The sequence below is a fragment of the Streptomyces varsoviensis genome (assembly GCF_000718635.1).
In the GTDB taxonomy this organism is placed as follows: Bacteria; Actinomycetota; Actinomycetes; order Streptomycetales; family Streptomycetaceae; genus Streptomyces; species Streptomyces varsoviensis.
Genome location: NZ_JOBF01000034.1, coordinates 56,165 through 112,756, shown reverse-complemented (window position 1 = coordinate 112,756; position 56,592 = coordinate 56,165). Strand labels below are relative to the sequence as shown.

The window sequence follows — 56,592 nt, the reverse complement described above, 5'->3', positions numbered from 1 at the left end:
GGCCCCGATCCCCCGGATCGGGGCCTGTCGCGTTGTACGGGCGCCCCGGGCCGTACCGGCCCCGCCCGAGCCCGTACGGCCGGTGCCCCGGGCCGTACCCGGCGCCGCCGAGCCCGTACGGCCCATGGGGCCCGTAACGGCTCAGCCGGACGGGGCCGCGGCGTGGGTGCGCGAGCGTATGGCGGGCCGGCCGCCCGGGTGGCGGTGGCGCCAGATCCAGAAGACCGTGGTGGCCACGACGGCCCAGGCGGCCAGCACCACGAACGGGAACGCGTGCTGGTAGCCGCCGAAGTAGACCGCGGTGTGCTGCGCGTTCACGGAGGCGCCCGGCGGCAGCCAGCGGCCGATCTCGCCGAGTACGGACGGCAGCAGCGGCCAGGACACGGCGCCGCCCGAGGACGGGTTGCCGAGCAGCACCATCACGCCCCAGGTGGGGATCATCGCCCAGCGGCCGATGAGGGTGTTGAACATCGTGAAGACCATGCCCGACGTGAACATCGTGAAGGCCAGGATCAGCCAGGACTCCACGAACGGCAGGTCCAGCGCGCCCAGCAGCCAGTCCACGACCGCGGCGATGGCGAAGCCGCCGAGCAGCGCGTACGCGGCGGTGAAGGCCACCCGCTCGGCCGGGTTCAGCCCTCTGGCGTGCACGCTGAGCTGAATGGCCCCGACGAAGCCGATGATGACGGCGGCCAGTGAGATGTAGAAGAGGGCGAGGCCGCGCGGGTCGCCGTCCTGGAGCGGTTTGATGTCCTTGACGGTCACCGGCACCCCGACCGCCTTGCCGACCTTCGGCGCGGCCTGGGTCAGCACCTGGGCGACGGTGGCCCCGGAGGCGCCCGAGACGTCCATCCGCACGTGTCCGTCGACGACGTCGAGGACGGCGAAGACCTGCTGCTCGTCGATGGCGCGTCGGGCCTGGTCGTACGTCCGGTAGTCGTGCAGCTTCAGCGAGGCGTTGAGGGCCTTCTCCATGCCGCCGATGAACGCCTTGCCGCGCGGGGAGTCGTTGCCGCCGACGACGGCGGTGGGGATGTGGTGCGGGGTGGGGTTGGCCATCGTGTAGGTGTACGAGCCCGCGAAGAGCCCGGCCGCGGCGGCGAGGATCAACAGCAGCACCGTCGCGGGCAGGAACGGCGAGTTCTTGAAGGCCGTCCACCGCTCGGCCTTGCTGGGCGGCCTGCCGTGGGCGCCGTGCGGGTGGGGCTCGCCGGGGGTGTGGGGGGCGTCGTGCGCAGGAGTGTCGCCGGGGGCGTGGGGGTCGCCGTGCGTGGGGTTCTCGCCGTGCGTATGAGGCTCCTGGTCGTCCTGTTGATCATCCATAAGGCCACGCTAAAGCACCTATAGGGGACATTCTCGGTTGGGTTCGCGGCCCACAAATGGTTCGCCAGTCTTTTCCGGGAGGTGAGATCCTGGAGGACGTATGTCCAGTCAGCCTGCCCCCGCCCTGCCCGCCCTCCTGGAGCGGCTCCCCGACCTGATGCTGCGCGATCAGCAGCGGCTGGGCCGCCGGCTCGACGGCGCGCGCCGCATCCGCAGACCCGAGGCCCGTTCGGCCGTACTGGCCGAGATCGCGGCCGACGTCGACGCGGCCGAGCTGCGGGTGGCCGCCCGCCGCGAGGCCGTGCCGAAGATCAGCTACCCCGAGCAGTTGCCGGTCAGCCAGAAGAAGGACGAGATCCTGGCGGCCATCCGGGACAACCAGGTGGTGATCGTCGCCGGTGAGACCGGCTCCGGCAAGACCACCCAGATCCCCAAGATCTGCCTGGAGCTGGGCCGCGGCGTCAAGGGGCTGATCGGGCACACCCAGCCGCGCCGGATCGCGGCCCGTACGGTCGCCGAGCGCGTCGCCGAGGAGCTGGGCACCCCGCTGGGCGAGACCGTCGGCTGGAAGGTCCGCTTCACCGACCAGGTGGGCGCCGACACGCTCGTGAAGCTGATGACGGACGGCATCCTGCTCGCGGAGATCCAGACCGACCGCGAGCTGCGCCAGTACGACACGATCATCATCGACGAGGCGCACGAGCGCAGCCTCAACATCGACTTCATCCTCGGCTATCTGGCCCAACTGCTGCCGCGCCGCCCGGACCTGAAGGTCGTCATCACCTCGGCGACCATCGACCCGGAGCGCTTCGCCCGGCACTTCGGGAGCTTCGCGTCCGTGGCCGGCGACGGCGGGGACGCGAAGAGCGCGCCGATCGTGGAGGTCAGCGGGCGTACGTACCCGGTGGAGGTGCGCTACCGGCCGCTGCTGGAGGAGGGGTCCGAGGACAGCGACCGGGACCAGATCACCGCGATCTGCGACGCCGTGGACGAATTGCAGCGCGAGGGCGACGGCTTCGGCGACATCCTGGTCTTCCTCTCCGGTGAGCGCGAGATCCGCGACACCGCGGACGCCCTGGAGAAGAAGAAGCTCAGATCCACCGAGATCCTGCCGCTGTACGCGCGCCTCTCGCACGCCGAGCAGCACCGGGTCTTCCAGCGCCACCAGGGGCGGAGAATCGTTCTGGCGACCAACGTCGCCGAGACCTCCCTGACCGTGCCGGGCATCCGGTACGTGATCGACCCGGGCTCGGCCCGCATCTCCCGCTACAGCCACCGCACCAAGGTGCAGCGGCTGCCGATCGAGCCGGTCTCGCAGGCCAGCGCCAATCAGCGCAAGGGCCGCTGCGGCCGGACGAGCGACGGCATCTGCATCCGCCTCTACTCCGAGGACGACTTCCTCTCCCGCCCGGAGTTCACAGACGCGGAGATCCTCCGTACGAACCTGGCCTCCGTGATCCTCCAGATGACCGCGGCGGGGCTCGGGGACATCGAGAAGTTCCCCTTCATCGACCCGCCGGACCGCCGCAACATCAAGGACGGCGTGGACCTGCTGGTCGAGCTGGGCGCGATCGACCCGAAGCAGAAGGACGTCAAGAAGCGGCTCACCCCGATGGGCCGCAAGCTTTCTCAGCTCCCGGTGGACCCGCGGCTCGCCCGGATGGTCCTGGAGGCCGACCGGAACGGCTGCGTCCGCGAGGTCATGGTGATCGCCGCGGCGCTCTCCATCCAGGACCCCCGCGAGCGCCCCTCCGACAAGCAGGCGCAGGCCGACCAGCAGCACGCCCGGTTCAAGGACGAGAGCAGCGATTTCCTCGCCTTCCTGAATCTGTGGCGCTATGTGCGCGAGCAACAGAAAGCGCTGTCGTCGTCCGCGTTCCGGCGCATGTGCCGCAGTGAATTCCTGAACTATCTGCGGATACGCGAGTGGCAGGACATCTACAGCCAGTTGCGTACGGTCGCCAAGACGATGGGCATCCACCTCTCCGAGGAGGACGCCGCCCCGGACCGGGTCCATACGGCGCTCCTTTCCGGGCTGCTCTCCCACCTCGGCCTGAAAGAGGCGGAGAAGAACGAGTACCTGGGCGCGCGCAGCGCCAAATTCGCGGTGTTCCCGGGGTCGGCGCTGTTCAAGAAGCCGCCGCGGTGGATCATGTCGGCGGAGCTGGTGGAGACCTCGCGGCTGTGGGCGCGGGTCAACGCGAAGATCGAGCCGGAATGGGTCGAACCGCTCGCCCAGCACCTGGTCAAACGCACGTACAGCGAGCCGCACTGGGAGCAGAAGCAGGCGGCGGTGATGGCGTACGAGCGGGTGACGCTGTACGGCGTGCCGATCGTGGCGCAGCGGAAGGTCAATTACGGCCGTATCGACCCGGAGACCAGCCGCGACCTGTTCATCCGCAATGCGCTCGTCGAGGGCGACTGGCGCACGCACCACCAGTTCTTCCACGACAACCGCAAACTGCTCGGCGAGGTCGAGGAGCTGGAGCACCGGGCCCGCCGCCGCGACATCCTGGTGGACGACGAGACGCTCTTCGACTTCTACGACGAGCGGCTGCCGGACGATGTCGTCTCGGGGGCGCATTTCGACTCCTGGTGGAAGCGCAAACGCCGCGAGGAGCCGGAGCTGCTCAATTTCGAGCACTCCATGCTCATCAACGAGAACGCCGAGCAGGTCACCAAGGACGACTATCCGGACACCTGGCGGCAGGGCGGCCTGAAGTTCAAGGTGACCTATCAGTTCGAGCCGGGCGCGGACGCCGACGGTGTGACCGTCCACATCCCGCTCCAGGTCCTCAACCAGGTCTCCGCCGAGGGCTTCGACTGGCAGATCCCGGGGCTGCGCGAGGACCTGGTCACCGAGCTGATCCGGTCGCTGCCCAAGCCGATCCGGCGCAATTACGTGCCGGCGCCGAACTTCGCCAAGGCGTTCCTGGAGCGCGCGGTGCCGCTCCAGGAGCCGCTGACGGCCACGCTGGCGCGGGAGCTCCAGCGGATGGTGGGCGTGCGGGTGGAGCCGGACGACTTCGATCTCGGCCGGGTCCCGGACCATCTGAAGATCACGTTCCGGGTGGTCGACGAGCGCCGGCGCAAGATCGCCGAGGAGAAGGACATCGAGGCGCTGCGCCTCGCCCTCAAGCCGAAGACCCGGGCGGCCATCACCAGGGCCTTCGAGCAGGCCGCCGAGGGCTCCGGCGGCGGGCCGGAGCAGCGCTCCGGGCTCACCTCGTGGACGGTGGGCACGCTGCCCCGCACCTTCGAGACCCGGCGGGCCGGGCAGCCCGTCAAGGCGTATCCGGCGCTGGTCGACGAGGGCGCGTCGGTCGCGGTGAAGCTCTTCGACACCGAGGCGGAGCAACGGCAGGCCATGTGGCGCGGCACGCGCCGGCTGATCCTGCTGAACCTGCCGTCGAACCCGGCGAAGTTCGCCCAGGACAAGCTGGACAACCAGCAGAAGCTCGCGCTGTCGCGCAATCCGCACGGCTCGATCGGGGCCCTCTTCGAGGACTGCGTGTCCGCCGCCGCGGACCGGCTGATCGCGGCGCGCGGCGGGCCCGCCTGGGACGAGGAATCGTTCCGCAAGCTCTTCGACGCGGTCCGGGCGGACATCGTCGACGCGACGCTGGACGCGATCCGCAAGGTGCAGGAGGTGCTGGCGGCCTGGCAGGCGTGCGAGCGCCGGCTGAAGGCCACCACGTCGCCGGTGCTCCTGCCGTCGCTGACCGACATCAAGGAGCAACTGGCCCAGCTCATCAAGCCGGGCTTCGTCACGGCCCACGGCGTCCGCCGGCTGCCCGACCTGATGCGCTACCTGGTCGCCGTCGACCGCCGGCTCCAGCAGCTCCCCACCAACGCCCAGCGGGACCGCGCCCGGCTGGAGAAGGTCAAGGAGATGCAGGACGAGTACGCGTGGCTGCTGGAGCAGTTGCCGAAGGGGCGGCCGGTGCCGCAGCAGGTGCTGGACATCCGCTGGATGATCGAGGAGCTGCGGGTGAGCTATTTCGCGCACGCGCTGGGCACGGCCTATCCGGTTTCGGACAAGCGGATCGTCAAAGCGATCGACGAGGCGGCCCCCTGAGCCACTGGTTCGACCGCACCCCCTGAGCTGCTGTAGAGTCTTGCTTCGCAGCCGCACGAGAGTGCGGGGCGAAGCAAGGTCCTGTGGAGCAGTTTGGAGTGCTCGCCACCCTGTCAAGGTGGAGGCCGCGGGTTCAAATCCCGTCAGGACCGCACACGATGGAAGGGCCCGCATCCGATCGGATGCGGGCCCTTCTGCTGTGCGCCGCGGCCCTTGTGTGCCGCGGCCCTCCCCCGCCGCACGGGGCGGGCGGGCGCGCCGTGAGCGTCCGTACGCACCGCCGAGGGGCGGTGACCGGCCTCACCCCGCCTCAAGATCATCAACGGCCCGCACAGGCCCGTACGGCCCTTCTGGCGCGCCCCTGGAGGCACGGCGTCACCGGGGGCGGCCCGTGGCTCTTCCGCGGCCCTTGACGGCGGCATGGTCCGCCGGTAGTCAGGCAGGAGGAGGTGCCGCGCTCCATGACGAGAACTTCTCCGCACGAGACCAGGGCGCTGCTGCGCGCTCATCTGTCGGCGGCGTCGGGATACCGCCATCTGTCCAGGCACTGCCCCCCCCGGCTCGGTGACCAACGGCGGGCGGTTCGGCCGTAGTCGGATGGAAGGCTATGCGTGGGAGCGTTCTCATGCGTCTCATTACCGTAGCTGTGCCGTAGGCCACAAGGACGACACACTGTGACGGGAGTCACCGAAAGAGTTTCAAGGTGGGCGGAACTTACCCCTCACCTACAAAGGGTCAATTTAATATGTGCAATTGCACTCCCCTTAAACGGACTCCGGACGGAGCCGCACGAACCCTCCCGAGCCACCCGTACGGACGTCCCGCAACCACTCGTACGAGTCCGGCCGAGCCCATCCGAGCCCCCGAGAACCGCCCGCCTGCCGGCCGGCGCCGGCGCGGCCCGGGCATAAAAAGATCGCGCTGGACCCGGCGGAGTCCAGCGCGATCGACGACTGCCCGAAAGGAGCCGGGCGTGGGGCCTGTTGGGGCAGGCACCTGGTCGTGGTGCAGCTAGGTGGGACTGATGGAACAGATGCTGCGGGTGGAGCAGGTGAAGCTGATGACGCAGGTGAAGCGGGTACTGCCAGTGGAGCTGAACGAGCGGCTACCAGGTTGGGGGACCCGGCGAACAGCCCGGTGACGCAAGGGTGTAGCGGTTGTTCAGGCTTCGCTGCGCTGCTGCGGAATGCCCGCCAACAGCGCGCGGACCTCCGCTTCGCGGTAACGCCGGTGTCCTCCGAGCGTGCGGATGGACGTGAGCTTGCCTGCCTTGGCCCAGCGCGTGACCGTCTTCGGGTCCACGCGGAACATCGTGGCAACCTCAGCCGGGGTCAGCAGCGGCTCGGCATCAGGGGTGCGAGCGGTCATGAGCGGCCTCCTCGGGAGAACCGAACCATCACGGTTCTTTCCTCTAAATTCTGCACCTTGACCCGCGTTGCCCGAAATGGCAGACGCGGGCCGAGTCGGTTATAGGACGAACGGCTTGTCCTCGGCACTACAACTACACCATCCGTCCAGCCCCGTCGGCCAAACCGATGGAATTGCCCTCTCAGGTGTTCAACCTCGACGGAAGCCGATGGACCATGCCATAGCGGACAGTCACGCCACCGTGACGATCAGTCACAGCGGGATCAGGGGTCACCAGACCCGTCAAGGAGTGCAATGCCGAGCAATCCGCCCGTAGTTGAACGGAAGGAGCCATTCACAGACTCCTTGTCCTATTTTGACACGACAGTGGGGGATGCGCGCAAGGCCCGGTGTCAGTGCTTTAGGTCACGGTTGCGGCAATAGCCCGGATCGGGACCTAGGTCCTTACCCGAGCGGCAACTCATCTGCCACAACAGCATCCCACCACCCCGGCTGACACTGCTGACTCTATTCATCCCTTGGGACACGGCTGCTTCTTGAGACTTCGCCAGCCACATCAGAACCCCGCGCCACGGACGGCCGCCCCCGCGCGCCCAGCCGCCGGGACGTGGCCGTAAATCGACGGTCCGGGCCGGCCGTACGCCGTCCTCAGCTCGCGTACTGGCGGTCCCGGACCGCGCTCCAGCGCTCCGTCAGCCGCTCGTACGCCGCGCCGGCCCCCGCGCCGTCGCCCTCCCGCAGCGCGGTGAGCCCCTCCGCCACGTCCTCGACCGACCGGTCGTCGGCGAGGTCCGCCTCCGGCACCACATGCACCAGCCCGCCGTAGTCCAGCTCGACCAGGGAGCGCGGGTGGAACTCCTCCAGCCAGCGCCCCACCTCCACCACCGGCGTGCGGTAGCGCAGCACCAGCCCCTCGTCGCCCTTGTCGTACTCGCGCTCCTCGGCCGCGAAGAGCACGAACCAGCGCACCGGCACGTGCCAGGTCGCCGTCTTGATCCAGGGCCGGGCGTCCGGGTTGCGCTCCAGCCACCGCTCGTAGTCCGCCTCCGCCTGCCGGCGCACCACCGGGGGCAGGGCGGCGTCCAGGACGAGCCCCGGAAGCTGGTCCGTGAGCCCTTCCAGGGCCTGCCAGCCGCGCAGCCGCGTGCGCCAGGGGCAGACGCAGGTGACGCCGTCCACGACCGCGACGAACGCGTCGCCGCTCTCGTGCACCGGGACCGCGACCGGGGGCGTCGGCAGCAAGTCCGCCAGCGAGCGTCGGAGTTCGTCCTGCGCGCTCGGCAGCGTCTCGCGCCTGGCATAGCGCGCCCAGTGACCGCGCTCGGGTTCCGGAAAAGCGGCCAGTGGCTCGTAAACCCGCAGATACGCTGTATACGGGACCATCACTGACGACGCCAAGGTCACGCCCGCTCCCTCAAGCCGGAGTCCGTCACTGGGAGTTGTCCTCCCCGCACTGGCCAAATCGTCCCACGCCACCGCCGCCTGAGAGAGTGATCCTTCGCACCTACCTGATCTGTCGGGCCGCCAGGTCTTACGCTCTTGCCGACCGGCCCTCCCCCACCCCTCGGAGGGCTTCCTCCGCGACTTATGGGAGTCACCACCGTGACCGACGTACGTCCCACCCTCGACGGCAGCGATGTGCTGCATACGCTCTTCCGATCGGATCAGGGCGGCCACGAGCAGGTCGTGCTCTGCCAGGACCGGGAGAGCGGGCTCAAGGCCGTCATCGCCCTCCACTCCACCGCCCTGGGGCCCGCCCTCGGCGGCACCCGCTTCTATCCGTACGCCTCGGAGGACGACGCCGTCCAGGACGCGCTCAACCTGTCCCGCGGCATGTCGTACAAGAACGCGCTCGCCGGGCTCGACCACGGCGGCGGCAAGGCCGTGATCATCGGCGATCCGGCCCCGGTGGCGGAGGGCGGCGCGAAGTCGGAGCAACTGCTGCTCGCCTATGGCCGGTTCGTGGCTTCCCTCGGCGGCCGTTATGTGACCGCGTGCGACGTCGGCACGTACGTTCAGGACATGGACGTCGTCGCCCGCGCCAACCGCTGGACGACGGGCCGCTCGCCCGAGAACGGCGGCGCCGGCGACTCCTCCGTGCTCACGGCCTTCGGCGTCTTCCAGGGCATGCGCGCCTCCGCGCAGGCCGCCTGGGGCGAGCCGACGCTGCGCGGCCGCACGGTCGGGATCGCCGGGGTCGGCAAGGTCGGCCACCACCTCGTGCGCCACCTCGTCGAGGACGGGGCCTCGGTCGTCGTCACGGACGTACGGCCGGAGTCGGTGGAGCGGGTCCTGGCCGACCACCGGGAGGGGGTCAGGGCGGTCGCCGACACCGACGCGCTCATCCGTACCAATCTTGACGTGTACGCGCCGTGCGCGCTCGGCGGGGCGCTGAACGAGGAGACCGTGCCCGTCCTCACCGCGAAGATCGTCTGCGGCGCGGCCAACAACCAGCTCGCCCACCCGGGCGTCGAGAAGGACCTCGCCGACCGGTCCATCCTCTATGCCCCGGATTACGTGGTGAACGCGGGTGGCGTGATTCAGGTGGCGGACGAGCTGCACGGCTTCGACTTCGACCGGGCCAAGGCCAAGGCGACGCGGATCTATGACACGACTCTGGCCATATTCGACCGTGCGAAGTCCGAGGGGATCCCGCCGGCCGAGGCGGCCGACCGGCTGGCCGAGCAGCGCATCGCGGAGGCGCGCGCGGCCGCTCTGTAGCCCGTTCACAGTCGTTAACGCGGACCGTACGGCGGGCGGCAAGGGAGAGATCTCTCACCACCCGTCGGCGGGTCGCCGCGCGGGACGCGTTAAAATCGCAGATGACCAGCGAGGACGGGGCTCCTTGCGGGTTCTGCTCCGGGGCGCGTCACGCGGGCGACGTACCGTATGACCGCGGAAGCAGGTACCGTTGAAGCCCTACAGACCGGTCTCTCCGTCGAGAGTCCGCTCTGACTCATGAACGCGTGTCAAGACTCTGGGGCCGTCGAGCCCCGTCATTGAGGGGGTCGAGCCATGGGGCGCGGCCGGGCCAAGGCCAAGCAGACGAAGGTCGCCCGCCAGCTGAAGTACAACAGCGGCGGGACGGACCTTACGCGCCTGGCCAACGAGCTGGGTGCAACTCCCACGAAGCAGCCGCCGAAGAGCGAGCCGCTTGTTGAGGACGAGGACAAGCTGGACGACGATCCGTACGCTCAGTACGCGGATCGTTACAACACTGACGATGCAGAGGGCGAGGACGACGACCAGTCGTCGGATCAGCACTCACATCGTCGCCGCACTTGACGCCCTTCAAGCGTCCGCCTCCGCGGTACGACCACTGACCCGGTCCAGGGCCCGCCCCCGGACCGGGTTCTGTGCTGCCCCGCTCCGGGGCGGCCCGCTCCAGGTCAGCTCGCGTAGTCACCGGTCAGCGCCACTGCCTCGGCGTTCCCGCCGCGCTCGGTGATCTCGCCGGCCACCCAGGCGTCCACGCCGCGGTCGGCCAGGGCCGTCAGCGCCACGTCCACCGAGGTCTCGGGCACGACGGCCATCATGCCGACGCCCATGTTCAGCGTCTTCTCCAGCTCCAGGCGCTCGACGCCGCCGAGCCGGCCGACGAGGTCGAAGACCGGACCCGGGGTCCAGGTCGAGCGGTCGACCGTGGCGCGCAGCCCGTCCGGGATGACCCGGGCCAGGTTGTTCGCGAGCCCGCCGCCGGTGATGTGCGAGAAGGCGTGCGTCTCGGCGGTCCGGACCAGGGCCAGGCAGTCCAGCGAGTAGATCTTGGTGGGCTCCAGCAGCTCCTCGCCGAGGGTGCGGCCGAACTCGGCCACCTCGCGGTCCAGCTCCCAGCCGGCCCGCTCGAAGAGCACGTGGCGTACGAGCGAGTACCCGTTCGAGTGAAGCCCGGACGACGCCATGGCGATCACCGCGTCACCCGTACGGATGCGATCGGCGCCCAGCACCTGATCGGCCTCGACCACGCCCGTACCGGCGCCGGCCACGTCGAAGTCGTCCTCGGCCAGCAGCCCCGGGTGCTCGGCGGTCTCGCCGCCGACGAGGGCGCAGCCCGCGAGGACGCACCCCTCGGCGATGCCCTTGACGATGGCGGCGACCCGCTCCGGGTGGACCTTGCCGACGCAGATGTAGTCGGTCATGAAGAGCGGCTCGGCGCCGCAGACCACCAGGTCGTCGACGACCATCCCGACCAGGTCGTGGCCGATGGTGTCGTAGACGCCCATCCGGCGGGCGATGTCGACCTTCGTGCCGACGCCGTCCGTCGCGGAGGCGAGCAGCGGGCGCTCGTACCGCTTCAGGGCGCTCGCGTCGAAGAGCCCGGCGAAGCCGCCGAGCCCGCCGACGACCTCGGGGCGGGTGGCCTTGCGGACCCATCCCTTCATGAGCTCCACGGCGCGGTCGCCGGCCTCGATGTCGACGCCGGCGCCCGCGTAGCTGGCGCCCGTTTCCGGACGCGGCGCGGCCTCAAAGGACTCTGCAGGCATTGCTGGCACTTTCTCGTTGGTGAGCTGCGGCGTTACGGACGAGCGCGAGGGGCGGGCGCCGCGGACGGACATCACGGGCGGACGGGAGAGGCGGGGCGCTACGGACGGCGCAGGGCGTCCGCCGCGTCGGGCCCGCCCGCGAGCTCGGTCTCCAGGAGGTGCTTGCCCAGCAGCTCCGGGTCGGGCAGCTCCATCGGGTACTCGCCGTCGAAGCAGGCCCGGCACAGGTCCGGCTTGGCGATCGTGGTCGCCTCGATCATCGCGTCCGTGGAGATGTACGCGAGGGAGTCGGCCCCCAGCGACTTTCCGATCTCCTCGACCGAGAGGCCGTTGGCGATCAGCTCGGCGCGGGTCGCGAAGTCGATGCCGAAGAAGCACGGCCACTTGATCGGCGGCGACGAGATCCGGATGTGCACCTCGGCCGCGCCCGCCTCGCGGAGCATCCGGACCAGGGCGCGCTGGGTGTTGCCGCGGACGATCGAGTCGTCGACGACCACCAGGCGCTTGCCGCGGATGACGTCCTTGAGCGGGTTGAGCTTGAGGCGGATGCCGAGCTGCCGGATGGTCTGGCTGGGCTGGATGAACGTACGGCCCACATAGCTGTTCTTGACCAGGCCGGTGCCGAACGGGATGCCGCTGGCCTCCGCGTAGCCCACGGCTGCGGGGGTGCCCGACTCCGGGGTCGCTATCACCAGGTCCGCGTCGGCCGGCGCCTCGGCGGCCAGCTTGCGGCCCATCTCCACGCGGGAGAGGTGCACGTTGCGGCCGGCGATGTCGGTGTCGGGGCGGGCCAGGTAGACGTACTCGAAGACGCAGCCCTTGGGCTTCGCGGGGGCGAAGCGCGTGGAGCGCACACCGTTCTCGTCGATGGCGACCAGCTCGCCCGGCTCGACCTCGCGGATGAAGGAGGCGCCGCAGATGTCGAGGGCGGCGGTCTCGGAGGCCACCACCCAGCCGCGCTCCAGCCGGCCGAGGACCAGCGGGCGGATGCCCTGCGGGTCCCGGGCCGCGTACAGCGTGTGCTCGTCCATGAAGACGAGCGAGAACGCGCCCAGCACGTCCGGCAGCACCTTGGCCGCCGCGTCCTCGATGGTCAGCGGCTTGCCCTCGGCGTCCACCTGCCCGGCCAGCAGGGCGGTCACCAGGTCCGTGTCGTTGGTCGCCGCCACATGCGTGGCCCGGCCGCCGTCGCGCGGCAGATCGGCGACCATCTCGGCCAGCGCGGCCGTGTTGACCAGGTTGCCGTTGTGGCCCAGCGCTATGGAGCCGTGGGCGGTCGCCCGGAAGGTCGGCTGCGCGTTCTCCCACACCGAGGCTCCGGTGGTGGAGTAACGGGCCTGTCCGACCGCGATATGTCCGGTCAGCGAGCTGAGCGAGGTCTCGTCGAAGACCTGCGAGACCAGGCCCATGTCCTTGAAGACCAGGATCTGGGAGCCGTTGCTCACCGCGATGCCCGCGGACTCCTGTCCCCGGTGCTGCAGCGCGTACAGCCCGAAATAGGTGAGCTTGGCGACCTCTTCGCCCGGAGCCCAGACACCGAAGACGCCGCAAGCGTCCTGGGGGCCCTTCTCGCCGGGGAGCAGGTCGTGGTTGAGTCGTCCGTCACCACGTGGCACGTCTTCGAGTCTAGGGCAGGGAACAGGTTCATCCGAACCGGGGATTGCCAGTAATTGCTCACACCACGCACAGCCACTCGGCGCACACGGGGGATCACCACCGGAGCGCGACGTGCGGAAGGGGCGCGGGCCCGTTGGGAATCCGCGCCCCCGGGGGTGGTTCCGGCGGTCAGCGGCCGGCGTGCTGGGGGGCCTGGACGGCCTTGGAGGGGGCGGCTTCGCGGCCGAGTTCGCGGATGGCGCGCGGGTCGGCCTTCTCGTCCAGCGTGATCCGGCTGTTGGCGTCGAAGAGCGGCGCGCCGGGCACGAACGCCTTGGTGCGCAGCGCCTTGTTGAGCTGCGCGGCGGCCTTGCCGCCGAGGACCAGACCACCCTGGACGTTGACCTCGCGGGCCTTGGTGTTGACGGCGGTGTTCACCTGGGGGCGCGAGAAGGTGCCGAGTTCGATCGGCGTCCTGCGGTCGAGGGTGGCGCGCATGATGCCGGTGGTCAGGTCGGCCTGGAAGGCGGTGAGCCGGGCGATCCGCTGGTTGCGGAGGTTGACCATGGCCATGCCGGTGGTCTTGAACGCGAGCCGCCCGCCGACCTTGCCCTTGACGTTCGAGACGGCGCCGGACTTCACGCCGAAGTCGATGGTCTGCTCGGCGTCGACCTTGGCCCCGAGGTTGCCGCGGGCGTCCAGCCGGGTGAGGAGGATGCCCTTGGCGCGGAGCTTGGCGACGGTCTCGGCGGAGACCGTGATCTTGGTGACGCCGCTTTTGACCGCGATCTCGGCTTTGGGTACGGGCGCGCTCCGTACGGTCTCGGCCCGGTCGCCGGAGCCGGCGGCCGAGGCCGCCTGGGGAACGGCCGCGAGGCCGAGCGCGAGGGCGCCGGTGACCGCTACGGCGGCGCCGCGGGCGAGGGCGGCGCGGGAGGTGGCAGGCGTGAATGAGGACATTGCGTGACGTTCCCTTCTGAACGGTCGATTCGCATACACCACGGAATGCCACGTGTGGTGTCGGCGCGACTCCAGAGGGTTATTAGGGGAGGGCGGCTTCACCCGCTTGCCGAAACGGCGCAGGCCCGGGCGCTGCGCCCGGGCTCGGCCTCGTCCCCGGTCCCGCCTGCGCGGCCTCGCTCGGCCCCGGTCGCCCGGCGTCGCCCGCGAGCCGCCGCGCCGGGCGCGCCGGCCGGCAGCGGCGTCAGCCCAGCAGCGGCAGGTGGTCCGTGAGGTCCGCGCGCTCCCCGCTCGCCGAGACCGTGCCGGCCTCGACCGCGCTGATCCAGTCCGTACGGCCGGTGGCGAGCCGGATCCAGGTCAGCGGGTCGGTCTCGACGACGTTGGGCGGGGTGCCGCGGGTGTGGCGGGGGCCCGCCACGCACTGGACGACCGCGAAGGGCGGCACGCGTACCTCGACGGAGCCGCCGGGCGCCGCGGCGGCGAGCGCGTCGGCGAGCAGCCGGGTGACGGCGGCCAGCGCCTGCCGGTCGTGGGAGACGGCGGTGCCGGTCGCGGCCGTCAGGTCGTCCGCGTGCACGACGGTCTCCAGCAGCCGCGTCACCAGGAAGTCGTTGACGGTCATGGCCCCGTACTCGGTGGGCACGAGGGCCGTGCGGCCGGTCTCGGCGACGGCTGCCGTCAGGCGGTCGACGGCCTTGTCCAGCCGGGCGGCGACGGCCCGCGGCCCCGACTCCCCCGCCGCGGCGAGTTCGGCGCTCTCGGCCGCCGTCGCCGCCGCGATGTCCTCGGCCTGTTCGCGGAGCGCGGCCAGATAGCGCTGGAGGTCCAGGTCGGCCGCGGCGGGCGCGGGCCGCTCGGCGAGGGCGCGCGGCAGCGTCTCCAGGCAGACCGCGATGTGCACGATCAGATCGCGCACCGTCCACTCCCCCAGTCGGCTGCGCGCCGCGAGCAGCGGCTCCGCGTCGGGCGCGGCGCACAGCGTGCCCACCGCGCCGCGGATCGCGCGCAGTTGGCCGTCGAGGGCGGCGCGCACCTTGGCGGGGTCGTACGTACGGGCACGGGGCTTGCGCTGAGCGGGAGGCATGGACCCGACCTTAGGGCCTGCGTCGTTTCCCCGTCGGGTCGGCGGACCGCGGCCGGCCCGCGCGCCTCGGTCACCCGGCCGCCTGCGACGCGGGCCGGCGGCCGGCCGTTCTCAGCCCTCGGCCGGTCTCATTCCTCGGCCGGTCTCATTCCTCGGCCGTGCTCAGCCCCCGGCTGTTCTCAGCCCTCGGCCGGTTCGGTGGCGCCGGTCTCGGCCAGTGCGGCGGCGATGGCCTCCGCCAAGGCAGCGGGCCGTGACAGGAACGGGGAGTGGGAGGAGTCGAGTTCGGTCACGGTGGTCGGCGCGTCGGAGACGGCGTCGATCTCCTTGATGATGCGGCGCTGGAGCGCCGCGGGGATCACGTTGTCCCGCTCGCAGAGCACGTACGCGTGCGGGATGCCGCCGTAGCGCCCCGCGGTGACGGTCAGTTCGGCGCTGGGGAACCCGATCGGGGCGTCCGGGCGCAGGAGAGCGATCGCGGCGTCCGCGGTCCGGTCGTCGACGTCGCCGTAGAAGGTCTCCTTGAGCTCGTCGCGCCTGGCCGGGTCGCGGGTGTCGATGCGCACGGCGCCGACCGCGGCCGGGTCCGCCGCGATCAGCCGGTTCACCTTCTCGCCGGCGTTCTCCGGGCACGTGTTGTAGAAGCCCGCCGGCGCCCCGGCCACCGGGGCGAACGCCGCCACGTAGACGATCCCGGCCACGAGCTCCGGGGCGAGCTCCGCGGCCGCGGTGGCGATCACGCCGCCCATGCTGTGCGCGACGACGAGGCACGGCCGCCCGGCGCCGATCGCGCGTATCCGCTCGACGAGATCGGCCGCCGCCGAGGCGGCGGTGATGTCCGCCACGGGTGACGGTTCCGTGGCGAACGCCGCCGCGTCGAACGGGCGCGCCGCGTGGCTCCGCGGCGCCGCCGCGCGCAGCCCGTGCCCTTCGAGATCGATCGCGGTCGACGGGATGCCGCGGGCGGCCAACTGCTCGCTCACGGGGCTCCAGCACCAACTGCCGTGCCAGAAACCGTGTACCAGTACGACGGGCGGGGGCTTCTGCATCTCTTCCTCTGTTCTTGGCGGTTACTCGGCGATGGCGGTCTTCCCGACGGTCGCGCCGACCGTGAATGCCTCGCCGTTGCGGGGTACTCCGACGCCGTGCCAGCGGAACGGGATGCCCCGGGCGGTGTCCAGGTCCGGGCCGTCCATGAGCTGGAAGTGCACGTGCGGCTCGCTGGAGTTGCCGGAGTTGCCGCACCGGGCGACGGGCTGGCCCGCGCGCACCGTCTCGCCCTCGCGTACGGTCAGCGAGCCGCGCTGGAGGTGAGCGTACATGGCGTACGTACCGCCGCCGAGGTCGAGGACGAGGTGGTTGCCGACGAGCTTTCCGGCGCCGCCGACCTCGCGGATGGAGCCCTCGAAAAAGAGGAGGTAGAGGGCCGAGAGGACGGAGGTGCGGCTGAGGTGGTCGCGGGCGCGGTCGGTCGCCCGTACGACCGTGCCGTCGGCGACGGCGGTCAGGGGCGCGCCGAAGCCGGGGAAGTCGCGGTTGCGCCGCGCGATGGGCCACCAGCCGGGGCCGGGGCGGGGGTGCTCGTCGGACTCCGCCACGATGTCGATCGCGTACGCCTGGCCGTAGGCGCGGGTGCCGTGGCTGGGGACCTTGTCGGCGGGGCTGTTGAGCGCCGTCCAGCGGCCGGTGACGGGCGGGGCGACCTCGACGGGGTCGGTCGGCGGGCCGTCGTCGGCGGCGGGTTTGCGGTTCGGGGCGAGGGTGAGGACGAGGGCTGCCGCGACGGGGACCCACGTCCACCAGAAGGGGTAGTCGGCGAAGAAGCGCGCGATCACCATCGCGAAGAAGATCAGCCAGCAGCAGCGTCCGGCGACCATGCTGAGTTTGCGGACGGACATCGTTCCCCCTGGGTTCGGTTGGTTCGGTTGGTTGGGTGCGTACGGCCGGCGGGCCGTTCCGGTCGGCGGTGCGGCGGGCGCGGTCGGTCGGCCCGCCGGGTCGGGCGGCGGCTCAGGGCTGGGCGGCGGCCAGCATCACGAGGAGTGGGACCACCCGGACGGCGGGGATCTCGTAGTGGCCCCGGGCCGGCGTGTGCAGCCAGCCAGCGGCGCTGAGCTGCCGCAGGTGGTGGTAGATCTGGCCGGTGGTGCCGATGCCGTCGAGTTCGGTCAGCGCCGCGACGGTGTCGCGGCCGTCGAGGATCTCCCGCAGCAGCCGCAGCCGCACGGCCTGGCCCAGCGCGGCGAACGACTCCGCCGCCGCCGACCAGTCCGCGTCCAGGACGGCATCGGTGGTCAGCCCGTACTGCCACTCGTACCGCAGCCCCGTCGGCGTCCGTACGGCCCCGGTGAACAGCACCCCGCCCGCCTCCGCCCCGCCCTCGGCGAGCCGCCCCTTCAGCCCTTCCAGCGCCCAGAAGTCCCCGCCGTCCGCTTCCCGCCCGGCGACAGCCCCCGCGGACGACCCATCGCCGCCCCGCTCCTCCAGTACCGCGAGCCGTCTCTCCAGCTCCGCCACACGCTCTTCAAGATCCACACTTCAGAACTTACGTACTTACGTAGAATCCGGCAACCCCTACGGAAATCCCGAAACACCGACGGCCCGCCCCAGCCCGGGGCGGGCCGTACCCTCCGGGGGGACGAATGGAGGCCGCCATGCCCGAACCCGAACCCCCCACCCCCGCCGAACTGGCCGCCCAGGCCCGCGCCATGCTGCGGGAGTGGAGCGGGTACGACCCGACCGAGGCCGAGGAGGCGGCGGCGGACGCCGAATTGGAACGGCGTCTGGCCGAGGCGATGAACCGCTGAGCCGCGCGCTCCGGAAAACGCCGACGGCCCGCTCCCTTCGCGGGAGCGGGCCGTCGGTGGGTGCGGCGAAGGTCGGGGTCAGGTCAGGAGGGACGGGATGGTGGACTCGTGGGCTTCGCGGAGTTCGGCCAGGGGCAGGGTGAACTGGTCCTGGACGGTGATGTCCGTGCCGTCGATCACGCCGATGCGGGCGGCGGGGAGGCCGCGGGCGCCGCACATGTCGTTGAAGCGGACCTCCTCGCTGCGCGGGACGGCGACGATGGCGCGGCCCGCGGACTCGGAGAAGAGGAAGACGAAGGGGTCCAGGCCGTCGGGGACGACGATCCGGGCGCCCTTGCCGCCGCGCAGGCAGGACTCGGCGAGGGCCTGGATCAGGCCGCCGTCGGAGAGGTCGTGCGCGGCGTCCACCATGCCGTCGCGGGAGGCGGAGATCAGGATCTCCGCGAGGAGCTTCTCCCGCTCCAGGTCCACCTTGGGCGGCAGCCCGCCGAGGTGGCCGTGGACGACCTGGGACCAGGCCGAGCCGCCCAGTTCCTCCTTCGTGTCGCCGAGGAGGTAGATGAGCTGGCCCTCCTCCGCGAACGCGACCGGCGTGCGGCGGCTGACGTCGTCGATGACGCCGAGCACCGCGACCACCGGCGTCGGGTGGATGGCCGTGTCCCCGGTCTGGTTGTAGAGGGAGACGTTGCCGCCGGTCACCGGGGTGCCGAGCGCCAGGCAGCCGTCCGCGAGCCCCCGGGTGGCCTCCGCGAACTGCCACATGACGGCCGGGTCCTCGGGCGAGCCGAAGTTGAGGCAGTCGGAGACGGCCAGGGGCCGCGCGCCCGTGGCGGCGACGTTGCGGTACGACTCGGCCAGCGCGAGCTGCGCGCCCGTGTACGGGTCCAGCTTGGCGTACCGGCCGTTGCCGTCCGTGGCGATCGCGACGCCGAGGTTGGTGTCCGGGTCGATCCGCACCATGCCGGAGTCCTCCGGCTGCGCCAGCACCGTGTTGCCCTGCACGAACCGGTCGTACTGGTCCGTGACCCACGCCTTCGACGCCTGGTTCGGGGACGAGACGAGCTGGAGGACCTGCGCGCGCAGCCCGTCGCCCGTGGCCGGGCGCGGCAGCTTCGCGGCGTCGTCGGCCTGGAGCGCGTCCTGCCACTCGGGACGGGCGTACGGACGCTCGTACACCGGCCCGTCATGCGCGACGGAGCGCGGCGGCACGTCCACGATCTGCTCGCCGTGCCAGAAGATCTCCAACTGCGAGCCGTCCGTCACCTCGCCGATGACGGTGGCGATGACGTCCCACTTCTCGCAGATCTCCAGGAAGCGGTCGGCCTTGTCGGGCTCGACGATCGCGCACATGCGTTCCTGCGACTCGCTCATGAGGATCTCCTCGGGCGAGAGGGAGGAGTCGCGCAGCGGCACCGTGTCCAGCTCGACGCGCATGCCGCCGCTGCCGGCGCTGGCCAGCTCGGACGTGGCGCAGGACAGGCCCGCGCCGCCGAGGTCCTGGATGCCCGCGACGAGCTTCTCGGCGAAGATCTCCAGGGTGCACTCGATGAGGAGCTTCTCCTGGAAGGGGTCGCCGACCTGGACGGCGGGCCGCTTCGCCGGTTTTGCGTCGTCGAAGGTCTCGGAGGCCAGTACCGAGACGCCGCCGATGCCGTCGCCGCCGGTCCGGGCCCCGTACAGGATGACCTTGTTGCCCGCGCCGGACGCCTTCGCGAGGTGGATGTCCTCGTGCTTCATGACGCCGATGCAGCCGGCGTTGACCAGCGGGTTGCCCTGGTAGCAGGCGTCGAAGACGACCTCGCCGCCGATGTTGGGCAGGCCCAGGCAGTTGCCGTAGCCGCCGATGCCCGCGACGACGCCCGGCAGGACGCGCTTGGTGTCGGGGTGGTCGGCGGCGCCGAAGCGCAGCGGGTCCACGACGGCGACGGGGCGCGCGCCCATGGCGAGGATGTCGCGGACGATGCCGCCGACGCCGGTGGCCGCGCCCTGGTAGGGCTCGACGTACGAGGGGTGGTTGTGCGACTCGACCTTGAAGGTGACCGCGTAGCCCTGGCCGACGTCGACGACGCCCGCGTTCTCGCCGATCCCGACGAGCATCGCGTCGTTGGCCGGGGCCTTCTCGCCGAACTGCCGCAGATGGACCTTGCTGCTCTTGTACGAGCAGTGCTCGGACCACATGACGGAGTACATGGCCAGCTCGGCGCCGGTCGGGCGGCGGCCGAGGATCTCGCGGATACGCGCGTACTCGTCCGGCTTCAGGCCGAGTTCGGCCCACGGCTGCTCGGCGTCCGGGGTCTGCTCGGCATGCTTGACGGTGTCGAGAGTCATATCAGGCGCTCACCAACTGCTTCAGAACCGAGGTGAAGAATCCGAGGCCGTCCGTGCGGCCCGTGCCGATCAGCGGCTCCACCGCGTGCTCGGGGTGCGGCATCAGGCCGACGACGTTGCCCGCCGCGTTGGTGATGCCGGCGATGTCGCGCAGCGAGCCGTTGGGGTTCATCCCGAGATAGCGGAATGCGACGCGCCCCTCGGCCTCCAACTCGTCGAGGGTGCGCTCATCGGCGACGTACCGGCCGTCGATGTTCTTCAGCGGGATGCTGATTTCCTGCCCGGCCTCATACGAGTTCGTCCAGGCCGTGTCCGCGTTCTCCACCCTCAGCCGCTGGTCGCGGCAGATGAAGTGCAGATGGTTGTTGCGCAGCATCGCGCCGGGCAGCAGGTGCGACTCGGTGAGGATCTGGAAGCCATTGCAGATGCCGAGTACCGGCAGCCCTTGCCGGGCGCCCTCGATGATCATCTCCATGACCGGCGAGAAACGCGAAATGGCGCCCGCGCGGAGGTAGTCGCCATAGGAGAAGCCGCCGGCCAGTACGACGGCGTCGACCTGCTTGAGGTCCTTGTCGCGGTGCCACAGCTCCACCGCCTCCCCGCCGGCCAGCCGGATCGCGCGCTGGGTGTCGCGGTCGTCGAGCGTGCCGGGGAAGGTGACCACGCCGATACGGGCGTTCCCGAGGCCCGTAGGCCCGGCGGCCGTGCTGGATGTGGCGGTCATGAGTCGACCCGGACGGTGAAGTCCTCGATGACGGTGTTCGCGAGGAACGTCTCGGCCATCTCGTGGATACGGGCGAGGGCGGCGTCGTCGAGCGGCCCCTCCACTTCGAGTTCGAAGCGCTTGCCCTGACGGACGTCGGCGATCCCCTCGAAACCCAGGCGTGGCAGTGCGCGGTGCACCGCCTGCCCCTGCGGGTCGAGGATCTCCGGCTTGAGCATGACGTCGACTACGACGCGTGCCACTGGCACTCCCGGTGGTGTGGTGCGTAAGGCGGTCCCGCCAGCGTACCCGCCCCGAAAATCTACTCGCGTAGATATGATGGGGCGCACACCGTCCCAACTCCCGCCGCACGGACGCGTTCAGGCATCGCCGCGGGTATGCCCCTGGGAAAATTCCGGGAAAAACGTACTGTCCGGATTGCGGAGGGACACGCGGGCGGAATTAACTGGGCTTCACAATGCAATGTCTCTCGCTGTACAAATGAAAAAGCATTGATCCGTGACAACCGACCCCAGCGCATCTCCGCACGTCCTCGCGGAGCTGCTGGCCGAAAGGACCGATTTTCGTGGCGCAGCGCGTAGTGGTCACACTCTCCGACGACATCGACGGCGGGGAAGCCGCGGAGACGGTTACCTTCGGCCTCGACGGGAAGTCGTACGAGATCGACCTCAACACCGCCAATGCGAAGAAACTGCGCGTGGCACTGGCCCCGTATCTGGAGGCCGGCCGCAAGCAGTCCCGCTCCGGCAAGGTCTACCGGCGCACCGCCGTCGCCCCCGACCCGGCCGCCGTACGCGCCTGGGCCCGCTCGCACGGCATGGACGTACCGCCCCGCGGTCGCATCCCCAAGAAGGTCTACGAGGCTTTCAACGCCGCCGCCTGAAGCCGATTTGCATGACACCCCAGGTGATCCGCTAGAGTCTGGAGCACGCCGAGGGGCCGGGCCGGAAAAGGGCCGGGACTCACGGATCACGCGGGTGTAGCTCAGTAGTAGAGCGCCCCCTTTCCAAGGGGGAGGCGCAGTGTGCGATTCCTGTCACCCGCTCTCATCTCCCCGGACCGTGTAAGCGGCCCGGCGGGAGTGGTGAAAGTGCCGGTCGGTGCGAGCCGACCGGATACCTGCGGACGTAGCTCAGTTGGTAGAGCACCACCTTGCCAAGGTGGATGTCGCGAGTTCGAGTCTCGTCGTCCGCTCAGAGAACGAGGGCCCGGTCTCCTGGAGACCGGGCCCTCGTCGTGTTCCCGCTCGTCGGCGGCGCGCTCCTGCCGTACAGCCGCCGTGCTGTGCAGCCGCCGTGCCGTGCAGCCGCCGTACCGTCCCGGCACATGACATTCGTCAATCGGACTGATGACAGCTTGCACTGACGATCTCACCGCCCCCACGGAACCCTTGAACCATGGACTTCGGGGAGAACGTGATCGACGTCACGGGGCTGCGCCGCCGCTACGGGCCGCCCGGCGACGAGAAGAAGGGCTTCGAGGCGGTGCGGGACATCTCGTTCCGGGTGGGGCGCGGCGAGCTGTTCGCGCTGCTGGGGACGAACGGGGCGGGCAAGACCTCCACCGTGGAGCTGATCGAGGGCCTGGCCCGGCCGAGCGGCGGCACGGTGCGGGTGCTGGGCCACGATCCGTACGGGGAGCGGCGGGCGGTGCGGCCGCGGATCGGGGTGATGCTCCAGGAGGGCGGGTTCCCGGCCGAGTTGACCGTGGCCGAGACCGTACGGATGTGGGCGGGGTGCACGAGCGGGGCGCGGCCGGTGGCCGAGGCGCTGGAGCTGGTCGGGCTGGCGGACCGGCGGACCGTACGGGTCAAGCAGCTCTCCGGCGGCGAGCGGCGGCGGCTGGACCTGGCGCTGGCGCTGCTGGGGCGGCCCGAGGTGCTCTTCCTCGACGAGCCGACGACGGGGCTCGACCCGGAGGCCCGGCACGCGACCTGGCACCTGGTGCGCGAGCTGCGCGAGAGCGGCACGACCGTCCTGCTGACCACGCACTATCTGGAAGAGGCCGAGGAACTGGCCGACCGGGTCGCGATCATGGACAAGGGCCGGATCGCGGCCTCCGGGACGCTCGCCGAGGTGATCGCCGCGCACCCCGCCCGCATCCGCTTCACGCTGCCCGAGGGGTGGTACGTCGGCGATCTGCCGCCGCTGGCCGAGCTGGGAGTGGACAGCTACGAGCAGACCGGCCGCGGCATCGAGCTGCGCACCAGAGAGCTCCAGCGGTCGCTGACCGGGCTGCTGCTGTGGGCCCGTGACAAGGACGTGGAGCTGGACGGGCTGGACCCACGGACCGCCTCGCTGGAAGAGGCGTTCCTGTCGATCGCGGGGAGGGCCGCCTGATGGCCGTGACGGAACGCGGAGAAGCGACGGGGCCGGGGGCGGCGGGGCCTGCTCCCCGGGGCGCGGCGGCGGTCGTGGCGACGCGGCTGCTGGCCCTGGGCCGCGCCGAGGCGACGCTGCTGAAGCGCAACAAGACCGCGCTGTACGTGGCGCTGCTGATGCCGGTCCTCATGGTGTGGGCGATGCACTCGGCGACGGCCAAGCTCGACCTGGAGAAGACCGGGATGTCGGCCAACGAGGCGTCGATCACCGGGGCGTTCGGCTTCGTGCTGCTCTTCGCCGTCTACCAGAACCTGTCCGGCGCGTTCGTCGCCCGGCGCGAGGAGCTGGTGCTCAAGCGGCTCCGTACGAGCGAGGCGGGCGACGCCGAGATACTGGCGGGCTCCGCGCTGCCCGCCGTGGGCGTGGCGCTCGCGCAGTGCGTGGTGCTGGTGGTGGCGGGCGCGGCCTGGCTCCATCTGCGCGTGCCGGCCCGGCCCGATCTGCTGATCGCGGGGTTCGTGCTGGGCGTCGTCCTGTTCGTGGCGCTGGCCGCGGTGACCGCGACGGGCGCGAGGACGGCGGAGAGCGCGCAGCTCCTGTCGACGCCGCTGCTGCTGCTCTCGGTGGCGGGCTCGGGGGTGGCCGTGCCGCTGAAGGTGATGCCGGACCTCGTCGCGGACATCTGCGAGCTGCTGCCGATGACGCCCGTCGTGGAGCTGATGCGCGGCGGCTGGCTCGGCACCCTCGGGCTGTACGAGACGGTGGGGCACCTGGCGACCGCGCTGGCCTGGGTCGTGATCGCCGTGTTTGCTGTACGCAAGTGGTTCCGCTGGGAATCGCGGCGATGAGGCGATGACAGGCCGGTGGGTCCGGCTCGACTGGGGGTAGGGGCGGATGTTCGGGCGAGGGGCGGAGCGGGTGCGGTGGCGGAACCGGACCAAGGTCTCGCAGTCCGACTGCTACACGCGCTGGACGCTGTACACCGTCCCGTGGTTCTTCCTCGTGATGGGCGCCCTCTCGTTGGTCGGCGACACCGAGCAGCCCGTGCTGGCGGGGGCGCTGATCGCGCTCGGCGTCGCCCAGTGCGCGTTCGGGGTCGACCTGACCCGGCGGGCGCTGGCCTGCTACCTCGGCCAGGACGGGCCCCCGCGGCGGCAGCTCGCGGTCCACGCCGTGTTGCTGCTCGGCTCGCTGACCGTCCTGGTGGCCCTCGCCGCGCACGGCGAGCCCAAGGAGCCCGCCGGGGCCGGGTGGGTGCCGGTCGCCGGCCTGCTCCCGATCGGCGGCGCGGTCAGCCTGCTCGTACGGATACGCACGTACCTGCTCGGCAGCGTCGTGGCGGCGGCGCTGGTGGCGCTGGCGTTCATCCCCAGCGGCGTCCCCCGAGCCGATCTGGTGGCGGTGGGGGTGGCGGCCTTCTTCGTGGAGCTGTGGGTGCTCATGCTGGTGCGCTGTTCCGGGTGGCATCTGTCGGTGGTGTGGGAGCTGGATGTCGCGCGCGACGCCCAGGCGCGGCTGGCGGTCGCGGAGGAGCGGCTGCGGTTCGGCCGGGACATGCACGACGTGATGGGCCGCAACCTCGCGGTCATCGCCCTCAAGAGCGAGCTGGCCGTGCAGCTCGCGCGGCGCGGTTCGCCCGCCGCGCTGGACGAGATGACCGAGGTGCAGCGGATCGCGCGGGAGTCCCAGCGGGAGGTGCGGGACGTGGTGCGCGGCTACCGCGAGGCCGACCTGCACACGGAGCTGGCGGGCGCGCGGAGCGTGCTGGCCGCCGCCGGGATCGACTGCCGCGTCGACATGGGCGGGGTGGGCACGGCGGCGGGCGCCCGGGCCGAGGCGATGTCCGGGGGCCGGGGCGGGGGCGGGTCGGTCGCCGGGGGCGCGCTGCCGGGGGCGGTGCAGTCGGCGCTGGGCTGGGTCGTACGGGAGGGCACGACGAACGTCCTGCGCCATGCCGAGGCGTTGCACTGTGCTGTACGGGTGTCGGTGGCCGGGGGCGAGGGCGATGGCGGTACGGCGGTGCTGGTGATGGACAACGACGGGGTGCCCCCGGCCGGGTCAGCCGGCGGGGGCGGCTCCGGCCTCAACGGCCTCCGCGAGCGGCTCGCCGCCCTCGACGGCACGCTCACCGCCGAACACCGCCCGGGCGGCTCCTTCCGGCTGACGGCCCAGGTGCCGTTGGCCGCTGAGGCGGCCGGGGGTGCTGGCGGGGTCGTGGGTGTCCCGCCGCCGGGCACTGCGGCGGAGGTGGCGGGGCCGGCGGGGGCGCCCGGCCGCCGCCTCTCGCTGAGGGGCGCGGGCCGCAGTGCGGGGCGCACGGCTGAGGGGGCGCCGTAGGGGTGGGCGACGGCTGGGGTGGGCAGCGGGGGGAGGTGACGGAGCGAGCGGACGGGTGCGGCCCGGCCCCGGAAGGACCGGGCGGCGGCCGCTGGGCGGTTGAAGGAGAGCGGGTCATGGAGGAATACGGGTCGGCCGAGGAGCCGGAAGTGGGGACGGCCGAGGAGCCGGGCGCGGGGGCGGGTGGTGGGTCCGGCGTGGGAGCGGCCGGCATGGCAGGCGCGGGGACGGGCGGTGGGTCCGGTGCGGGGACGGGCGGTGGGTCCGGTGCCGGGACGGGCGGGGAGCCAGGCGTGGGGGCGGGGGCCGGGGCGGTTATTCGTGTGCTGCTTGCCGATGACGAGCATCTGATCCGGGGGGCGTTGGCCGCGCTGTTGCGGCTGGAGGACGATCTTCAGGTGGTGGCCGAGGCGGCGAGCGGGCCGGAGGCGGTGGCGATGGCGCGGGCGCACCGGCCGGACGTGGCAGTGCTGGATCTTCAGATGCCGGGGGCGGACGGTGTGAAGGTCGCCACATCTCTGCGGAGCGAACTGCCCGCCTGCCGCACCATGATCGTGACCAGTCATGGGCGGCCCGGCCATCTGAAGCGGGCCCTGGAGGCGGGGGCGCGGGGGTTCGTACCCAAGACGGTTTCGGCTCAGCAGCTCGCCGAGATCATCCGCACCGTGCACGCCGGAAGCCGTTACGTGGACCCGGAATTGGCTGCTGACGCCATTAGTTCCGGCGACTCCCCGCTCACCGCGCGCGAGGCGGAACTGCTGGAGCTGGCGGAGGACGGGGCGCCCATCGCGGAGATCGCCGAGCGGGCCGGACTGACGCAGGGAACCGTCCGCAACTACCTGTCGGCCGCCGCCGCGAAACTGGGTGCGGAGAACCGTCATGCCGCAGCGCGCACAGCGCGCGCCCAAGGTTGGCTATAGTTGGTCCCGCACCGCACGCACAGCGCGGCGCACGCGGACGTAGCTCAGTTGGTAGAGCACCACCTTGCCAAGGTGGATGTCGCGAGTTCGAGTCTCGTCGTCCGCTCAGAGAGCGAAGGCCCCAGCCGTTCACCGGCTGGGGCCTTCGGCGTTCTCCGGCGGGCCGCCGTGCGCCGCTCCCCTCGGCGTTCCGCCGGGGAAGCGCAGGCGGAAGCGTCGCCGTCCCCGAACGCCGGGCACCCTGTCCGGAGTTCTCCTCGCCCGCTCAGCTCAGATCTTGACGACGCGCGCGCCGGGACCGCACAGCGCGTGGAGGTCGTCGGGGTCCGAGGTCAGGACGGTCGCCGGCGCGGGCGAGGCGAGGGCGGTGGCGGCGACGATCGCGTCGAGGGCGTACTGGTGGCCGTGGAGCCCGGCCGCGGCGAGCAGCTTGCTCGCGTGCCGGGCGATGGCCTCGGTGGGCGGTACGACGTTGACGCGGGAGGCGGCGTAGTCGAAGCGGGCCTGGCTGGTGCGGGGGTCGCGGGCCTCGACGAGGGTGACCGAACTGATGACGACGCGCACGTCCTCCGCCTCGGCGGCGGCCAGCCATTCGGTGAGCCCGGGCGTGCGGCGCACCAGTTGGGAAAGGCCCTCGCGGTCCAGGACGAGCGTGCCGCTCACGCGGCGTCGGCCGAGCCGGCCGTGCCGCCGCGGAGGATCGCGCGCTTGGCCTCGACGGCGGCCTGGTCGGCCGGGCCGTGTTCGGCTTCCGCGTCGTCGATGAGTTCGCGCAGGCGGTCCCGCTCCAACTGGCGCTGGATGAGGGCTTCGACGTAGGCGGACATGCCGCGTCTGCCGGTGTGCGCCTTGAGGGCCGCGATGGTGCCCTCGTGGAGCGAGACGGAGACCGGGCGGATCGGGCCCTCACCCGGGGCCGGGGAATCAGCATCAGCCGAAGCAGCCATGGACCGATTTTAACAAAACTCTTGTTATTAGGGCGTGGCGGTGTCCCTCACGCCACGGAAACCGCTCGCCCCCGAGGCGCGGGCCGCGGCGGCCCCTACGTCCAGGGTTTGCCCGTGAGGCGCTCGTACGCCTCTACGTACTTGGCGCGGGTCTGGGCGACCGTTTCCGGGGGGAGGGGGGGCGGGGGCTGTTCGGTGTGGCGGTTCCAGCCCGAGGCGGGGGAGGTGAGCCAGTCGCGGATGAACTGCTTGTCGAAGGAGGCCTGGGGGCGGCCGGGCTGCCACTGGTCGGCGGGCCAGAAGCGGGAGGAGTCCGGGGTGAGGGCCTCGTCGGCGAGGATGAGCTGGTCGCCGTCGAAGCCGAACTCGAACTTGGTGTCGGCGAGGATGATGCCGCGCTCGCGCGCGATGTCGCGGGCGCGGGTGTAGACGGCGAGCGTGGTCTGGCGGAGCTGGGCGGCCGTCTCGGGGCCGACCCGGCGGGCCACTTCCTCGTAGCTGACGTTCTCGTCGTGCTCGCCGACCTCGGCCTTCGTGGCCGGGGTGAAGATCGGCGACGGCAGTTCGGAGCCGTCGACCAGCCCCTCGGGCAGGGCGAGCCCGCAGACCGTACGGGTCTTCTCGTACTCGGCCAGGCCGGAGCCGGTGAGGTAGCCGCGCGCCACGCACTCGACCTGCACCATCTCCAGCGGCTTGCAGACGAGCGTGCGCCCCTCCCAGTCGGCGGGCGCGCCCGCCGGGAGGTCCGTCGACAGGACGTGGTTGGGCACCAGGTCGGCGAGCTTGTCGAACCACCACAGGGAGAGCTGCGTGAGCACCCGCCCCTTGTCGGGGATCTCGGTGGGCAGCACCCAGTCGTAGGCGGAGGTGCGGTCGCTGGCGACCATCACCAGCTCGCCGCTGTCGTTGCGGTAGAGGTCGCGAACCTTCCCGGTGTGCAGATGCACAAGACCCGGCACCTCTACAGGATCGGGCTTCTCTACGAATCCGGACACGAGTCCTCCCGGTGGGTTGCTCCAAGGCCCCCGATTCTTCCCTATTCCGCCGCCCGACTTCCCGCGAGGGTCACTCCAATGCCTCTCCAATGCCTGCCGTGAGGAGAACGTACGTCATGCGCGGGTCGTAGCCCGCGCTGTTCGGAGCGGCAGCCGGAGGGGTGGCGTGTGCGGCAGCGAACGCGGCGCCGCCCCGCGGCCCCCGGCCGGGCCGAGTCGGGCCCGGTCGGCTCAGTCCCGTTTGCAGATCCGGTCGAGCAGGTTGGCCGTGGCGCGCTGGATGCGCGGGTCCACATGGCCGGGGCGGTCCAGCGCCGGGGACCACGCGAAGGTGCCCGAGGCGAAGACGAGGGCGCCGCTGGGCGCGCGGTACAGGGAGGTCTCCTGGTAGCGCGTGCTCCCCTCGCTGTCCTCGTACGGGGAGTGGGCGAGGAGGATGCGGCGGGTGTGCTCGGGCAGCGCCGTCCGCGGGTAGTAGCGGTCCGCCTCGCCCGCCACCAGGCCCGGCAGTTCCTCGCCCTCCCCCGCGCCGACCGCCTCCCACAGCCAGTGCCCGGCGTTGCGCACGACCAGGGGCGCGGGCTCCGGGACGCGCCCCGCGTACTGGATGCCCAGGAGCTGCTGCTCGGGGGCGGCGATCTCGCGCCACAGGGCGGCCCGGCCGGGGCCGCGGCGCTTGCGGCAGGTCAGCAGGCGGTCGGGGGTGCCGGCCGGTGAGGGGGCCAGCTCGACCTGCCAGTACATGGTGTTGGCGGAGAGGAAGACCAGCGAGGTGCCGGTGTCGCGGGCCTCCTCGACGGTCCGCCGCATGGGCGCGGACCAGTACTCGTCGTGGCCGGGGAAGACCAGGCCGCGGTAGCGGGCGGCGTCGACGCGGCCGGCGTGCAGGTCGCGGGTGTCGGCGTACGCGAGGTCGTAGCCGTACCGCTCGGCCCAGCGGATGAAGTCGTAGGCGTGCCCGACGTGCAGCGGCAGCCCCGCGCCCGCGTACGGGCGGTCGAAGGAGACGGTGACGGCGGCGTCCTCCTCGCCGAGGAGGCGGCCCTCGTCGTCCCACGCGTGGTAGAGGCTGGCGCCCGTGTGCCCGTCCTCCGGGTAGAGGTTGTACGCCTGCCAGGTGATGTCGGGGAGGACCAGCAGCAGGTCGGCGGGGTGGTCGTCGCGGACCGTGAAGGGGATGTGGCTGCGGTGGCCGTCGAGGGTGGTGAGCACGGCCACGTACGCGCCGAGGTTCCAGTACGTGGGGATCTGGAGCCGCCAGGAGAGCCACCAGTGGTGGCAGGAGACGGTCCGGTCGGCGGTGAGCGGAGGCGGCTGGACGATGCCGGACAGCCGCGGACTCGTGGTGATCTTCTTGGCGCCGTCGCCGCCGTAGTGGCCGATGCGGTAGATGTCCACGCTGAACTGCTGCGGCGGGTCCACGGTGATCCGGAAGTCGATGGCCTCGCCCGGCGCGGCCGAGCCCGTGGACGCGAACCCCTTGATCTGGCGGTGGACGTCGTCCGCCATCCGCGGGCCCCGGGTCCGCGGCGCCGGAATCCTCGTCGCCCCCGTGGCCGCCCCGGTGGCCGGGCCGTGCTCGACGTCCACGTACCAGGGGATGATCTGGCCGGTGTCGTCGAAGTAGTGCTCGCTCCCGCGCAGCCAGGGCACCGGGCCCTGGCCGAAGGGGTCCGAGACGGCGTGCGCCAGCGCACCCGACTCCCATCGGCGGATCTGCTCCGTTCCCACGTGCGTCCCCTCCCTGCGTGTCGCCGCGTCCCCGCCGTTCCGCGCCGCCGCCTCGCTCACCGCGCGCTCTCGCGCGCCGAACTGTCGCGGTTGTCGCTACGTACTCGTGCCGCCGCGTGCTATGTCGCTACGTACTCGTGCTGTCCCGTGCTCGTGACTCGTGCTCGTGCTCGTGACTCGTGCTCGTGACTCGTGGTCCGGCCGCGCACTCGTGGTCCTGCTGTGCGCCCGTGCCGCCGCGAGCCTGCTTCGTGCCCGTACCGCTCCGTGCTCGTCCTGCCGCGTACTCGTTCTGCCTGTCCCGTACTCGTCCTGTACTCGTCCCGTACTCGTCCCGTACTCGTCCCGTCGCGTGCTCGTATCGCCGCGCGATCGTACGGGCCGTCCGGTCCGAGCCCTGTCATCGAAGGCGGCGAGGCCCCAGCACATCACATAACGCACTCATATCGTCACCGCTCGTCGCTATTTTCCCGGCGGGTCGTCCTCCGCCCCGCAGCCGCGCCGACCGCCGGGCACCCTCGGACCCCCCGGTTTCACACCAGCCGGACGGGCTTCTCCGGGCGCACTCCGACCTCCGCCAGCCAGCCGCGCAACGGCCCGTCGTCGCCGTCCTCCACGAGGCTGAGGACGGGACCTGCCAGATCGCCGCGCCGCACCCCGTCGAACAGCAGCGCGGGCCCGTCCAGCCAGTCCAGGCCCGGCGACGCCCCCGCGGAGTCCATGGCCGCGCAGCACACCATCGCGGTCACGTGGTCGGTCAGCAGCTCACGGCCGGTGCGCGGCGGCTGCAGCGGGAAGGGCGGCGCGAGGCCGTCCAGCCACGGGTCGTCCGCCACCCGGTCGCCGGGCCCGGCCTCCCACGCGGCGGTCTCCCGCCGGGCCGCCTCCTGCCGGGCCGCCTGCTGGGCCATCTGCCGCTCGGCCGCCCGCTGCTGGGCGGCCTCCTCCCGCGCGACCTCGGCGGTGAGCCAGGCCGCCAGCCCGTCGCCGACGTCCGCACCGCCATCGGCGGAGGTGAGCCGCGCGATGACGCGCGCCAGCGTCGGCGCCGCGGGCGGCCCCGCATCGGCCACCGCCCCCTCCCGGTCCGCACCCCCGCCCACCGCGTCCGTACCCTCCCCCGCGCCATCGGCGGCAGCCGCGGGTAGTCCGTCCGTACGGGCTCCGGTACGGGCGTCCGTGGATGCCTCGATGTACGCGTCCGTACGGGCTTCGGTACGGGCGTCCGTACCGGCCTCGGTAGGAGCGTCCGTACGGCTCCCGGTACGGGCGTCAGCGCTGGCCTCCATACGCGCGTCCGTGGACGCCTCGATGTGCGCGTCCGTACGGGCCTCGGTACGGCCACCCATACGGGCTTCGCCCCACCCGCCCTCGCGGGCCTCGGTACGGCCGTCCGTACGGACCTCGGCCGACCCACCCGCGCGGGCGTCGATACGGCCACCCGTACGGGTCTCGGCACGTCCGTCCGTACGGGCGGGTGTACGCGCCGGGGTACGGGCTCCGGGCGAGGTGGCGCCCGACGAGGCGGCATCCGGTGAGCTGAGCTCCGGCGAGGCGGGACCGGGCGAGTCGGCGCCCGGCGGGGTGGGCTCCGGCGGCGCGGCGCCCGACGAGTCAGCGCCCGACGAGGTGGCACCCTCAGCGGCGGGACCGGACGAGGTGGCGCCCGGCGCGGCGGGCTCCGACGGCCCGGCGCCCGGCGAGACGGGACCCGCCGCAGCGGGGCCCAGCGAGGCGGCACCGGGCGATGCGGCATCCGGCGAGGCGGGCTCCAACGGCGCGGCACCCGGCGAAGTAACACCCGGCGCGGCGGCGCCCGGCGCGGCAGCGCTCGCCGCGGCGGTACCCGGCGCGGGACCGGGCGAGGCGGCGCCCGGCGAAGTGGCACCCGCCGCGGCGGTACCGGGTGCGGCGGAGCCCCGTGGCGGCGGGCTCAGCGGTGGGGCTTCCGGAGGTGGCGGGGCCGCCGGTGGGGGGACGTCGTCCAGGGCGCGGTGGAGGCGGGAAGCCTCTTGGCGCCATTTGCGGTCGACGACCTCCTCCGGGTACTGGCCCCAGGCCACCGGGGACCAGTCCGGGCCCGGCTCCGGCGGGCCGCCGTGGAAGAGCCGCGCGGCCAGCAGGGAGGTGGCCTCGTCGATGAGGCCGGGCTCCTCCAGGAGGTCGCAGGCGGGGCGCTCGCCGAGCCGGGTGGTGAACCCGTCGGCGAGGCGGTCGCGGCGGGACAGCTCGGTGAGCGCGGCGACGACGCCCGCGTCGAGCCGGGACGGCCAGCGGCCCATCCGCCACGCGGGCAGCGCCACCCGGGTCAGCAGCCGGTCCCAGCCCGCGTAGGCGAGGCCGACCTGTTCCTGGGCGACGATCCGCAGGCCGTAGTCCACGCTCTGGGCGCGCTCGGAGGCCGCCGCGGCGACGCCGCGCTCCATCTCGGCGGCGTGCACCCGGCACGAGCGCAGCAGCAGCCGGGCGACCCACCCGACGAACGCCAGCGCGGGTCTGCGCACGACGGCGAGCACGGCGGCGACCGGCCCGGTCGGCCGCCCCGCCGCGGCCCCGCGCCCATCGGCCGCCCAGCCGCCGATACCACCCACGCCGCCCACACCGCCCACGCCGGCCTTCCCGGCCGAGCCGACCGCGACGGCCGCGTCCAGCCCGCGCACGAAGCGGCGGGCCGCCGCTATGTCCGGGTTGGCGGAGGGTCCGGTGCCCGCGACGACGGGCGCGAGCAGCGCCCGCAGCTCGGCGACGCGCATCCACCACAGGAACGGCGAGCCGACGACCAGCACGGGCGCCGCCGCGGCGGCCTCCCGGCCCGCCCTACCGCCCCGGCGAACACGCCGGCCGCGCGCGCCGTGCGCCGGGTGCGTACGGTCCTCCAGCCAACTGTCGCAGTCCGGCGTCAGCGCTATCGCGGAGGGCGCCGGCACGCCGAGCCGGTCGGCGAGGTCGCGGACGAGGCGGTAGAGGTCGGGGGCGGTCTCCTCCGGCACGGGCACGGTGGGACTGCACGCGGGCCGGGCCCGTACGACCACGGCGGCGACGCCCGCCGCCAGCGCGAGGACGACGACGGCGACGCCGACCACCGTCCAGCGCACCGCGTCCCAACTGTCGCCGATGCGGCCCATGGCGCTGCCCGCGAGCAGCACGACGGCGACGGCGGCGGGGAGCAGCGCGACGGCCAGCGCGGCGCTGCGGACGCGCAGGACGGCGAGTGCCCTGCCGCGCGCCGCCTGGGCTCCTGCTTCCGGACCTGCCACGAGACCGATCACCCCCTGCTGCCTGCACTGTCGGTGGGTGTGCGAGGGCGTGTGCCGACGGCGGCGACGCCCACGTGCCCACTCTGGCACCGGCCACTGACAACGCAATGCCGGTGGGCCAGTTGCCGGATGGCTGCTGGCTTGCGCCGCACCCTAGTTGGGGGTGGGCCGCGCGTCAGCAGGACGGGGGCGCGGTCACTCGATGGAATGGCTTTGGGCAGAGAATCCGTCGTTCGTAGGAGGAATCCGTAGTAGGCGCCGGTCGGCCCCGGGAGCGCGGCGGAGCAGGAGCCCCGGCCCCGGGGCCCGTACCCGGCGCCGGTCGGCCCCGGGAGTCCGTAGTACGAGCCGGTCAGACCTGGGCAGCGGCCTCCGCCGCCCGTGCCGCGATGTCCGTGCGGTGGTGGGAGCCGTCCAGGCGCAGCCGGGAGACCGCCTCGTACGCGCGGGTCCGGGCCTCGCCCAGGTCCGCTCCGGAGGCCGTGACGGACAGGACGCGCCCGCCCGCGCTCACGACCCGCCCGGCGTCGTCGCGCTTGGTGCCCGCGTGCAGGACGTACGCGTGCGGGGCGTCCCGCTCGGCGACGTCGGCGAGGCCCTCGATCGCGTCGCCGGTGCGCGGCGTTCCCGGGTAGTTGTGCGAGGCCACGACGACCGTGACGGCCGCGCCCTCGCTCCAGCGCAGCGCGGGGAAGGCGGCCAGCTCACCGGTGGCGGCGGCGTACAGCAGCCCGGCCAGCGGGGTCTTGAGGCGGGCGAGGACGACCTGGGTCTCCGGGTCGCCGAACCGGGCGTTGAACTCGATGACCCGCACGCCGCGCGAGGTGATCGCGAGCCCCGCGTAGAGCAGCCCGGAGAACGGCGTGCCCCGGCGGCGCAGTTCGTCCACGGTGGGCTGGAGGACGGTCTGAAGGACCTCGTCGACGAGCTTCGGGTCGGCCCACGGCAGCGGCGAGTACGCGCCCATGCCGCCCGTGTTGGGCCCCTCGTCCCCGTCGAGGGCGCGCTTGAAGTCCTGGGCGGGGGACAGCGGTACGACCGTCTCGCCGTCCGTGACGGCGAAGAGCGAGACCTCCGGGCCGTCCAGGAACTCCTCGATGACGACCCTGCCGCAGGCCAGCGCGTGGGCGCGGGCCGCCTCGACGTCGTCGGTGACGACGACGCCCTTGCCGGCGGCCAGGCCGTCGTCCTTGACGACGTAGGGCGCGCCGAAGGCGTCGAGCGCCGCGTCGATCTCGGCCGGGCCGGCGCAGACGTACGAGCGCGCGGTGGGCACCTCGGCGGCGGCCATCACGTCCTTCGCGAAGGCCTTGGAGCCCTCCAGCCGCGCGGCCTCGGCCGAGGGGCCGAAGGCCGCGATGCCGCGCTCGCGCACGGCGTCCGCGACGCCCGCCACCAGCGGCGCCTCGGGGCCCACCACCACGAGGTCGGCCTGGAGCGCGAGGGCGAGTTCCGCGACGGCCGCGCCGTCGAGGGCGTCCACGGGGTGCACCGTCGCGATATCGGCGATCCCGGCGTTGCCTGGGGCGCAGTGCAGGGCGGTGACGTCGGGGTCGAGGGAGAGAGAGCGGCACAGGGCGTGTTCGCGGGCGCCGCCGCCGATGACGAGGACCTTCACGGGGTGCAGCCTACGGGAACGCCGTTTCGGTCACCGCGCGCACTCTTTTGAGTGAGGGGGCCCGTCGGCCTATACCCGATGCCGCACCACTTCCAGTGGGAAATTCCTCGATCTTGGGCTCAAGGCCAGCCGTTCGGCGGTAGGAATGGGGGCCTGCGCGTCAGCCGCCGGGCACCAAGCCATCGAGTCGTCGAGTCGTTGAGTCGTCGAGCCGTCAATCCGCCACAACATCACAGCGTCACGGCGTCACAGCGTCACAATGCCACCACCGCCACATCGTCACACCGCCACATCGTCACACAGGGAGCGCACGGGTGAGCCAGCCGGAGATGCAACCCGAGGGGCCACCACGGGAGGAGGGCGACCAGCAGGAGGAGCCGCGGCACGGCGACGGCGACGACCTGCGCGGCCGGCCCTTCCCGCTCGGCGACTGGGGTGAGCCCGCCGACCGGCTGGACGAGCTGTACCGCTGGGTTGAGGACGGCGCGCTGCGCGTCATCGCCTGGTACCTCGCGGACCGCGTGAACAAGCGCCGCTGGGCGCGCGTGCTGCGGGCGGGCGCCGCCCTCGGCGCGGTCGCGGGCGCGGCGCTGCCGCTGCTGGAACTGGCGGGCGTGCTGCACGGCGGCGCGGCCTGGGGGTTCGTGGGGCTGCTCGCGGCGGCGGCGTGCGTGGGCTGCGACCGGTTCTTCGGGCTGTCCTCGGGCTGGATGCGGCACGTGGCCACGGCGCAGGCCGTGCAACGCCGCCTCGGGGTGCTCCAGTTCGACTGGGCGTCGGAGAGCGTGCGCGAGGTGCTGGGCCCGACGGAGGGCACGGCGAGCGAGGCGGCCGAGCGCTGCCTGACGGTGCTGCGGCGGTTCTCGGAGGACGTGACGGAGCTCGTACGGTCGGAGACGGCGGACTGGATGGTGGAGTTCGGGTCCGGGACGGGGCCGCTGCTGCTCCAGTCGCTGGTGGCCTGGAACCCCCGGCCCGAGGGCGGCAGCCCCGTCACCCGCTTCCCGCTGCCGCCGGGCACCCGCCCGAACATGCCGCGCCAGCGGCCCCCGGAGCCGCCGCGCTGACACGCCGGGCAGGGCGTGCTCGCGCGGGGGGCTCCCGCGGAAGGGGTGCTCCCGCGGGCCGGTTCTAGCTGAAGACGATCATCGACCCCTGCCCCAGGCTGCGCGTCACGGCCGCGTGCAGCCCGAGCCATACGTGCCGTTCGCGCGCGAAGGGGTTGTCCTCGTACGGGCCCGGGGCCGCGGGCTCCTCCAGGCCGGTCGGGCGGGCCGGGGGCGCGGGCGGGGCGGGCGGGTTGGCGTGGTCGATGCCCAATACCGGGGCCACCGCCTCCAGTTCCCGCAGCAGTCCGTACGCGGAGCCCAAGGGGCCGCCGCCTTCGAGGAGTTCGTCGTTGGCGAGCGGGTGGGGGAAGTCGACGGGCACGTAGGCGCCCGCGTGGTCGTAGTGCCACACCAGGTGCGACTGCTGGGCCGTGGTCTCGAACATCTCCAGCAACTGCTCGTAGTCGCCGCCGAGTTCGTCGACCGGGGTGACGGCGAGTCCGCAGATGTGCAGGAGGTAGGCGCGGCGCAGGAAGTGCAGCGCGTCGTAGTCGAAGCCCGCCACGGGGGCGACGTCGCCGGACAGGCCGGGCATGTAGTTGTAGACCGGTATGGGCGGCAGCCCGGCCTCGCCGAGCGCCTTGTCGTAGGCGGCGAGCTCCTCGGCGAAGGGGTTGTCGGGGCTGTGGCACAGCACGTCTACGAGGGGGACCAGCCAGAGGTCACAGGCCACGTGAACTCACTCTCGTTCGCGTCGATGCGATGGTCGGGCAAGCGTAGTGCGGGCGGGCGGCGCATCACACAGTGCGTGCGGCGGCGATTACGGCACGGCTTCGGGTCAGCTCTCGGGCGCTGGCCCCGTGCCTAAATCCGTGCCCGGCAGCCCCGTGGGCCGTCCCGGCGGTCGCGGCGGGGCGTCGACGAGGGCGAGCGAGTGCGCGTTGTACGCCGTGATGATCCGCCCCACCGCGCCCGGGTCCCGTCCGACCACGGCCTCGACGAGTTCGATGTGGCCGTGCCACAGCCGGCCGCGCAGCTCCGGGAGGCGCCGCAGCCGCGGCACGGTGAAGATCCAGCTCTGGATCCGCACCCGGTCCAGAAAGTCCATGATGTACGGGTTTCCGATGAGGCCCGCGAGTTCGCGCCAGAACCGCAGGTCGTACCCGATGAGGATGTCGAGGTCGCCCGTGCGCGCGGCGCGGCTCGCCTCCTCGGCCCGGCGGCGCACGGAGGCCAGCGCGCTCGGCGTGGAGGACCGTACCGCGCACTCGGCGGAGCAGCGGAAGATCCCCTCGACTATCAGGGTGCGGGCCTCGATCATGTCGCGGAAGTCCTGGGAGGAGAACTCGTGCACCCTAAAGCCGCGGTGCTGTTCGACGTCGAGGAGTCCTTGGGCGGACAGGTCCAGCAGCGCCTCACGGACCGGGGTGGCGGAGACTCCGTACTGTTCGGCGATCTCCTTGACCGTGAAATGGCGGCCGGGCGGCAGCCGTCCCGCGAGCACTTCGTCGCGGAGCGCGTCGGCGATCTGCGCGCGCAGCGTGGTGCGCAGTACTGCGCCGCCCTTTGCTGAGTTCCCTGACATCTGCGCCTCTCGTCGTCGCGCACACACGATATGCGAGGCGCGTTGCGGAGGCTGCTTCACCGCCGCGCATGACGCAGGCCGCGCCGTCTCGGGGGGGGGAGAGACGGACGCGGCCTGCGGGTGAGGGGGCGGATGCCGGGACGTACGGGCGCGGCCCGCGCGGGAGAGGGGCCGGAGCCGTATCGGCGTCAGGAGGGGCCGGAGCCGTATCGGCGTCAGACCGTGAACTCGTCCGCCACGTTCAGGGCGGCGTCGAGCAGCGCGAGCCCTTCCTTGGCCTCGGCCTCGGAGGTGGTGCAGGGCGGGCAGACGTGGGTGCGGTTCATGTTCACGAAGGGCCACAGGCCGGACTTCTTGCAGGCGGCGCCGAAGGCGGCCATCGCCGCGTTCGCCTCGCCCGACGCGTTGTACGGCACCAGCGGCTCGCGCGTCTCCCGGTCCCGTACCAGCTCCAGCGCCCAGAACGCGCCGACGCCGCGCAGCTCGCCCACCGAGGGGTGGCGCTCGGCGATCTCGCGCAGCCCCGGCTCCAGGACCCGGGCGCCGAGGTCGGCGGCCTTGCCGACGATGCCCTCCTCCGCCATCACGTTGATGGTGGCGACGGCGGCGGCGCAGGCCAGGGGGTGGCCGGAGTAGGTGAGGCCGCCGGGGTAGGGGCGGGTCTCGAAGGTGGCGGCGATCTCCGCCGAGATGGCGACGCCGCCGAGCGGTACGTAGCCGGAGTTGACGCCCTTGGCGAAGGTCATGAGGTCCGGGACGACGTCGAAGAGGTCGGCGGCGAACCACTCGCCCGTACGCCCGAAGCCCGCCATCACCTCGTCGAGGATGAAGACGATGCCGTAGCGGTCGCAGATCTCGCGGACGCCGGCGAGGTAGCCGGGCGGCGGGATCATGATGCCGGCCGTGCCGGGGATGGTCTCCAGGATGATCGCGGCGATGGAGCCGGGCCCCTCGTAGGCGATGGTGTCCTCAAGGTGCTGGAGCGCGCGGTCGCGCTCTTCCGTCTCGTTCCGCGCGTGGAAGGGCGAGCGGTAGAGGAAGGGCGCCCAGAAGTGCACGACGCCCGCCGACGCGGTGTCGGACGGCCAGCGGCGCGGGTCGCCGGTGAGGTTGATCGCGGCGGCGGTCGCGCCGTGGTACGAGCGGTAGGCGGACAGCACCTTCGCGCGGCCGGTGTGCAGCCGGGCCATCCGTACCGCGTTCTCGACGGCCTCCGCGCCGCCGTTGGTGAAGAAGATCTTGTCGAGGTCGCCGGGGGTGCGCTCGGCGATCAGCCGCGCCGCCTCGGACCGCGACTCCACGGCGAAGGCGGGCGCGAAGGTGGTGAGCTTCCCGGCCTGCTCCTGGATCGCGGCGACGACCTTCGGGTGCTGGTACCCGATGTTGGTGAAGACGAGGCCGCTGGAGAAGTCGAGGTAGCGGTTGCCGTCGTAGTCCCAGAAGTACGAGCCCTCGGCGCCCGCCACGGCCAGCGGGTCGATGAGTCCCTGCGCCGACCAGGAGTGGAAGACGTGCGCGCGGTCGGCGGCCTTCACGGCGGCGCCGACGGCGGGGTCGGGCTGGGCGGTGGCCTGCTGCTGAGGCTGCGTGCTCACAGTCGGATACCTCGAATCGGTTCGGGGCGCTCGGGCCCGCCGGGGGTGGGAGACGGACACCGCCAGGGTAGGGACCAGGGGGAAGGGCCGATACCGGCAGTGTGTATGGCAGTCGTCACGGAGCCGGACACACTGCCGAGCCGCGCGCGGCGGACCTGCGCACTGCCGAGCCGCGTGCCGCCGAACCGCACGCTGCCGACCCGCACGCCCCGGTGAGGGCATCCCCCGCCCGGGGACCGGGTTCTCCCCAGGCGAAGCCGGGGGCCTGCTCCAGTGCCCCGGGGGAGCCATGTGCCGTGGAATACCGGGGACAGACCACCTGACTCCCATCGTTCGTGGGGAAACATGCGTATCGTGCGGCCTCTGCTCACACCCCTTCTCACCGTCGCGGTCGGCGTGACGGCCGTTCCGGCGTACGCCACGTCCGCGAGCGCCGCCTCGGCGAGTGCCGCGTCGGCGGACGCTACGACGGCGGAGGCTACGAGGGGGGGCACCGCGCCGAAGACCGGCGACGGCGCGCGCGAACGCATTCGCCGGCACCTTGAGGAACTCGCCCGGGTCGGCGCCGTGGGCGCCCAGGTGCGGGTGACGGATGAGAACGGCACCTGGACGGCCCGCGCGGGGAAGGCTCGGGCGGACGGCGGCGCTCCTGTGCCGCGAGGCGGCCTGTTCCGCGCCGGGAGCACCACCAAGATGTTCACGGCCGTCGCCCTGCTGCAACTCGTCGGAGAAGACAAGGTGTCGCTGGACGACTCGGTCGACCGCTACCTGCCCGCGGGGCTCGTGCCCGGGGCCGGGCACATCACGGTGCGGATGCTCCTCCAGCACACCAGCGGCCTCCACGACCTCGCGCGCGACCTGCCGCAGGGCGAGGACCTGGTCCGCACCCGTTTCCGCCATTACGACAGCACGCGGCTCGTGCGCGAGGCGGCGGCCCGGACGCCCGACTTCCCGCCCGGCACGGATTACGGGTATTCCAACACCAACTACGTCGTCCTCGGCCTCATCATCGAGCGCGTGACGGGACGTTCGTACGCGGAGGAGGTACGGGACCGGATCATCGAACCTCTGCGGCTCCGGCACACGTCCGTGCCCGAGGACGGGACGTCTCTCCCCGGACCGCACGCGCACGGCTACATCACGCTCCAGGGGAAGGGGGAAAGCGACGCGCGGCAGGTGGACATCACGGAGCTGAACCCGTCGATGGCGGGCGCCGCCGGAGAAGCCGTCACGTCCACACACGACATGGACGCCTTCCTCACCGCGCTCACCTCCGGAAAGCTCCTGCGCCCGGCCGAATGGAAGGAGATGAACCGCACGGTACCCACGGGCGACCCCGACAGCCGGTACGGGCTCGGCCTCAAGCACCGGAAGTCGAGCTGCGGCCGCCTGGCCGTCGGCCACACCGGCGGCATCCCCGGCTTCGCCACCCTCGCCTTCACGACACCGGACCGGTCACACCGGGTCGTACTGTCCGCGAACCTCGCCGACTGGCCCGCCGACCCGCGCATCGGCGGCCCCATCGACAAGGTGCTGGACGACGCCATCTGCGGCTGACGGGCCGCGGGTACCGCCGATGGCCTGCCGCTACGGCATGGTCCAAGGCTCCTGCGGGAGCGGGCGCCCGGTCTCGATGAACGTCTTGAGGTTGGACAGCACCGCGGGCCACCCCCCGGCCACGGCATCCCGCTCGGCCTCCCCGGCCAGGTCCTGGTGGGTCACGGTGAGCCGGACGATCTCGCCGTACGGTGCGATGTCGAAGGTGACGCGCGAGGGCTCGGCCTCCTGCCCCGTGCCGGGCTCGGCCCACGTCGTCACGAGGCGCGTGGGCGGCGCGCTCTCCACGACCGTGCCGACGACCTCGGCGACGCGCGAGCCGTCCGTACGCTGGTGCTCCCATTGGGAGCCGACCTGCCAGTCCGAGACATTGCTGTGGCCCCAGTAGGCGGCGGTCTGCCCGGGGTCCGTGAGAGCGGTCCAGATCTTTTCCGGGGCGCTCTCGATATAGACGACGTAGACGAATTCCAGCTTGTCGGCCATGGTTTTCCTCCGCTCGCTCGGACTGCTCGGATTGCCTCGGATTGCCTCGGATTACTCGGAGGTCGCTGCGGGCCCGTAGGCCGCCGTCAGCGCCGAGGGTCAGCGCCGACCCGGCCTTTCCCAGTGTCCGCCCGCAGCGCGCGGGCAGCACGTCCGGCGGAAGCGGTCGCCAGGTGAGGGGCGCCCCCGCACGGCCCGGCCCGCCGGAGGAGGGGCGGCCGGGCGGGGCCGTACGGCCCGGCCCGCCGGAGGAGGGGCGGCCGGGCGGGGCCGTACGGAGAACACCCCGGGCGGGGAGCGACCGGCCGCTACGCGCGCCGCCGACCGCCCTTGTCGCCGCCGCTCTGCACCTTCTTGCGGCAGTCCGGCAGCCGCTCACCGGCGGACGGCTCGACGGCCGGCCAGTCGTCGAGGGAATAGCAGAGCTGCGCGTGCAGGAGTTCGGCGTCGGCGGGCGCGAGCCGGAGCGTCACATCGCCGCCGAACTCCCCGTCGCACTGCAACCAGAGGTGAATGGCGATCCGCCCGTCCTCCTCCCGCCGCACCGGCTTGCTCGGCACCCGGCTGATCCGCAGCGGCGAGAGCGGCGCGGCCGCGTTCGCCCCCATCACCAGGCCATCCCGGCCATCGCGGCCCGGTCCGCGACCGGCGTGAGCCGCACCCGCACCCCATCGGGCCCGATATCGATCCCACTGAACGCGAACACCGGCGGCACGTACGGCAACGGCCAGTCGTCGGCCACCGTCGTCACCGATCGGCCTGCCGGCCGGGGCTCCGGGCCCGCCGCCCGTGCCGGGGGCTCGGGAGGACACCCCGCTGTGACGGCGGCGAACAAAGATGTGACGCGAGCGAGTGTTCGCCGCAGGACGGATTGGATACGGTTGGTCATGTCGACGCTCCTGCTAGCACTAGGCGTTGACCACGCCCCGGGGTGCTGCTAACACCGCCGGGGCACCCTGTTGCTTGCCGCAATCTCTCGACTACGGCGCGCAGTTGCGAAGGTAGCGCCAACGTGACGTCGCACACAACATGTTGCGCAAGGTCGCACCCATTCGGCGTACGCCGACTACGCCACGCCGTCGAATTCTCCAGCCCTGGCACCGGCCAGGAACGCGCGAAGCTTCGCGGGGGTGGTCTTGAGGACCACGCCGGGGTCGTCACTCTCGCGCAGCAGAATGCTCCCCTCGCAGGATGCGAGTTCGAGGCAGTTGCCGTCGGGCTGCTCCGAGAACGATGACTTAAGCCACTGGATGTCCACTCCGGTACACCTTCACAGTTGCTGTGCTGCCTCACGGATGAAGTCACGGGACCGACCTGGGCCTAGAGACCGCTCCTCCAACAGGTCTATCACAGCACGGTAGTTCGCAAGATGCGTCTCCGCGTGATGGAACATGGACCCAGCCGCGGTATCCGTCTGCACGGTATCGAGCTGCGCGACCGGCCCGCATGCCAAGAGGGTCGAATTCGCCGCGGCAGGGAAGCCGCCGGCCTCAAGAGGCAAAATGCGGACCACTACGTTTTCGCGTTCGGACTGCTCAAGAAGGTGGTGCAGTTGCGCCTTGAGCACCGCCCTGCCGCCGAACAGAATGCGCAGCGCCATCTCATGGATGACGAACGTGCACACCGGCGGAACCGGGGAGCGATCGAGGACGCCACTGCGCCGAATCCTGAAGGAAAGCTTGCGCTCGAAGGCTTCGGGCGCCATCGGCGGCACCGCCTCCGCGAACACGGCACGTACGTAGTCCTCGTGCTGAAGCAGTCCTGGCATGTGCGTGATCTGTGCTGACCGGAGAGCCGCCGCGTGGTGCTCCAGTTCCGCGAGGTCGAGAGCGCTGGCGACGGCCGAATCGCGATACTCGTCCCACCAATACGTCCCGCGCTCACGCGCCATCTCCGCGAGCGCGTCGATGTACTCGGCGTCGGGACAGGAGTAGTTGGCGGCCCACACCCTCACGCGGTCACTGCTGACGCCCGACCGCGCCGACTCCGTATTGCTGACCGTGGTCCGGTCCGTACGGTGTATCGCGGCGGCCTCACTGATGTTCAACCCCACCCGCTCGCGCATCTTGCGCAACTCGGCACCCAATCGGCGCTGCCGCTCGGTCGGAGGCTTACGTACCGGCATCGGCTCCCCTTCCCCTGGAAGGACACAGCGTAGCCATGCCGTCACAGACGCAGCCGCCCAGCCAAGGCGGGCGCCGCGGACGAGGAGGGCCTGGCGTGGGTCAGGGGGCTCGTGGACCGGGCCGCGGGGGCCCGGAGCGCCCGGATCGTGGAGGCGGACGTTGTTCGCGCGTATCCCGGCGGCGATCTGACGACCGCCGAGATGTCCGACTTCCTGGCGGACCAGTGGGCGATCGAGCACCCCGGTCAGGACAGCGGCGCGCGGGAGGCGGTCGAGCTGCGCGTCCGCCTGGTGTGCTCCCTGCGGACGTGGCACGCGATCCGCAAGGCGGTGCTCAAGGAGTTGTGTCCGGAGGGTTTGGCGCCGCACACGTGCCGTGTTCCGTGGTGCGGCGCCTGAGCCCGTAGTCCTAACGTTCTCTACGTTCCGTCCGCCACGTCCAGTAGTGCGGGCGGGGTCCAGAAGGCGTCGAGTCTGCTGATGATCTTTCGGAGCTCTCGGGCGCCGTCGTGCGACATGGCTCGCGCGACGGTGTCCAGGAGTTGTCGGGCTTCCAGCGGGCTGCCGCAACAGGCCCATTCGAGGCGGAGCCAGTCGTCGTCGTGCCAGTGCCGGTCGTAGTCGCGCCACAGCTCGCGTTCCGGGCGGTGGACGAACTCTTTCCACAGAGCCACCGCCCTGCCGACGTCTCCTGGATACAGGTAGTTCCGGGTGCGTTCGAGACCGGCGACCTCGGACAGGGCCCGGGCGGACAAGCCGTCGATGACGGGGCCGGCGTGCTGGGTCGCGGGCCGGCCCGTGGTGTCGGCGCGGACGTGGCCCGGCCGGCTACGCGGCATGGGCCTTTCGGTTCGTCGTCATGCCGTACATCGTGCCATGACCTCGAACGCCCTTCGAAGGCTTTTCGAACTGGGGGCGGTCGGCCGACTCGACGGCGGGGCCGCCAGGGGCCGACGCCCGCCGCCCCCAGCCCCCAAGCCCTCCGGCCCCCGGCCGGACGTCAGCGGCGGGTCGGGATCTTCAGGTCGCCGGCCAGCGCGTTGCGGATGTGGTCACCGGCGAGCAGGTCATGCGGGTAGCCGAGGTCGAACGCGCTGAGCTCGTCGAGGCGGGCCAGTTGGGCGGCGGTGAAGTCGACGTCCAAGGCGCCCAGGTTGTCCTCCAACTGGGCGGGGGTGCGGGCGCCGATGATCGGCGCTGTCACGCCCGGCTGGTGCATGGCCCAGGCCAGCCCGACCTGGGAGGGGGTGCGGCCCAGCTCCGCGGCGATCTCCTTCACGCCGTCGGCGATGGCGAGGTTACGTTCGCTGACCAAACCCAAGGAGGCGTTGAAGCTCTTGCGGGGGCCGAAGCCGGCGGCGGTGGGGGGCGCCGTGGTCACGTCGTCGCGGCTGTACTTGCCGGTGAGCACCCCGCCGGCCAGCGGCGAATAGGGGACCACGCCCAGCCCCATCTCGCGGGCCATGGGGATCAGGTCGCGTTCGCCGGCACGTTCGATCAGGTTGTAGTGGATCTGCAGCGCGACCAGCGGCGACCAGCCGCGCAGGTCGGCGATCGCCTGCATGCGCGACACCTGCCAGGCGGGGGCGTTGGACATCGCCACGTACAGGACCTTGCCCTGCCGCACCAGGTCGTCCATGCCGCGCAGGATCTCCTCGACCGGCGTCGTGAAATCCCATACGTGCAGGTAGAGCAGGTCGATGTAGTCCGTGCCGAGCTGTCGCAGGCTCGCCTCGACGGAAGCGAACAGGCTCTTGCGGTGGCTGCCGCCGGAGTTCGGGTCGGCGGGGCTGCGCAGCGTCGTGTATTTCGTCGCCAGGACCAGGCTTTCGCGGTTGTCGCGGGTGAATTCGCCCAGCATCCGCTCGGAGCTGCCATTGGTGTAGGTGGCGGAGGTGTCGATGAAGTTGCCGCCTCGCTCGACGTAGAGGTCGAACAGCTTGCGCGACTCGTCCCGCTCGGCTCCCCAGCCCCACTCGGTGCCGAAGGTCGCCGCGCCCAGCGCCAGCGGTGATACCCGCAGCCCGGAGCGGCCCAGCAGCCGGTAAGTGTCGAGGGTGAGTGACATGGATTGCTCCTGTGCTCGTGATCCGTTGCCGAGAACCAGGCTGTCTCCATCGCGGGCCGGCGATAAGGGAGAGAACTTCCTGGGAACGCCAGTCCCACCCTCGCTGTTGGAACGGTCATGACGACCCACACCGACACCGTGGACCCCACACAGGAGCTGGCCGTATTCCTGCGGGCCCGGCGCGAACGCCTGGACCCGGGCGCGCTCGGCCTGCCATCGCGCCGGCAGGCCCGGCGGACCCCGGGGCTGCGCCGCGAAGAGGTCGCCGAACTGGCCGGGGTGAGCGTCGACTATGTCGTACGGCTGGAGCAGGGGCGCGGGCTACGGCCCTCCGCGGACGTGCTGGAGGCGCTGGCCCGCGCGCTGCGCCTGTCCCCCGTCGAACGCGGCTACCTCTTCGACCTGGCACAGCAACGCCTCCGCACCGCCGACGAGCCGGCCACCACCGCGCCGCCGCCGCTGGCCCGGCTGGTCGCCGACCTGTCGCCGCTGCCGGCCATGCTGGTGAACCACCGCTACGACATCCTGGCCTGGAACCACGAGGTGACGAGGCTGTTCCTGGATTTCGCCACCCTTCCCCCGGCGCGGCGCAACGCGATGTGGCTGTGCCTGATGCACCCGGAGGTACGCGAGTTCTACGCCGACCGGGAACGCGTCGTACGGGAGGGCGTCGCCCACCTGCGCGCGGCGTGGGCGACGCATCCGGAGGACCGTGCGCTGACCGGCCTCATCGCCGAATTCACCGCTCGCGACGAGGAATTCGCGCGGCGGTGGAACGAGCGGGAGATCAAGGTCAACGGCCGCGGGCACAAGGTGCTGCGCCACCCCGAGGTCGGCGAGATCGCGATGGATTTCGAAACGCTCATACCGCTCGAAGATCCGGAGCAGCGGCTGCTGATCTACCGTGCGGCGGACGAGGAGAGCCAGTCGGCATTGGCCCGGCTGTGCGCACGGTGACCTCGAAGCCCGTCCCCGCCCGCGTGCCCAGCACCCTCCCGTACCACCGAGAAAGCCCGCCCGCCCTCGCTCGGAGGGCGGGCGGGCGGGCACCGGTGATCGCTTCCTACAGGAAGGAGTTGATCTCGATCGTCTCCGTGCGGCCCGGGCCCACGCCGATGGCGGAGATCGGGGCGCCGGACATGTCCTCCAGGGCCTTGACGTACGCCTGCGCGTTCTTCGGCAGGTCGGAGAACGTCTTGGCCTTGGTGATGTCCTCGGACCAGCCCGGCAGGTTCTCGTAGACCGGCTTCGCGTGGTGGAAGTCGGACTGGTTGTAGGGCAGCTCGTCGACGCGCTTGCCGTCGATCTCGTAGGCGACGCAGACCGGGATCTGCTCCCAGCCGGTGAGCACGTCCAGCTTCGTGAGGAAGAAGTCCGTGAGGCCGTTGACGCGCGTCGCGTAGCGGGCGATGACCGCGTCGAACCAGCCGCAGCGGCGGTCGCGGCCGGTGGTGACGCCGCGCTCGCCGCCGATGTCGCGCAGCGCCTCGCCGTCGGCGTCGAGCAGTTCGGTCGGGAACGGGCCCGAGCCGACGCGCGTGGTGTACGCCTTGAGGATGCCGATGACCCGGTTGATCTTCGTCGGGCCGACGCCCGTACCCGTGCAGGCGCCGCCCGCGGTCGGGTTCGAGGAGGTCACGAAGGGGTACGTGCCGTGGTCGACGTCGAGCAGCGTGCCCTGGCCGCCCTCGAAGAGGACGACCTTTCCGGCGTCGATGGCGTCGTTGAGGATGAGCGTCGTGTCGGCGACGTACTCCTTGAGCTGCGGCGCGTAGCCCAGCAGCTCCTCGACGACCTGCTCGGCGACGATGGCGCGCCGGTTGTAGAGCTTGGCGAGGATCTGGTTCTTGAAGTCGAGGGACGCCTCGACCTTCTGGAGCAGGATCGACTCGTCGAAGAGGTCCTGGACGCGGATGCCGACGCGGTTGATCTTGTCCGCGTAGGTCGGGCCGATGCCGCGGCCCGTGGTGCCGATCTTCCGCTTGCCGAGGAACCGTTCCGTCACCTTGTCGACGGTGGTGTGATAGGGCGTGATCAGATGGGCGTTACCGCTGATCATGAGCTTGGACGTGTCGACGCCACGCTCGTTCAGTCCGCTCAGCTCGGAGAGCAGGACCGCCGGGTCGACGACGACTCCGTTACCGATCACCGGGGTGCACCCCGGCGAGAGGATGCCGGAGGGGAGAAGGTGCAGTGCGTACTTCTGGTCGCCTACGACAACCGTGTGGCCGGCGTTGTTGCCGCCCTGGTAACGCACCACGTAGTCCACTGAGCCGCCGAGCAGGTCGGTGGCCTTCCCCTTGCCCTCGTCACCCCACTGAGCACCGAGCAGCACAAGTGCGGGCACAGGCGTACACCCCTTCCGGGCGGGGCATGTCCAACGTGCGCGATGGTTTCTGTCATCGCTAGAGCCGTCGAACCGGTGCCCCGGAATAGACGAAGCCCCTGGCGCAATAGCGCAAGGGGCTCTTGCACCGAGATGCTACCTGAGGAAGGACCGAGGTGTCGGCTCCAGAGCCCCACACGAGTGGCGCGCACCCGTTGCTCGTGGTCATCGACCCCGTCGCCCGCCGCGTGGACGGCGAATCCGTGCGGATCGCGAAGGACGTGCTGTGCGCGGGCGCCACGACCAAGATCTGCCTGCCCGACGGGCCGGAGGAGGTCGAGCGGGCGCTGTCCCGCCGGGGCCATCGCCGCACCGTCGTGATCGGCGACGATCTCGCTCTGCTGCGGGTGGTGGGGCTGCTGCACCGGCAGCGCGAGCTGCCGGGCGCCTCCTTGGCCGTGGTCCCCGTCGGCCCCGCCGCCTCGGTCTCCCTGGTCCGCGCGCTCGGTGTGCCCACGGGCGCGGTGGCGGCGGCCCGCGCGGTGCTCGACGGCTCCGAGCGGCGGCTCGACCTCCTCGTCGACGACAGCGGCGGCGTGGTCCTCGGCGGGCTGCGCATCCCCTCGGGCGGCGGCTGGGGCGGCGCGTTCGGCCCGTACGAGGCGGAGGACGCCGCCACCGACGACGGCCGCCCTCCCCACCTGCCGTACGTCCCCGAGGCCGCCCCCTCCGGCGACTCCCGCACGGGCGGCGGCAGCAGCGGTGCGGACGGCAGCGGCAGCGGTACGGGCAGCGGCAGCGGTACGGACGGGGTCGGCGGGAAAAGCGACGGGCCGGGGGCCGCCGCCGCCCCCGGCGGGCATCGCGAGGGACATCGCGACGGTCACCGCGAGGGGCGGCACCCCTGGTGGACGCCGGCCGCCCGGACCGCCCGTACGGCCCTGACCACCCTGCTCGCCGCCCCCGCGTCCGCCCGTCGCCGCTCCTCCCCGCCCGCGCCGCAGCGGCTGCGGGTCGAGGCCGACGGCGTGCTGCTGGCGGATCTGGACCGGCCGGTGGAGCGGATCACGGTGTCCGCCTCGGCGGCGGACGGGCTGGCCGATGTCGTCGTCCACCGCACCCTCTCCGACGAGGGGATACGGGCCCGCGCCCGCGCCATCACGGTCTCCGGGCCGGACTTCCGCTACCGCGCCGACGCGGTGGTCGGCGGCCCCGTGCGCACCCGCACCTGGACCGTCCTCCCGGACGCCTTCCGGCTGACGCTCCCCCGGCGCGACGGCTGAGCGGGGGCGCGGACGCGGAGACCGTGGTCGGGGCCGGAGCCAGGGCCCGCCGGGAGCGCGTAACCCCGGCCTCACGCCCGTAAACGACGCCGTACGCATGTTTGCGGCAACGTACGCGCATAAGCGGCGAGGTACGCGAGGGCCGGACCCGAAGCCCAGGGCCGAAGGGGCGGGGACGCGGAGACCGGGGCCGAGGCCCCGGCTACGCCACTCCGCCCGCGCCCGGGCCGAACTTCGCTTCCCGGTGCGCGCGCCAGCGCCCCAGCATGCCCAGCAGCTCGTCGTGGAGGAAGTGGAAGAACTCCACCGTCTCCGCCAGCCGCTCCCCCGCCGGTGTGTCCGGGCCCAGGGTCTGCGCGCCCTCGCCGAGGAGTTTTCCCCAGCGGAGGAAGAGCTGGTCGCGGCGGGTGAAGATCTCGTACCAGAGCACTTCGTGTAGGCGGTAGCGGTCGCGGCGGGAGCCCGGTTCGCGTTCGCGGCTGATCATGCCGGTGTTGGTGAGGTAGCGGACGGCGCCGGAGACGGCGGCGGGGCTGATCTTGAGCTGTTCGGCGATCTCAGCGGAGGTGAGCGCGGCCGTGTCGGAGGCGAGGAGCGCGACGAAGACGCGGGCGGCCATGCGCTGCATGCCGGCCTCGGCCAGTTCGCCGGCGAACCGTTCGACGAAGCGGGAGACGGCCTCCGGGTCCCGGTCCGGGGTCGGGTCCCGGTCCCGGTCCTCTCCGCCGGGGCCGCCGTGGGCGGTCTCCTCCGGCCGCGCCGTATCCGTCGCCTCGCGCTGCTCGCTCACGTCCGCATCATCTCCCCTGGCCAGCCGGTCGCCCCAAGTTTATACGGTTCCTTAACTTCACAATTTTGTGAAACTACCGTAGCTTCAAAAAAATGACGACGGCAATCACCGTGTCCGGCCTCCACAAGTCATTCGGCCGGACGCACGCGCTCGACGGCCTCGACCTCTCCGTCGAAAGCGGCGAGGTACACGGCTTCCTCGGTCCCAACGGAGCCGGGAAATCGACCACCATCCGCGTCCTGCTCGGCCTGCTCCGCGCCGACCGGGGCGCCGCTCGACTGCTCGGCCGGGACCCCTGGCACGACGCGGTCGAGCTGCACCGGCGCCTGGCCTATGTGCCCGGCGATGTCACGCTGTGGCGCAACCTCTCCGGCGGCGAGGTCATCGACCTGTACGGGCGGCTGCGCGGCGGGCTCGATCCGGCGCGCCGCGCCGAGCTGCTGGAACGCTTCGAACTCGACCCGACCAAGAAGGGCCGGGCCTACTCCAAGGGCAACCGGCAGAAGGTCGCCCTCGTCGCCGCGTTCGCCTCCGACGTCGACCTGCTGATCCTGGACGAGCCCACCTCCGGCCTCGACCCGCTGATGGAGGAGGTCTTCCAGGAGTGCGTCGGCGAGGCCCGCGAGCGCGGCCGGACGGTGCTGCTCTCCAGCCATGTGCTGAGCGAGGTCGAGGCGCTCTGCGACCGCGTCAGCATCATCCGCGCGGGCCGCACCGTGGAGAGCGGCTCCCTCGCCGACCTGCGCCATCTGACCCGTACGAGCGTGAGCGCGGAGCTGGCGGCGCCGCCGAACGGGCTCTCCCGGCTGCCCGGCGTCCACGACCTGTCCGTCCAGGGCACCCGGGTCCGGCTCCAGGTCGACACCGACAAGCTCGACCCGGTGCTGCGGCAGCTCACCGAGTCCGGCGTCCGGTCGCTGACCAGCACCCCGCCCACCCTCGAAGAGCTGTTCCTGCGTCACTACCAGACGGACCAGGGCGACGTGCCGGCCGCGCGGCGGACCGAGGCGGCGGCCCGATGAGCGCCCTCGCCGCCACCAGGAGCGGAAGCTCGCACCTCACCGGCGCCGGGCCGCTCACCCGCCTCGCGCTGCGCCGCGACAAGATCATGCTGCCCGTCTGGGTCTACGCGCTGTCCGTCTCCGTCGTCTCGACCGCCCTGTCCCTGGAGAAGCTGTACGGCACCGCGGCCGAACGCGCCGACTTCGCCCGCTCCATGTCCGCCAACAACTCCCTGCGCGCGCTGTACGGGCCGGTGCTGGGCGACTCCGTCGGCGCGCTCACGGCGTGGCGGATGATGGCCTTCGGCGCGGCCCTGACCGGCGTCATGAGCCTGCTCATCGTGGTGCGCCACACCCGCGACGAGGAGGAGACGGGCCGACAGGAACTGCTGTCCTCGGCCGCGGTCGGCCGCCGCGCGCCGCTCACCGCGGCCCTGTGCACGGCGCTGACCGCCAACATCCTCGTCGCCGCCCTGATCGCCGGCGGCCTCGCCGCCGTCGGCCAGGGCGCGGCGGGCGCGCTCGCCCTCGGCCTCGCCATCGGCGCGACCGGCATGGTCTTCGCGGGCGTCGCCGCCGTCGCCGCGCAGCTCACGGAGAGCGCCCGGCTCGCCAGGGGCATCACGGCGGCGGTGATCGGCGCGGCCTTCATCGTGCGGGCGGCGGGCGACGCGTCGGCCGCCGGGGGCCGGTCGCCGCTGCTGTGGCTCTCGCCGCTGGGCTGGCCCGAGCAGGTCCGCCCGTACGCGGGCGACCGCTGGTGGGTCCTGCTGCTGCCGGCCGCCCTGACCGCCGCGGCCGCGCTCGGCGCGTACGCCCTCACCGCCCGCCGTGACCTCGGTGCCGGGCTCCTCGCCACCCGGCCCGGGCCGGCCGCCGCGGGGCGCGCGCTCCGCGGCCCGTACAGCCTGGCCTGGCGGCTCCAGCGCGGCACGCTCCTCGGCTGGCTGGCCGGGCTCGCCTTCGCCGGGGCCGTCTTCGGGGCCGTCGCGCACGGCGCGGCCGACATCGTCGGCGACAACGAGCGGACGCAGGACATCTTCGAGCGGCTGGGCGGCAGCCACGGGCAGGCGGGCCTCACCGACGCGTTCCTCGCCACCATCACCGGCATGCTCGGCCTGACCGCCGCCCTCTACGCGACGGGCTCCGTGCTCCGGCTGAGCGGGGAGGAGGCCGACGGGCGCGCCGAACCGCTGCTGGCCTGCGCCGTCGGCCGGCTGCGGTGGGCCGCCGGGCATCTGGTCATCGCGTTCGCGGGCACGGCCGCCGTCCTCGCGGCGGGCGGCCTCGCCATGGGCCTCGCGTACGGGGCCACGGCCCACGACATCAGCGGCCGGCTCCCGCGCGTCCTGGCCGCCGTCCTCGCCCAGACCCCCGCCGTCTGGGCGCTGACCGGGGTGACGGTGCTGCTCGCGGCCGCGCTGCCGAGGTACGCCACCGCCGCGTGGGGCGTCGTCGGCGCGGCCCTCGCCGTCGGCTGGATCGGTCCGATGCTGAACGCCCCGCGGTGGGTCATGGACCTCTCCCCCTTCGGCCATCTGCCCAAGCTGCCGGGGCCGGTGGGCTCCGCGGCCCCCTTCCTGTGGCTCACCGCGCTGGCCGTGGCGCTCACGGCGGCGGGGCTGTACGGGCTGCGGCGGCGGGACGTGGGCTGAGAACGGCCCCGGCCCCGGACAGGGGTGGGGCCCCTGAACGTGCGGCGCCGGATCTGTAGCGGAATCCGGCTCCGCACTTCCATGCCTCCTGCCTCACCCCGCTTCGACCAGCAGCTCCCGCAGCCCCCGGATCACGAAGTTCGGCTTCCATTCCGGCTCCGCCGCGAGCCGCAGGCCGGGCGCGCGGCGCAGCAACGCGCCGAAGACCGCGGCGAGTTCGAGGCGGGCCAGGGGCGCGCCGAGGCAGTAGTGGATGCCCGCGCCGAGGCTGAGGTGCGGGACGTCGGGGCGGGTGAGGTCGAGGGCGTCCGGGCGGTCGAAGCGGGCGGGGTCGCGGTTGGCGGAGCCGAGGAGGAGCGCCACCTCGCTGCCGCGCGGCAGGTGCACGCCGGCCACCTCGATGTCGTCGAGGACCCAGCGTTCGAAGAGGTGCAGCGGCGTGTCGAAGCGCATCAGCTCCTCCACCGCGCCCGGCAGCAGGCTGTGGTCCGCGCGGAGCGCCGTGAGCTGCTCGGGGTGGCGGAAGAGCGCGAGCCAGGCGTTGCCCGTCGTGTTGACCGTGGCCTCGTGCCCGGCGTTCAGGAGCAGGGCGCAGGTGGAGACCATCTCCTGCTCGCTGAGCCGGTCGCCCTCCTCGTACGCCGCGATGAGCGCGCTGATCAGGTCCTCGCCGGGCTCGGCGCGCCGGACGGCGATGAGGTGGCGCAGGTAGGCCGAGAACTCGGCGGACGCCCGTACCGCCGCGCGGGCGGTGTCCTCGCCCGGATTCAGCTCGTACATCCCGCAGATGGCGGCCGACCAGGGGCGCAGCAGCCCGCGATCGGCGGCGGGCACCCCCAGCATCTCCGCGATCACAGCGACGGGCAGGGGTTCGGCGACCGTCGCCACCAGGTCGCCGCCGCCGTCGGCGAGCAGCGCGGTGACGAGTTCGTCGGCCGTCCGGTGGACGTACGGGGCGAGCCGCTCGACCATGCGCGGCGTGAACGCCTTGGAGACCAGCCGCCGCAGCCGCGTGTGGTCGGGCGCCTCCAGGTCGAGCAGGCCGTTGTCGTTCAGGGTGTGGAAGGGCTCGTGCCAGTCGGGCGGCGCGCTGCGGCCGAACTCCTCGTGGCCGAAGCGGTGCAGGTACGTCCGTCCGAGCCGCCGGTCTCGCAGCAGGGCGCGTACGTCGTCGTAGCGCGGCACCAGCCACTGCCGGGAGGGCGCGAACCAGTGCACGCGCCCCCGCTCGCGCAGCTCGGCGTAGCCGGGGTACGGATCCGCCGCGAACTCGGGCGACCAGGGGTCGAACGCCGAAGAGGGGTCGAAGGCGAGGGCTTCGCTCATGCCCCGCGAGCGTAACCGGCGAACTCGCTCCCGGGGAGGGGGTTTTCGCCGCGGCGCCGAGACCCTTGCCCCCTACCGGTACTTAGTTGTGTTACATATAATAATGTCATTGACACAACTAAAGGAGTCTAGCCGAAGGAGTCCGACATGCCCGCTGCCGCGCCAGACGCCGCCGCCCCGCGACGCCCATGGCTCGTGCTCGCCATCTGCTGCATGAGCATCCTGATCGTCAGCCTCGACAACACCATCCTCAACGTCGCCCTGCCCACCATCCAGCGCGACCTGCACACCTCCGTGTCCGGGCTGCAATGGACGGTCGACGGCTACACGCTGGTCCTGGCCAGCCTGCTGATGCTCGCCGGCTCGACCGCCGACCGCGTGGGCCGCCGCCGCGTCTTCCAGGTCGGGCTGGCCCTCTTCTCCGCCGCGTCCCTGCTCTGCGGCCTCGCCCCCGGCCTGGGCTGGCTCGTCGCCGCGCGAATGCTCCAGGCAATCGGCGGATCGATGCTGAACCCCGTCGCCATGTCGATCATCAGCAACACCTTCACCGACCCCCGGCAGCGCGCCCGCGCCATCGGCGTCTGGGGCGGCGTCGTGGGCCTCTCCATGGCCGCCGGGCCAATCATGGGCGGGGCGCTGGTGGAGTCGGCCGGCTGGCGGTCCATCTTCTGGATCAACGTGCCGATCGGCGTGGCAGCCCTGTTCCTGACCCGCACGTTCATCCCCGAATCGCGGGCGCCGCGGGCCCGCCGCGTGGACCCGGCCGGCCAGTCGCTCGTCATCGTCCTGCTCGTCGCCCTCACCTACGCGATCATCGAATCGCCCGAGCACGGCTGGACCTCGCCCCTCGTCCTCGGCGCCGCCGCCGCGGCGCTGTGCGCGCTGCTGGGGCTGCTCTGGTACGAGCCGAGGCGCACCGACCCCCTCATCGACCTGCGGTTCTTCCGCTCCGTACCGTTCGCGGGCGCCACCGTGAACGCGATCGCCGCGTTCGCCGCGCTGGGCGGCTTCCTGTTCGTCAGCTCCCTGTACCTCCAGAACGTGCGCCGGCTCGACCCGCTGGACGCCGGGCTCTACATGCTGCCCATGGCCGCCATGGCGCTGCTCCTGGCACCGCTGTCCGGCCGCATGGTCGCCGCGCGCGGCCCGCGCCTCCCCCTGCTGCTCGCCGGTACGGCCCTGTGCGCGAGCGCCGTCCTCCAGGCGCTCACCTACTCCGCCCACCTCCCGACGGGCGTGCTGGTCGTCGCGTACCTGCTCTTCGGCACCGGCTTCGGCCTGGTCAACGCGCCCATCACCAACACCGCCGTCACGGGCATGCCGCGCGCCCAGGCCGGCGTCGCGGCGGCGGTGGCCTCCACCAGCCGCCAGGTCGGCCAGTCCCTCGGCGTCGCCGTCATCGGCGCCCTCGTGGCCGGCGCGGCGTACGGGTCCCCGGCGGCCCTCGCCGACGCGAGCCGCACGGCGTGGTGGATCATCGCCGGCTGCGGCGCCGCCGTGGCGGTCATAGGTACCCTCGCTTCCGGCCGCTGGGCCCAGGCGACGGCCCAGCGCACAGCGGAGCGGATCGCGTCCGAGGAGGCTCCGGGGGCCGATGGGACTTCGGGGGCCGCGGGGGCCAAGAAGGCGGTGAACACCTGATGGACGGCAGAACCCGCGAGGGCGACGGCCCCGCCGAAGGCGAGCGCGGCGGAAGCGGGCCGTACGAAGCGGGCCGCTCCGCCGCGAGAGCGGCGGCGGTCCGGGCCTGGCAGGGGATGAACACGCTCCTGATGGAGCGTCACAACCGCCGCAAGACCGTCGCGGACGCCCTCGGCATGAGCTTCAGCCGCGTCAGGGCGCTGCGCAGGCTCGCCGCCGGGCCGATCCCGCTGCGGGAACTGGCCGAGCGGATGGGCAGCGACCCGCCGTACACCACCGTCATCGTCGACGACCTCGTCCGGCGCGGCCTCGCCGAGCGCGTCGCCAACCCCGCCGACCGCCGGTCCAAGCTGGTCCGCCTCACCGAGGAGGGCCGGGCGGCGGCGGCCCGCGCCACCGACATCATGTCCGTCCCGCCCGACGCCCTGCTCGATCTGGACCCGGAGGACATCGAGGCGCTCGACCGCATCGTGGCGAAGCTTTTGAGGTGAGCCGCGCGGGGCTGCTCGGTGCCACGCCGGGCCACTCGGAGCCGCGCCGGCCGCGCGGTGCCGCCCCTCGGCGCGCGGCTACCCGGTGCGCGGCGCCCCGGTGCGCGGCTCCTCGGCGCGCGGCTCCCGGAGCGCTGCCCCTCAGCCGCCCGCCTCCTCAACCGCCCGGCGTGACCAGCCCCGCCTCGTACGCGAAGACCGCGGCCTGTGTGCGGTCGCGCAGCCCCAGCTTCACCAGAATGCGGCTGACGTGCGTCTTCACCGTCGATTCGGCGACGACGAGGCGCCCGGCGATCTCGGAGTTGGAGCGCCCCTGGGCGACCAGCACCAGGACCTCCGTCTCGCGCTCGGTGAGGTCGGCGACGCGGTCCTGGCTGGGGGCGCGCGGGGTGCCGAGCCGGGAGAACTCCTGGATGAGGCGTTTCGTGACGGTCGGCGCGAGCAGCGCCTCCCCGGCCGCCACCACCCGGACGCCGTCGGCGAGCTGGCGCGCCGAGGCGTCCTTGAGCAGGAAGCCGCTGGCCCCGGCCCGTAGCGCCTGGTAGACGTACTCGTCGAGGTCGAAGGTGGTCAGCACCAGCACCTTGGCGTCGGCATTGGCGGCGACGATCTCGCGGGTGGCCTCCAGACCGTTGAGTTCGGGCATCCGGATGTCCATCAGCACGATGTCCGGATTGAGGGCCGCGACCTGCCGCACCGCCTCCCGGCCGTCCACCGCCTCGCCGATGACCTGGAT

Annotated in this window: 52 protein-coding genes and 4 tRNA genes (1 of these 56 running past the window's edge); 23 read left to right on the top strand and 33 right to left on the bottom strand. The window is 72.3% G+C overall.

Annotated elements, in window-relative coordinates:
- Nucleotides 1–141 precede the first annotated feature (141 nt).
- Complete coding sequence (locus IF55_RS33035) at nt 142–1,323, bottom strand: ABC-2 transporter permease (RefSeq protein ID WP_078645664.1); 1,182 nt, start codon at nt 1,321–1,323, stop codon at nt 142–144.
- Between the two features lie 100 nt (nt 1,324–1,423).
- Here IF55_RS33035 and hrpA point away from each other — a divergent pair, with 100 nt between their 5' ends.
- The 3 genes from hrpA to IF55_RS41025 all read left to right on the top strand — a co-directional run bounded on the left by hrpA (nt 1,424) and on the right by IF55_RS41025 (nt 5,994).
- Nucleotides 1,424–5,401 (top strand): ATP-dependent RNA helicase HrpA, encoded by a 3,978-nt coding sequence (hrpA, locus tag IF55_RS33030; RefSeq protein ID WP_030888924.1) that lies wholly within the window; start codon nt 1,424–1,426, stop codon nt 5,399–5,401.
- 77 nt (nt 5,402–5,478) lie between these two features.
- Nucleotides 5,479–5,553 (top strand) — tRNA-Asp (locus IF55_RS33025).
- A gap of 309 nt (nt 5,554–5,862) precedes the next feature.
- Complete coding sequence (locus IF55_RS41025; protein ID WP_245661605.1) at nt 5,863–5,994, top strand: DUF6274 family protein; 132 nt, start codon at nt 5,863–5,865, stop codon at nt 5,992–5,994.
- A gap of 568 nt (nt 5,995–6,562) precedes the next feature.
- Here the strand turns inward: IF55_RS41025 and bldC are convergent.
- Together bldC and IF55_RS33015 are read right to left on the bottom strand one after the other, a co-directional pair.
- Nucleotides 6,563–6,769 (bottom strand): developmental transcriptional regulator BldC, encoded by a 207-nt coding sequence (gene bldC, locus IF55_RS33020; RefSeq protein ID WP_003949541.1) that lies wholly within the window; start codon nt 6,767–6,769, stop codon nt 6,563–6,565.
- A gap of 648 nt (nt 6,770–7,417) precedes the next feature.
- Nucleotides 7,418–8,173: a DUF8083 family protein gene (locus IF55_RS33015; RefSeq protein ID WP_048832966.1), complete on the bottom strand. Its 756-nt coding sequence runs from the start codon at nt 8,171–8,173 to the stop codon at nt 7,418–7,420.
- A 183-nt stretch (nt 8,174–8,356) separates the two neighbouring features.
- On the opposite strand from IF55_RS33015, the gene IF55_RS33010 reads away from it, so the two are divergent.
- On the top strand, nt 8,357–9,490 hold the full coding sequence (locus tag IF55_RS33010) for a Leu/Phe/Val dehydrogenase (protein ID WP_030888930.1): 1,134 nt from the start codon (nt 8,357–8,359) through the stop codon (nt 9,488–9,490).
- 294 nt (nt 9,491–9,784) lie between these two features.
- Entirely contained in the window at nt 9,785–10,054 is a 270-nt protein-coding gene (locus IF55_RS33005; RefSeq protein ID WP_030888933.1) for a DUF3073 domain-containing protein, read from the top strand.
- A 104-nt stretch (nt 10,055–10,158) separates the two neighbouring features.
- Here the strand turns inward: IF55_RS33005 and purM are convergent, their stop codons facing one another.
- The 7 genes from purM to IF55_RS32970 form a co-directional block, all read right to left on the bottom strand.
- Nucleotides 10,159–11,253 carry a phosphoribosylformylglycinamidine cyclo-ligase gene (purM, locus tag IF55_RS33000; RefSeq protein ID WP_030888936.1) on the bottom strand — a complete coding sequence of 365 codons (1,095 nt, stop codon included), beginning with the start codon at nt 11,251–11,253 and terminating at the stop codon, nt 10,159–10,161.
- Nucleotides 11,254–11,351: 98 nt separating this feature from the next.
- Nucleotides 11,352–12,869: an amidophosphoribosyltransferase gene (gene purF, locus IF55_RS32995; protein WP_030888939.1), complete on the bottom strand. Its 1,518-nt coding sequence runs from the start codon at nt 12,867–12,869 to the stop codon at nt 11,352–11,354.
- A 169-nt stretch (nt 12,870–13,038) separates the two neighbouring features.
- On the bottom strand, nt 13,039–13,809 hold the full coding sequence (locus IF55_RS32990; protein WP_030888942.1) for a hypothetical protein: 771 nt from the start codon (nt 13,807–13,809) through the stop codon (nt 13,039–13,041).
- A 244-nt stretch (nt 13,810–14,053) separates the two neighbouring features.
- Nucleotides 14,054–14,896, bottom strand: a complete 843-nt coding sequence (locus IF55_RS32985; protein ID WP_030888945.1) for a sterol carrier family protein — start codon at nt 14,894–14,896, stop codon at nt 14,054–14,056.
- Nucleotides 14,897–15,075: 179 nt separating this feature from the next.
- Nucleotides 15,076–15,945 carry an alpha/beta hydrolase gene (locus tag IF55_RS32980; RefSeq protein WP_030888948.1) on the bottom strand — a complete coding sequence of 290 codons (870 nt, stop codon included), beginning with the start codon at nt 15,943–15,945 and terminating at the stop codon, nt 15,076–15,078.
- A gap of 21 nt (nt 15,946–15,966) precedes the next feature.
- Complete coding sequence (locus IF55_RS32975; protein WP_030888953.1) at nt 15,967–16,794, bottom strand: murein hydrolase activator EnvC family protein; 828 nt, start codon at nt 16,792–16,794, stop codon at nt 15,967–15,969.
- A gap of 112 nt (nt 16,795–16,906) precedes the next feature.
- The gene (locus tag IF55_RS32970; protein WP_030888956.1) at nt 16,907–17,431 is read right to left on the bottom strand and encodes a winged helix-turn-helix domain-containing protein; all 525 of its coding nucleotides are present in this window, start codon (nt 17,429–17,431) and stop codon (nt 16,907–16,909) included.
- 119 nt (nt 17,432–17,550) lie between these two features.
- Between IF55_RS32970 and IF55_RS39600 the strand changes: the two genes are divergently transcribed.
- Nucleotides 17,551–17,703, top strand: coding sequence for a hypothetical protein (locus tag IF55_RS39600; RefSeq protein WP_157854528.1), 153 nt, complete (start codon nt 17,551–17,553; stop codon nt 17,701–17,703).
- A 78-nt stretch (nt 17,704–17,781) separates the two neighbouring features.
- On the opposite strand, the gene purL is transcribed toward IF55_RS39600, so the two are convergent.
- Genes purL through purS form a run of 3 tightly spaced genes read right to left on the bottom strand, consistent with a single transcriptional unit; the run spans nt 17,782 to nt 20,997 of the window.
- Nucleotides 17,782–20,031 carry a phosphoribosylformylglycinamidine synthase subunit PurL gene (gene purL / locus IF55_RS32965; protein WP_030888957.1) on the bottom strand — a complete coding sequence of 750 codons (2,250 nt, stop codon included), beginning with the start codon at nt 20,029–20,031 and terminating at the stop codon, nt 17,782–17,784.
- A gap of 1 nt (nt 20,032) precedes the next feature.
- The gene (gene purQ, locus IF55_RS32960) at nt 20,033–20,755 is read right to left on the bottom strand and encodes a phosphoribosylformylglycinamidine synthase subunit PurQ (RefSeq protein ID WP_048832965.1); all 723 of its coding nucleotides are present in this window, start codon (nt 20,753–20,755) and stop codon (nt 20,033–20,035) included.
- Entirely contained in the window at nt 20,752–20,997 is a 246-nt protein-coding gene (purS, locus tag IF55_RS32955; protein ID WP_030888963.1) for a phosphoribosylformylglycinamidine synthase subunit PurS, read from the bottom strand. Before purS ends, purQ begins: the two co-directional genes overlap by 4 nt.
- 323 nt (nt 20,998–21,320) lie before the next feature.
- On the opposite strand from purS, the gene IF55_RS32950 reads away from it, so the two are divergent.
- The 8 genes from IF55_RS32950 (at nt 21,321) to IF55_RS32915 (ending at nt 26,439) form a co-directional block, all read left to right on the top strand.
- Entirely contained in the window at nt 21,321–21,638 is a 318-nt protein-coding gene (locus tag IF55_RS32950) for a histone-like nucleoid-structuring protein Lsr2 (protein ID WP_030888966.1), read from the top strand.
- Nucleotides 21,639–21,728: 90 nt separating this feature from the next.
- Nucleotides 21,729–21,800 (top strand) — tRNA-Gly (locus IF55_RS32945).
- A 76-nt stretch (nt 21,801–21,876) separates the two neighbouring features.
- Nucleotides 21,877–21,949: transfer RNA gene (locus tag IF55_RS32940), tRNA-Gly, on the top strand.
- 203 nt (nt 21,950–22,152) lie between these two features.
- Nucleotides 22,153–23,094, top strand: coding sequence for an ABC transporter ATP-binding protein (locus IF55_RS32935; protein WP_030888969.1), 942 nt, complete (start codon nt 22,153–22,155; stop codon nt 23,092–23,094).
- Nucleotides 23,094–23,924 carry an ABC transporter permease gene (locus IF55_RS32930; protein ID WP_078645662.1) on the top strand — a complete coding sequence of 277 codons (831 nt, stop codon included), beginning with the start codon at nt 23,094–23,096 and terminating at the stop codon, nt 23,922–23,924. Before IF55_RS32935 ends, IF55_RS32930 begins: the two co-directional genes overlap by 1 nt.
- A gap of 70 nt (nt 23,925–23,994) precedes the next feature.
- The gene (locus tag IF55_RS32925) at nt 23,995–25,413 is read left to right on the top strand and encodes a sensor histidine kinase (RefSeq protein ID WP_048832964.1); all 1,419 of its coding nucleotides are present in this window, start codon (nt 23,995–23,997) and stop codon (nt 25,411–25,413) included.
- A 293-nt stretch (nt 25,414–25,706) separates the two neighbouring features.
- Complete coding sequence (locus IF55_RS32920) at nt 25,707–26,333, top strand: response regulator transcription factor (protein WP_030888977.1); 627 nt, start codon at nt 25,707–25,709, stop codon at nt 26,331–26,333.
- Nucleotides 26,334–26,366: 33 nt separating this feature from the next.
- A tRNA-Gly gene (locus IF55_RS32915) sits at nt 26,367–26,439 on the top strand.
- 164 nt (nt 26,440–26,603) lie between these two features.
- Here IF55_RS32915 and IF55_RS32910 read toward each other — a convergent pair.
- From IF55_RS32910 to purD, 6 genes are all read right to left on the bottom strand, one after another.
- On the bottom strand, nt 26,604–26,996 hold the full coding sequence (locus tag IF55_RS32910) for a type II toxin-antitoxin system VapC family toxin (protein ID WP_030888980.1): 393 nt from the start codon (nt 26,994–26,996) through the stop codon (nt 26,604–26,606).
- Nucleotides 26,993–27,280, bottom strand: coding sequence for a hypothetical protein (locus tag IF55_RS32905; protein ID WP_030888982.1), 288 nt, complete (start codon nt 27,278–27,280; stop codon nt 26,993–26,995). The genes IF55_RS32910 and IF55_RS32905 overlap by 4 nt, the downstream gene beginning before the upstream one ends.
- 95 nt (nt 27,281–27,375) lie before the next feature.
- Nucleotides 27,376–28,275, bottom strand: a complete 900-nt coding sequence (locus IF55_RS32900; RefSeq protein WP_030888986.1) for a phosphoribosylaminoimidazolesuccinocarboxamide synthase — start codon at nt 28,273–28,275, stop codon at nt 27,376–27,378.
- A 231-nt stretch (nt 28,276–28,506) separates the two neighbouring features.
- Nucleotides 28,507–30,006, bottom strand: coding sequence for a N,N-dimethylformamidase beta subunit family domain-containing protein (locus IF55_RS32895; protein WP_030888989.1), 1,500 nt, complete (start codon nt 30,004–30,006; stop codon nt 28,507–28,509).
- 533 nt (nt 30,007–30,539) lie between these two features.
- Nucleotides 30,540–33,275, bottom strand: coding sequence for a hypothetical protein (locus tag IF55_RS41020; protein ID WP_037966604.1), 2,736 nt, complete (start codon nt 33,273–33,275; stop codon nt 30,540–30,542).
- A 340-nt stretch (nt 33,276–33,615) separates the two neighbouring features.
- The gene (gene purD, locus IF55_RS32885) at nt 33,616–34,881 is read right to left on the bottom strand and encodes a phosphoribosylamine--glycine ligase (protein ID WP_030888994.1); all 1,266 of its coding nucleotides are present in this window, start codon (nt 34,879–34,881) and stop codon (nt 33,616–33,618) included.
- 314 nt (nt 34,882–35,195) lie between these two features.
- Here purD and IF55_RS32880 point away from each other — a divergent pair, with 314 nt between their 5' ends.
- Nucleotides 35,196–35,948, top strand: coding sequence for an SLATT domain-containing protein (locus IF55_RS32880; RefSeq protein WP_030888997.1), 753 nt, complete (start codon nt 35,196–35,198; stop codon nt 35,946–35,948).
- 64 nt (nt 35,949–36,012) lie between these two features.
- On the opposite strand, the gene IF55_RS32875 is transcribed toward IF55_RS32880, so the two are convergent.
- The 3 genes from IF55_RS32875 to IF55_RS32865 form a co-directional block, all read right to left on the bottom strand.
- Nucleotides 36,013–36,663, bottom strand: coding sequence for a hypothetical protein (locus IF55_RS32875; protein WP_048832963.1), 651 nt, complete (start codon nt 36,661–36,663; stop codon nt 36,013–36,015).
- 105 nt (nt 36,664–36,768) lie between these two features.
- On the bottom strand, nt 36,769–37,515 hold the full coding sequence (locus IF55_RS32870; protein WP_078645658.1) for a GntR family transcriptional regulator: 747 nt from the start codon (nt 37,513–37,515) through the stop codon (nt 36,769–36,771).
- A 215-nt stretch (nt 37,516–37,730) separates the two neighbouring features.
- Nucleotides 37,731–39,110, bottom strand: a complete 1,380-nt coding sequence (locus tag IF55_RS32865; RefSeq protein ID WP_037966606.1) for an aspartate aminotransferase family protein — start codon at nt 39,108–39,110, stop codon at nt 37,731–37,733.
- A gap of 354 nt (nt 39,111–39,464) precedes the next feature.
- Between IF55_RS32865 and IF55_RS32860 the strand changes: the two genes are divergently transcribed.
- Complete coding sequence (locus IF55_RS32860; protein WP_157854530.1) at nt 39,465–40,667, top strand: serine hydrolase domain-containing protein; 1,203 nt, start codon at nt 39,465–39,467, stop codon at nt 40,665–40,667.
- A 30-nt stretch (nt 40,668–40,697) separates the two neighbouring features.
- Here the strand turns inward: IF55_RS32860 and IF55_RS32855 are convergent, their stop codons facing one another.
- From IF55_RS32855 to IF55_RS32840, 5 genes are all read right to left on the bottom strand, one after another.
- Nucleotides 40,698–41,150, bottom strand: coding sequence for an SRPBCC family protein (locus IF55_RS32855; RefSeq protein WP_030889013.1), 453 nt, complete (start codon nt 41,148–41,150; stop codon nt 40,698–40,700).
- 308 nt (nt 41,151–41,458) lie between these two features.
- Complete coding sequence (locus IF55_RS32850; RefSeq protein ID WP_030889016.1) at nt 41,459–41,758, bottom strand: hypothetical protein; 300 nt, start codon at nt 41,756–41,758, stop codon at nt 41,459–41,461.
- On the bottom strand, nt 41,758–41,892 hold the full coding sequence (locus IF55_RS41280) for a hypothetical protein (protein WP_281181158.1): 135 nt from the start codon (nt 41,890–41,892) through the stop codon (nt 41,758–41,760). The genes IF55_RS32850 and IF55_RS41280 overlap by 1 nt, the downstream gene beginning before the upstream one ends.
- A gap of 324 nt (nt 41,893–42,216) precedes the next feature.
- Nucleotides 42,217–42,408 (bottom strand): DUF397 domain-containing protein, encoded by a 192-nt coding sequence (locus IF55_RS32845; RefSeq protein ID WP_030889019.1) that lies wholly within the window; start codon nt 42,406–42,408, stop codon nt 42,217–42,219.
- A 12-nt stretch (nt 42,409–42,420) separates the two neighbouring features.
- Nucleotides 42,421–43,275, bottom strand: coding sequence for a Scr1 family TA system antitoxin-like transcriptional regulator (locus tag IF55_RS32840; protein WP_030889022.1), 855 nt, complete (start codon nt 43,273–43,275; stop codon nt 42,421–42,423).
- A 111-nt stretch (nt 43,276–43,386) separates the two neighbouring features.
- On the opposite strand from IF55_RS32840, the gene IF55_RS32835 reads away from it, so the two are divergent.
- Nucleotides 43,387–43,674 (top strand): hypothetical protein, encoded by a 288-nt coding sequence (locus IF55_RS32835; RefSeq protein ID WP_245661603.1) that lies wholly within the window; start codon nt 43,387–43,389, stop codon nt 43,672–43,674.
- Between the two features lie 20 nt (nt 43,675–43,694).
- Here IF55_RS32835 and IF55_RS36540 read toward each other — a convergent pair whose 3' ends face one another.
- Both IF55_RS36540 and IF55_RS32825 read right to left on the bottom strand, forming a co-directional pair.
- Nucleotides 43,695–44,114 carry a hypothetical protein gene (locus tag IF55_RS36540; protein WP_063764082.1) on the bottom strand — a complete coding sequence of 140 codons (420 nt, stop codon included), beginning with the start codon at nt 44,112–44,114 and terminating at the stop codon, nt 43,695–43,697.
- 161 nt (nt 44,115–44,275) lie between these two features.
- Nucleotides 44,276–45,343, bottom strand: a complete 1,068-nt coding sequence (locus IF55_RS32825) for an aldo/keto reductase (protein WP_030889031.1) — start codon at nt 45,341–45,343, stop codon at nt 44,276–44,278.
- Nucleotides 45,344–45,460: 117 nt separating this feature from the next.
- On the opposite strand from IF55_RS32825, the gene IF55_RS32820 reads away from it, so the two are divergent.
- On the top strand, nt 45,461–46,300 hold the full coding sequence (locus IF55_RS32820; protein ID WP_030889034.1) for a helix-turn-helix domain-containing protein: 840 nt from the start codon (nt 45,461–45,463) through the stop codon (nt 46,298–46,300).
- A 106-nt stretch (nt 46,301–46,406) separates the two neighbouring features.
- Here the strand turns inward: IF55_RS32820 and IF55_RS32815 are convergent, their stop codons facing one another.
- Nucleotides 46,407–47,690: an adenylosuccinate synthase gene (locus IF55_RS32815; RefSeq protein WP_030889037.1), complete on the bottom strand. Its 1,284-nt coding sequence runs from the start codon at nt 47,688–47,690 to the stop codon at nt 46,407–46,409.
- A 155-nt stretch (nt 47,691–47,845) separates the two neighbouring features.
- Here IF55_RS32815 and IF55_RS32810 point away from each other — a divergent pair, with 155 nt between their 5' ends.
- Nucleotides 47,846–48,952, top strand: a complete 1,107-nt coding sequence (locus IF55_RS32810; protein ID WP_245661601.1) for a diacylglycerol kinase family protein — start codon at nt 47,846–47,848, stop codon at nt 48,950–48,952.
- 202 nt (nt 48,953–49,154) lie between these two features.
- On the opposite strand, the gene IF55_RS32805 is transcribed toward IF55_RS32810, so the two are convergent.
- Nucleotides 49,155–49,742 (bottom strand): GbsR/MarR family transcriptional regulator, encoded by a 588-nt coding sequence (locus tag IF55_RS32805; RefSeq protein ID WP_398245510.1) that lies wholly within the window; start codon nt 49,740–49,742, stop codon nt 49,155–49,157.
- 92 nt (nt 49,743–49,834) lie between these two features.
- Here IF55_RS32805 and IF55_RS32800 point away from each other — a divergent pair, with 92 nt between their 5' ends.
- Entirely contained in the window at nt 49,835–50,764 is a 930-nt protein-coding gene (locus IF55_RS32800; protein ID WP_030889045.1) for an ABC transporter ATP-binding protein, read from the top strand.
- Nucleotides 50,761–52,398, top strand: a complete 1,638-nt coding sequence (locus tag IF55_RS32795; protein WP_030889048.1) for an ABC transporter permease — start codon at nt 50,761–50,763, stop codon at nt 52,396–52,398. The genes IF55_RS32800 and IF55_RS32795 overlap by 4 nt, the downstream gene beginning before the upstream one ends.
- A 93-nt stretch (nt 52,399–52,491) precedes the next feature.
- Here IF55_RS32795 and IF55_RS32790 read toward each other — a convergent pair whose 3' ends face one another.
- Nucleotides 52,492–53,724 carry a cytochrome P450 gene (locus IF55_RS32790; RefSeq protein ID WP_030889051.1) on the bottom strand — a complete coding sequence of 411 codons (1,233 nt, stop codon included), beginning with the start codon at nt 53,722–53,724 and terminating at the stop codon, nt 52,492–52,494.
- 147 nt (nt 53,725–53,871) lie between these two features.
- On the opposite strand from IF55_RS32790, the gene IF55_RS32785 reads away from it, so the two are divergent.
- Both IF55_RS32785 and IF55_RS32780 read left to right on the top strand, forming a co-directional pair.
- Nucleotides 53,872–55,365: an MFS transporter gene (locus IF55_RS32785; RefSeq protein WP_037966613.1), complete on the top strand. Its 1,494-nt coding sequence runs from the start codon at nt 53,872–53,874 to the stop codon at nt 55,363–55,365.
- Nucleotides 55,365–55,856 (top strand): MarR family winged helix-turn-helix transcriptional regulator, encoded by a 492-nt coding sequence (locus IF55_RS32780; RefSeq protein WP_078645656.1) that lies wholly within the window; start codon nt 55,365–55,367, stop codon nt 55,854–55,856. Before IF55_RS32785 ends, IF55_RS32780 begins: the two co-directional genes overlap by 1 nt.
- 157 nt (nt 55,857–56,013) lie before the next feature.
- Here the strand turns inward: IF55_RS32780 and IF55_RS32775 are convergent, their stop codons facing one another.
- A protein-coding gene (locus tag IF55_RS32775) for a response regulator (protein WP_211270076.1) crosses the window boundary here: on the bottom strand, nt 56,014–56,592 show its 3' portion. Its footprint extends 120 nt past the window's final position; only the last 579 of its 699 coding nucleotides appear in the window; its start codon lies off the right edge, out of view; its stop codon occupies nt 56,014–56,016.

Coding starts and splice junctions, on each gene's coding strand:
- IF55_RS33010 (WP_030888930.1), top strand. CDS start 8,357: ATGGGAGTCACCACCGTGACCGACGTACGTCCCACCCTCGACGGCAGC.
- IF55_RS33005 (WP_030888933.1), top strand. CDS start 9,785: ATGGGGCGCGGCCGGGCCAAGGCCAAGCAGACGAAGGTCGCCCGCCAG.
- IF55_RS32990 (WP_030888942.1), bottom strand. CDS start 13,809: ATGTCCTCATTCACGCCTGCCACCTCCCGCGCCGCCCTCGCCCGCGGC.
- purM (WP_030888936.1), bottom strand. CDS start 11,253: ATGCCTGCAGAGTCCTTTGAGGCCGCGCCGCGTCCGGAAACGGGCGCC.
- bldC (WP_003949541.1), bottom strand. CDS start 6,769: ATGACCGCTCGCACCCCTGATGCCGAGCCGCTGCTGACCCCGGCTGAG.
- IF55_RS32930 (WP_078645662.1), top strand. CDS start 23,094: ATGGCCGTGACGGAACGCGGAGAAGCGACGGGGCCGGGGGCGGCGGGG.
- IF55_RS32975 (WP_030888953.1), bottom strand. CDS start 16,794: ATGTCCGTCCGCAAACTCAGCATGGTCGCCGGACGCTGCTGCTGGCTG.
- IF55_RS41025 (WP_245661605.1), top strand. CDS start 5,863: ATGACGAGAACTTCTCCGCACGAGACCAGGGCGCTGCTGCGCGCTCAT.
- IF55_RS32780 (WP_078645656.1), top strand. CDS start 55,365: ATGGACGGCAGAACCCGCGAGGGCGACGGCCCCGCCGAAGGCGAGCGC.
- IF55_RS32795 (WP_030889048.1), top strand. CDS start 50,761: ATGAGCGCCCTCGCCGCCACCAGGAGCGGAAGCTCGCACCTCACCGGC.
- IF55_RS32980 (WP_030888948.1), bottom strand. CDS start 15,945: ATGCAGAAGCCCCCGCCCGTCGTACTGGTACACGGTTTCTGGCACGGC.
- IF55_RS32935 (WP_030888969.1), top strand. CDS start 22,153: ATGGACTTCGGGGAGAACGTGATCGACGTCACGGGGCTGCGCCGCCGC.
- purQ (WP_048832965.1), bottom strand. CDS start 20,755: ATGACCGCCACATCCAGCACGGCCGCCGGGCCTACGGGCCTCGGGAAC.
- hrpA (WP_030888924.1), top strand. CDS start 1,424: ATGTCCAGTCAGCCTGCCCCCGCCCTGCCCGCCCTCCTGGAGCGGCTC.
- IF55_RS32800 (WP_030889045.1), top strand. CDS start 49,835: ATGACGACGGCAATCACCGTGTCCGGCCTCCACAAGTCATTCGGCCGG.
- IF55_RS32825 (WP_030889031.1), bottom strand. CDS start 45,343: ATGTCACTCACCCTCGACACTTACCGGCTGCTGGGCCGCTCCGGGCTG.
- IF55_RS32790 (WP_030889051.1), bottom strand. CDS start 53,724: ATGAGCGAAGCCCTCGCCTTCGACCCCTCTTCGGCGTTCGACCCCTGG.
- IF55_RS36540 (WP_063764082.1), bottom strand. CDS start 44,114: ATGCCGCGTAGCCGGCCGGGCCACGTCCGCGCCGACACCACGGGCCGG.
- IF55_RS32870 (WP_078645658.1), bottom strand. CDS start 37,515: ATGTCAGGGAACTCAGCAAAGGGCGGCGCAGTACTGCGCACCACGCTG.
- IF55_RS32820 (WP_030889034.1), top strand. CDS start 45,461: ATGACGACCCACACCGACACCGTGGACCCCACACAGGAGCTGGCCGTA.
- IF55_RS39600 (WP_157854528.1), top strand. CDS start 17,551: ATGCCCGAACCCGAACCCCCCACCCCCGCCGAACTGGCCGCCCAGGCC.
- IF55_RS32850 (WP_030889016.1), bottom strand. CDS start 41,758: ATGGGGGCGAACGCGGCCGCGCCGCTCTCGCCGCTGCGGATCAGCCGG.
- IF55_RS32855 (WP_030889013.1), bottom strand. CDS start 41,150: ATGGCCGACAAGCTGGAATTCGTCTACGTCGTCTATATCGAGAGCGCC.
- IF55_RS32840 (WP_030889022.1), bottom strand. CDS start 43,275: ATGCCGGTACGTAAGCCTCCGACCGAGCGGCAGCGCCGATTGGGTGCC.
- IF55_RS33035 (WP_078645664.1), bottom strand. CDS start 1,323: ATGGATGATCAACAGGACGACCAGGAGCCTCATACGCACGGCGAGAAC.
- purL (WP_030888957.1), bottom strand. CDS start 20,031: ATGACTCTCGACACCGTCAAGCATGCCGAGCAGACCCCGGACGCCGAG.
- IF55_RS32905 (WP_030888982.1), bottom strand. CDS start 27,280: ATGGCTGCTTCGGCTGATGCTGATTCCCCGGCCCCGGGTGAGGGCCCG.
- IF55_RS32985 (WP_030888945.1), bottom strand. CDS start 14,896: ATGCCTCCCGCTCAGCGCAAGCCCCGTGCCCGTACGTACGACCCCGCC.
- IF55_RS32785 (WP_037966613.1), top strand. CDS start 53,872: ATGCCCGCTGCCGCGCCAGACGCCGCCGCCCCGCGACGCCCATGGCTC.